This is a genomic window from Streptomyces sp. NPDC005303, from assembly GCF_040607335.1.
Lineage (GTDB): Bacteria > Actinomycetota > Actinomycetes > Streptomycetales > Streptomycetaceae > Streptomyces.
On the sequence record NZ_JBEXGM010000020.1, the window covers coordinates 112701 to 161284 of the forward strand.

Genomic DNA, 48584 nt, shown 5'->3' on the forward strand with positions numbered 1-48584 from the left:
GCGGCGGCCTGCTCCTTCTGCCGGTCGAGCAGTTCCTCCAGGCGCCCGATGAGCTGTGGGGACGCGGGTACGGCCTTGCGGGCGGCGTGCCCCTCGACGAGCTGACGGGTCTCGACGACGTCGGCGATCTCCTGTGCGGAGACGGGCAGGACCAGCGCTCCCTTTTTCGGGTAAAGCTTGATCAGCCCCTCGACCTCGAGACGCAGCAGCGCCTCTCGCACGGGCGTACGAGATACTCCGACGGCCTCCCCGAGCTCGCCCTCGGTGAGCAGCGTCCCGCCCTCGTAACGGCGGTCCAGGACACCCTGCTTGACGTGGGCGTAGACGCGATCGGCGGCGGGGGGCTGTTTCACGGTCAACGTCCCCTGATTGGTCATGCCGACAGCATAGATACAACACGTGCGCGTGGAGTATCTGTCCAGTATGCGGACCCTCATGTACCAACGAGGTCACAGAAGTCAACCCTGGCCGCTTCACCCCACAACCATTCGTGCTACATACGTGTCTCATGCGTGCGGCCCCCTTTCTTCCCCTCAACTCGGCCGCACCTCAGGGGCATTCAACGCAATCGGGGTATTTTCAGTTGATTACCGCCATCACAGGTACCAAGGGCAGCCGCTTCCGCAGAGCCACCGCGGTCACCGTCACCGCGGGCGCCATGCTCGCGACCGGCGCCCTGGCCGCCGCGCCGGCGCAGGCCGCCACGGCGCCCTCGATCGTGGCCAAGGGCGGCTACGTCATGAACAACTCGACCGCGAAGACGCTGTTCACCAAGGCGGCGGACACCAAGCGTTCGACGGGCTCCACCACCAAGATCATGACCGCGAAGGTCGTGCTCGCGCAGTCGAACCTGAATCTGGACAAGAAGGTCACGATCCAGAAGGCGTACAGCGACTATGTCGTCGCGAACAACGCCTCTCAGGCGCACCTCATCGTCGGCGACAAGGTCACCGTCCGTCAGCTGCTGTACGGCCTGATGCTGCCGTCGGGCTGCGACGCCGCGTACGCGCTCGCCGACACGTACGGCACCGGCTCGACGCGGGCCGCGCGCGTGAAGTCGTTCATCGGCAAGATGAACAGTGCCGCCACGGCACTTGGTCTGCGGAACACGCACTTCGACTCGTTCGACGGCATCGGCAACGGCAACAACTACTCGACGCCGCGCGACCTGACGAAGATCGCCAGCAGCGCGATGAAGAGCTCCACCTTCCGCGCGGTCGTGAAGACGAAGAAGTACACGGCGAAGACCATCACCAAGACGGGCTCCACCCGCACGATGGCGACCTGGACCAACACCAACGGTCTGCTCAGCAGCTACAGCGGCACCATCGGCGTGAAGACCGGCTCGGGGCCCGAGGCCAAGTACTGCCTCGTCTTCGCCGCCACCCGCAACGGCAAGACCATCATCGGCACGGTCCTCGCCTCCACCTCGATCGCCCAGCGCGAGACGGACGCGAAGAAGCTCCTCAACTACGGCTTCGCGACGGTCGGCTGACATCGACACTCCACAAGGGGCCTGCCGTTGCGTCAACGGCAGGCCCCTTCGCCATGCCGGAGTGCCAGGCGTCGGACGCAAGCGAAATCTGGGTTTTTACTTCGCATTGGTGAATATCGTTACGTCAGTTGGCATATCCGACCTCCTCAGCCCTAGGTTCCGCTGCGGAGGTGGTTCACATGAACGAACCCAGCAAGCGGCCCGAGGCGGGCAAGAGGCATGAGGCGATCGACGTCGGTGACTTCGTCTACGCGGCGACCGGACACCGGATTCGACGACTCACCATGCCGGACGGAAACCACTGGTTTCCGGCGGTGGACGTGTGCAAGCAGCTGGGGCACACCAATACGCAGAAGGCACTCTCCGACCACGTCCCGGAAGACCACCGAGACATTCTTGAGACCCTAACTGGAGGTTACGGTCTCAGCGTTCCCGCAGGTAGAGAGTGGCGACGAGACCTGAATGTCATCTCTCTCCAAGGTCTGATCCTGCTCGTCAACGCCTGTACCAAGCCCTCCTGTGCTCCTTTCAAGCAGTGGGCCGCCGAGGTGATCGAGACTGTCCAGCGAGAGGGTTCCTACACTCTCGAAGAGGCCGAGGTACAGCCCTCCGAACCGGGCGCACCCATCGCCTACGCCATGCCTGAGCAGGTCGCCGAGGCCATCGTCCGGCTTGAGGAACGCAACCTCCAGGCGGACGAACAGCTCGCGGTCTCCCAGCACAGGTTGATCGCGCTGCAGGAGGAGATCCTGGAAACGCAGCGTGCCGCCCTCACCGCCCAGCAGACCATGGCTCTGGCCATGGAACGCATCGCGGACCGGCTCGACTCCCTGGTCCTCGAACGCCCCGCGCCCAGCCCCGACTTGTCGACTCCACCGACGACGGAGTCCGTTCTGGCGGACTGGCGCCGTCGGTTGTCCGTGACGGAGGACGTCTGGACCGTGGCCGTGGTCATCGCGCCGGTTCTCGTCGAGGAGGGTGAGCTGCGGCGGCCGCTCGAATCGATCGCGGCCCGGACCGGACTGTCCGTGCACCGCGTCAACGAATGTCTGCGGCTGCTGCGCAAGCACGCCTGCATCCGGTCGCAGGGCGCCTCGGAGGACGGGGCTCCGGTGTACGTGCTCAACCGGTCCTGACCGACCCCGTGAATGACTGAAGGGGCGGCCGCAAACCAAACTTGCGGCCGTCCCTTCAGTGTTGGACAACTTACCCGCTGCGCGCAGGTCACGCCCAGGTGATGAGTTTCTTCGGCTGTTCCAGGATCGCGGCCACGTCGGCGAGGACCTTGGACCCCAACTCCCCGTCGATCAGGCGGTGGTCGAAGCTGAGGGCCAGGGTGGTGACCTGGCGGGGCTTGACCTTGCCCTTGTGGACCCACGGCTGGAGCTTGATCGCGCCGACGGCGAGGATCGCGGACTCGCCGGGCGGCAGGATGGGGGTGCCGGTGTCGACGCCGAAGACGCCGACGTTGGTGATGGTCACCGTGCCGCCCTGCATCGCGGCCGGCGAGGTGCGTCCGTCCTTGGCCGTGGCCACGAGCTCGCCCAGTGCCTCGGCCAGTTGCGGGAGCGTCTTCGCTTCGGCGTCCTTGATGTTCGGGACGATCAGGCCGCGCGGAGTGGCCGCCGCGATGCCCAGGTTGACGTAGTGCTTGAGGACGATCTCCTGGTTCGCCTCGTCCCAGGAGGCGTTGATGTCCGGGTTGCGCTTGATCGCGACCAGGAGGGCCTTGGCGATCAGCAGCAGGGGGTTGACCCGCAGCCCCGCGAAGTCCTTGTCCTGCTTGAGCTCCTCGACGAGCTTCAGGGTGCGGGTCACGTCGACCGTCACGAACTCGGTGACGTGCGGGGCGGTGAACGCCGAACCGACCATCGCCGCGGCGGTGGCCTTGCGGACGCCCTTGACCGGGACACGGGTCTCACGGGCCGTGTCGTAGGACGCGGCGGGTGCCGCCGGGACCGCCGGGGCCTGGGCCACCGGGGCCTGGGTGACCGGCACCGGCGCCTCGGCCGGGGTGGCCGCCGCGTGGACGTCCTCGCGGGTGATGATGCCGTCCGGGCCGGAGGGGATCACCGTGGTGAGGTCGACGCCCAGGTCCTTGGCCAGTTTGCGTACCGGGGGCTTGGCCAGCGGGCGGGACTGCGGGGCAGCGGTGGGCGCCGGGCTCGTGGAGGCCGGGCCGTGGCCGTTGAGCTCGGTCTGGATGGCCACCGAGGCCTGCTGGAGCGGCAGTTCGGGGCCCTTGCGAGGGCGGCGCTTGGTCGAGGAGGCGGCCACGCCGTAACCGACCAGGACCGGCTGGCGGGCCTGCGGCTTGTCCTCGGGAGCGGTGTCGGTCACGTCGGCCGCGGGGGCCTCCGGTGTCTCGGCCGGCGTCGGCGCAGCCTCGGGTGCCCCGCCCGCCACGTCGATCGCGATGATCGAGGTGCCGACGTCGACCGTGGTGCCCTCGGGGAAGTGCAGGTCGCGTACCACGCCGTCGTAGGGGATGGGCAGTTCGACGGCCGCCTTGGCCGTCTCCACCTCACACACCACCTGCCCGTCGGTGACCGTGTCGCCGGGCTGGACATACCACTTGAGGATCTCCGCCTCGGTCAGGCCCTCGCCCACGTCCGGCATCTTGAACTCGCGTACGGACGTATCCGTCATCGTCGTCACGGCCCTCTCCTCAGTACGCCAGAGCGCGGTCGACGGCATCAAGCACCCGGTCCAGGCTCGGCAGGTACTCCTCCTCCAGGCGGGCCGGCGGATAGGGGGCGTGGTAGCCGCCCACCCGCAGCACCGGCGCCTCCAGGTGGTAGAAACACCGCTCGGTGATCCGGGCGGCGATCTCCGCGCCGGAGCCGAAGAACACCGGCGCCTCGTGCACCACCACCAGGCGCCGTGTCTTCTCCACCGAGGCCTGGATCGCGTCGAAGTCCAGCGGCGAGACCGAGCGCAGGTCCAGCACCTCCAGCGACTTGCCCTCCTCGGCGGCCGCGTCGGCGACCTCCTTGCAGAGCTTGACCATCGGGCCGTAGGCGACGAGCGTCAGATCACTGCCCTCGCGGACCGTCTGCGCCTTGTGCAGGGGACCGGGGATGGCTTCGGTGTTGACCTCGCCCTTGTCCCAGTAGCGCCGCTTGGGCTCGAAGAAGATCACCGGGTCGTCGCTCTGGATGGCCTGCTGCATCATCCAGTACGCGTCCGAGGCGTTGGACGGGGAGACCACCTTCAGGCCCGCCACGTGCGCGAACAGCGCCTCGGGGGACTCGCTGTGGTGCTCGACCGCGCCGATGCCACCGCCGTAGGGGATGCGGACGACCACGGGCATCTTGACCTTGCCCAGCGACCGCGCGTGCATCTTCGCGAGCTGGGTGACGATCTGGTCGTAGGCCGGGAACACGAACCCGTCGAACTGGATCTCCACCACCGGCCGGTAGCCGCGCAGGGCCAGACCGATCGCGGTGCCGACGATGCCCGACTCGGCGAGGGGGGTGTCGATGACCCGGTCCTCGCCGAAGTCCTTCTGCAGGCCGTCGGTGACGCGGAAGACGCCGCCGAGCTTGCCGACGTCCTCGCCCATGACGAGGACCTTGGGGTCGGTGTCCAGGGCGCGCCGGAGCGATTCGTTGATCGCCTTGGCCAGTGCCATCGTTTCCGCTGCCATGATCAGGCCCCTTCCCCATCCGCGAACGACGCCTGGTAGGCGGCGAAACCGGCCCGCTCCTCGTCGACCAGCGCATGCCCGTCCGCATACGCGTGCTCGAACATCGCGAAACGGTCCGGGTCCGGCATCGCACGGACCGCCTCACGCACTCGCCTGCCCAACGCCTCGGACTCGGTCTCCAGTTCCGCGAAGAATCCCTCGTCCGCGTGGTTTGAGGCCTCCAGGTACCGGCGAAGGCGCAGGATCGGGTCCTTCGCCTCCCACGCCTCGCGCTCCTCGTCGGCCCGGTACTTGCTCGGGTCGTCGGAGGTGGTGTGGGCGCCCATCCGGTAGGTGTACGCCTCGACGAGCGTCGGCCCCTCACCCGCGCGGGCCCGCTCCAGCGCCCACTTGGTGACCGCCAGCGACGCGAGCACGTCGTTGCCGTCGACCCGTACGCCGGGGAAGCCGAAGCCCTGCGCGCGCTGGTAGAGCGGTACGCGGGTCTGCCTCTCGGTCGGCTCGGAGATGGCCCACTGGTTGTTCTGGCAGAAGAACACGACCGGGGCGTTGTAGACCGCGGAGAAGGTGAACGATTCGGCTACGTCGCCCTGACTGGAGGCACCGTCGCCGAAGTAGGCGATGACCGCGGAGTCGGCGCCGTCCTTGGCGATGCCCATCGCATAGCCCGTGGCGTGCAGCGTCTGGGAGCCGATGACGATCGTGTAGAGGTGGAAGTTGTTGCCGTTCGGGTCCCAGCCGCCGTTGTTCACACCGCGGAACATGCCGAGCAGGTTGGTCGGGTCGACCCCGCGGCACCAGGCCACGCCGTGTTCGCGGTAGGTCGGGAAGACGTAGTCGTCGTCGCGCAGCGCCCGCCCGGAACCGATCTGGGCGGCCTCCTGGCCGAGCAGCGAGGCCCACAGGCCCAGCTCGCCCTGGCGCTGGAGGGAGGTGGCCTCGGCGTCGAAGCGGCGGGTGAGCACCATGTCGCGGTAGAGGCCGCGGAGCTCTTCGGCGGTGATGTCTGCGACGTACTTGTCGTACTCGGCGTTCTTGACGCGCTTGCCCTCGGGCGTCAGCAGCTGAACCAGTTCGGGCTTGGTGCTCGGGGACTTCCTCGTCCCGGCGCTGCGTCGCGGCTTGCGCGCGGCAGTGCTCTCCACGGTCACGTGTGCTCCTCCGTCGGTCCGGCCCCCGGGGTTGCCGGGTGTACCAGTGCGGCTCACCTGTTTCCGACCCCCGTGCACGGGGTGGGTGCCACTCGGCCGGAACAGGCGTGACAGGTGCCCCGGCGAGCGCCCTGCAAGAATCACGTTACCCAGTGCTCCACATTTCTGTGAAACCCCATTTGACCTGCGATTTTGCTTGGATTTCCAAGTAAATCGGAAAAGGGCCGAAGGGATGCTGGTCACAGCCTTGCAGGAGGCCGGAGCAACGGCACGTTATCCCGTCCACCCAGGCCACCGGAAGACTTTCCGTGTTTGACTTTCCGACCGTACCCAGAAGGAGAAATCAGGGTATTTCTCCTCGACGTCCTCGAGATCGTCCGGCGTGGCGTCGAGGTGGCCGGCGAGGCGGGCCGGGGATCCGCTCGCGGGACGAGGTCCATGACCGAAGGAGACCGGGCGCGACCCACTGTGTCGATCTGTGACTGACTGTGACAATGCCCAGCTCACAGCCCTGGCCCGTGCCCTAGCATCTGGCGCGTGCCGCGCTCTCCCGTACCACCCCTCATGCCTCACGCGCCCCCGCTGGGCGCCCTCCTCCGCCAGTACTCAGCCGGATCCGCCCTCGCCTGCGATCCCGTCGACCAAGGCCTCCTCAACCGCGGCTACCGGCTCCGCACGACCCGCGGCCGCTACTTCCTCAAGCACCACTTCGACCCCGAGACGGCCGCCCCCGAGGCGATCGCCCGCCAGCACCGCGCCACCCAGCGCCTTGCCGCCCTCGGCGTCCCGGTCGCCCCGCCCCTGTCCGCCCACGACGGCCGCACGGTCGCTGTCGTCGGCGGCCACGCCTACGCCCTCCACCCCTGGATCGAAGGCCGCCACCGCCACGGCGCCCAGCTCACCGCCGAACAGTGCGGCCGACTCGGGGCGCTGCTTGGCGTGGTGCACGCGAGCCTGGAGCGGGTGATGCCGGTGCAGGGGTGCGAGCGGAGCGAAAAGGGTGCGCGGGCAGGCGGGGGCGCACGAGCCGACGGAGGCGCCCCGGACACCGAGCCGCACACACCGGACGGACGCACCGCATCCACGCACCAGGCCCTCGCGCGGGCCGGCGGCATCCGTACGGAAAGGCCGCACGCCGGTCACTCGACCGACCAGAACGCCGGGACCGCGGACCCCGTCGACGCCGGTGCCGACCCCGCCGGCACCTTCGCCCTCATCGACGACCTCCTCGCGCGCGTGCGCCGGCACCGGCCCGCCGACTCCTTCGACGAGCTGGCCCGGCACCGGCTTCTGGAGCGGCGCGCCCTGCTCGAACAGCACGCGGGACGGAAGCCTCCGCACGGCGGACCGGTGGGCTGGGTGCACGGGGACTTCCACCCCTTCAACCTGCTCTACCGGGGCGACGCCCCCGCCGCGATCGTCGACTGGGACCGACTCGGTGTGAAGCCCCGCGCCGAGGAGGCCGTACGCGCCGCCGCGATCTTCTTCGTACGGCCCGCGGGGACACTCGACCTGCCGAAGGTGCGGTCCTACGCGCGCGCGTACCGGCGTACGGCGGGAGCCACGCCCTCGGAACTCGCGGCGGCCGTGCACCGCGTGTGGTGGGAGCGTCTCAACGACTTCTGGATGCTGCGCTGGCACTACGAGCGCGGCGACACCCGCGCTGACCCGCAGTTCCCGGCGGCCTCGGCGCTGGTGGTGTGGTGGACGCGGGAGTACGACGCGGTGTGCGACGCGTTCGTGGGCTGACGCGGGGCCCGGAAACGCCACGCGCGCGTGGCGCCCGTTCTCGGGGCCACGCGCGCGTGAAGGTTTGCGGTCGCTTCAGGAGTCGCCTTCTCCGCCGCCGCTGTCCGAACCCGCGACCAGGCCCCCGGTCGGGTCCGCCGATTCCGTGGGCGCCGCCGAGTCCGTCGGCTCTGCCGTGTCGGACGGCTCCGTCGCCGTCTCGGACGGCTGCGTGGCCGAGGGCGAAGGCGTGTAGGAGGGCGTGTACGACGGTGTCCAGGACGGCGTGTAGCCGGAGCCGCCCGAGCTGCCGTTGTCGTCCGTGGACGTGTCGGTCTCCTCGCTCGTCGCCTCGTCGCTCGGCGTCTCGCTGGGCGTCTGGTCGTCGGTGGTCTGCGAGGTGGTCGGCGACACGGAACTGCCGGTGCCGCCACCGCCCCCGCCACCGCCGCCGCCGTTGAGCGCCAGGGCGACGCCCGCCGCGACGGCGATCACCGCGAGGACGGCGAGGATCCACAGCTTGCCGCGGCCGCTGCCCCGGTTGCCGTGCCCCTCGAAGCCGCCGTCGTCCCCGCCGCCGTATCCGGAGGGCAGGACCTGCTGCGGGATCTGGGTGGTGCCGGCGGCGGCGCCGGGGTGCGGGAGGACGCTGGTGCTCGCGAACCCCGCGGCGGCGGCGCCGCGGCCGTCGTGCGCGGTCACCGGGCCGGTGTTCCAGGTGCCGGTGTGGCCGCCCTGGTCGTACAGCATCTGCAGGCCGTACTGGACGAGCCCGCGCATCTCCTCGGCCGTCTGGAAGCGGTCGTCCGGCTCCTTGGCGAGCGAGCGCATGACCAGCCCGTCGAGCTCCGGCGGGACGGAGTCGGAGACCTGCGACGGGGGCGTCGGGATGTCCTGGACGTGCTGGTAGACGACGGACAGCGGGGTCTCGCCGGTGAACGGCGGCCGCAGCGCGAGAAGTTCGTAGAGGAGACAGCCCGTCGCGTACAGGTCGGAGCGGTGGTCGACCGCCTTGCCCAGGGCCTGCTCCGGGGAGAGGTACTGAGGGGTGCCCATGACCATGCCGGTCTGCGTCATCGTCGTGGACGCACCGTGCAGGGCGCGGGCGATGCCGAAGTCCATCACCTTGACCGCGCCGTTGTGCGTGATGATCACGTTGGCGGGCTTGATGTCGCGGTGCACGATCCCGTGCTGGTGCGAGTAGGCGAGCGCCTCCAGGACCCCGGAGACGATGATCAGGGCCTGCTCGGGCCCGGGTGCCTCGGCGTTGAGCAGCAGATCCCGGATCGTCCGCCCCTCGACGATCTCCATGACGATGTACGGCACCGACTGGCCGCCCACGAAGTCCTCGCCGGAGTCGTACACGGCGACGATCGCGTGGTGGTTGAGGCCGGCCACGGACTGGGCCTCGCGGGTGAAGCGGGCCTTGGAGGTCGGGTCCTCGGCGAGGTCGGCCCGGAGCAGCTTGACCGCCACGGTGCGGCCGAGCCGTACGTCCTCGGCCGCGAACACCTCGGCCATACCGCCCCGGCCGAGTCTGTGGGTCAGCCGATATCGGCCGTCCCCCACCAGTCCGCCGTTACCCCACAGCTCCGGCGCATCTGACATTCCGCCGCCAGTCGCCTCGGGGTCGGACGGGCCCTGAGCGCGCTGCTGCTGTGCCATCGGTCCTCGCCGTCGTTTCTGCCCGCGGTGCGCGCGGTGTTGTTACGGTCTCCGTCGGCCACGCTACAGCCTTCGCGCAAGCCGCCGGTGCGGGATGAGCCCGGGGACCGGTCCGAGACGGACCGGCCATCAAACCTGTACTACGTCTCGGCATGCAAATCCTGTGTACCGGCGGTGCGGCACCTGTAACGCCTGCGCGACCTTTCTTTCGCGTACGGTCACGGAACGGGCACCACTTCCGACGGGCCGACGCGGCAGGACTCCGTGGCCAAACTCACGAACAAGAACCCTAACGAGCGTTTCCCACAGGTGACATGGCCCAGGTGGCACGGCACGGGCGACATGAAGGGCCCGGCAGCGTCGGCTGCCGGGCCCTCTCGGTCGGGGGGCTACAGGTACGGTCCGCCCGTGCGGCCGCCCGCGCGCGGGTCACCGCCGTCCTCGTGACCGCCGACGCCCGGCGGGAGCGCGCGGCGCATCTGCTCCAGCTGGGCACGCGCGGCCATCTGCTGGGCGAACAGGGTGGTCTGGATCCCGTGGAACAGACCCTCCAGCCAGCCCACCAACTGGGCCTGCGCGATACGCAGTTCCGCGTCGCTCGGGGTCGCGTCCTCGTTGAAGGGCAGGGAGAGCCGCTCCAGCTCCTCCACGAGCTCGGGGGCGAGCCCGTCCTCCAGCTCCTTCACCGAGCTGTGGTGGATCTCCTTGAGCCTGGCACGGCTGGCGTCGTCGAGGGGAGCCGCGCGCACCTCTTCGAGCAGCTGCTTGATCATGCTGCCGATCCGCATGACCTTCGCGGGCTGCTCGACCATCTCCGTGACCGGGACCTCGCGGGAGTCGTCGTCACCCCCGCCGCCCAGTGCCATCCCGTCCTGGCCCACGACCAGGATCTGGGGGCTTTCCGGCGAACCTTCGTTCCTCGGCATCTCCATGCCGCCATTCTCTCGCACCCGACACCTCACCACCGAGGTGCCCCCACCGAGTGCTGATCCACCGTTCCCGGAGCAGATCGCCCCCATGGATCCACCCGGAATGCCGGTCTCATTCCGAAATGCCACTCTTGTCCCGTGACTCCCTGGCTACGCGCGACAGTACTGGCGATCCTGGTGGGCGCGAGCGCGGCGGTTCTGCCGCAGGCCGGCCGGGCGTACGGCGCCGAGCCGCCGCCACTGTCGGCCGGCGCGCCCGACCGACGGGCAGCGGACCCGGTTCCCCTTCACGGACCTCCGCGCGGGGCGGCGAGCACACCGGCATCCGCCACACGGTCGCCGGGCTCGGTACCGGCCCACGAGACGCCGCCGCAGGCCACCCGGCCGTACGCCACCGGCCTCCCACCGCACGCCGACCCGGGCAGGCCGGCCTCCCCCTCCACCCCCTCGAAGCCGGTGACGACACGCAGGCCGCGGCACCCCGTCTCCCCGTCCGCCGTCTCCCCGGGTCCCCCGCGCGGCCACGGCCCGGAGCGTGCCTCGCCCTCGGCCTCCCTCGCGCCCTCCCCCTCGGCCGCCACTCCCTCCCGTGCCGGAAGTCGCGCGGGTGAAGGGCGGGAGCGGCCGGGGCGGCGAGAGGACCCCGCGGCCGAGGACCAGGACGTCGACGGTACGGACTCCGGGGGGACCGGCTCCGGGGACGGTGACCTCACCGCCGTGTCGGAGCCGCCCCCGCAGAGTGCCGTCGCGCGACCGTCACGCGCCGCGGAGCGGCCCGTAGCCGGGTCCAAGGTGTTCATCCTGCCGCTCGGCACCGGGCTGGTGCTGGTCGGCCTGGGGCTCGGGCTCGGACTGTTCGCGCTGCGAGTGCGGCGCGGGTAGGGCCGTACCGGAACGCCTACGAGGTGACCAGCAGGACCTTGCCGACGTGGCCGCTCTCCTCGACGACCCGGTGCGCGGCCGCCGCGTCGCTCATCGGGAGCTCGCGGTCGACGACGGGACGGATGTGCCCGGCGTCCAGCAGGGGCCACACATGCTCGCGTACGGCCGCCACGATCGCCGTCTTCTCGGCCGGTGGCCGCGCTCGCAGCGAGGTCGCGCTGATCGCGGCGCGCTTGCCCAGCAGCGTGGCGATGTTCAGCTCGCCCTTGACGCCGCCCTGCATGCCGATGATCGCGAGACGTCCGTTGACGGCGAGGGCGTTGACGTTGCGGTCGAGGTACTTCGCGCCCATGTTGTCGAGGATGACGTCGGCGCCCGCCCCGTCGGTGGCCTTCCCGACCTCCTCGACGAAGTCCTGCTCCCGGTAGTTGATCAGGATGTCCGCGCCGAGTTCGGCGCAGCGGTCCAGCTTCTCCGGGGTGCCCGCGGTCACCGCGACCTTGGCGCCGACGGCCTTGGCGAGCTGGATCGCCATCGTGCCGATGCCGCTGGAGCCGCCGTGCACCAGCAGGGTCTCGCCGGGGCGCAAGTGGGCGACCATGAAGACGTTCGACCAGACCGTGCAGACCACCTCGGGCAGTGCGGCCGCCCGCTTGAGATCGACGCCCTTGGGGACGGGCAGCAGCTGGTCGGCCGGCACGGCGACCTTCTCGGCGTATCCGCCGCCCGAGAGCAGCGCGCAGACCTCGTCGCCGACGGCCCAGCCGGAGACACCGGGGCCGATCGCGGCGATCCGTCCGGAGCATTCCAGGCCGGGGTAGGGGGAGGCGCCGGGCGGGGGGTTGTAGAAGCCCTGCCGTTGCAGGATGTCGGCGCGGTTGACGGCGCCGGCCACCACCTCTACCAGCACCTCGCCCTCGCCGGCGACGGCATCCGGCACTTCGCTCCAGACCAACGCCTCGGGCCCACCGGGTTCGGGAATCGTGATCGCATGCATGAGGCCGACGCTACTCCTCGCGGCACCACTGCCCGTTCGGACCGCTGCCGTGGGCCGAGCACGCGGCTCCACGACCGCAAGTGATCACGTCGGAGGCATCGGGGGCAGCGGGCGGGCGTCGGGTGCGACCTGGCTGCCCGGTGTCACCCGCACGATCGTGATCAGCCGGTCCGTCAGCTCCAGTGTCCCGACGGCCGGATCGTCGTATCCGAGCACCCGGTGTCCGCGCAGGACGCTGACCACCAGGTCGTCCGTCTCCCGCGGCTTTCTGCCCACCTCGGCCTTTATGACGGGCCTCTCGATGATGTCGAGCCCGCTGCCCTGCTGGATGAGGTCCTCCATCACCATGCCGGCCGCGGGGCTCAGCACCGACAGACCGAGCAGCCGGCCGGCCGCGCTGGCGCTGGTGATGACGGCGTCCGCGCCGGACTGTTTGAGCAGCGGCGCGTTCTCCTCCTCGCGTACCGCCGCCACGATCTTCGCGGCCTTGTTGAGCTGCCGGGCCGTCAGCGTCACCAGGACGGCGGTGTCGTCACGCTGGGTGGCGATGATGATCTTCCGGGCCCTGTGCACCTCGGCCTGCTTGAGCACCTCGCTGCGCGTGGCGTCCCCTATGACCCCCGCATAGCCCTCGGCCGTGGCGGCGTCGATCACCTTGCTGCTGGGGTCGACCACGACGACCTGCTCCTTCTTCAGACCCGTCGCACACACGGTCTGGATCGCCGAACGGCCCTTGGTACCGAAGCCGACGACGACGGTGTGGTCGCGCAAGGTGGACCTCCAGCGGTTGAGTCGCCACTCCTCGCGGGTGCGCTCGGTGAGGACCTCCAGCGTGGTGCCGACCAGAATGATCAGAAACAGCACACGCAGGGGCGTGATGACGAAGATGTTGGTGAGCCGGGCGGCATCGCTGACCGGGGTGATGTCGCCGTACCCAGTGGTGGAGAGGGTGACGGTCGCGTAGTACCAGGCGTCGAGGAAGTCGACGGACCGGTCCGAGTTGTCGTTGTATCCCTCGCGGTCGACATAGACGATCAGCGCCGTCGCCGTGAGGACCAGCAGGGCCATCAGCACCCGCTTGGCGACCTGTCGGAAGGGGTGCTCCACGATCTTGCGCGGGAGCTTCACCTTGTGGGTCACGAGATGCTCGTCCGCCTGGCGGGCGATCGCGTCATGGCCCGGAAGTTTCACGTGAAACACACCCCGATTCCGGCGGACGCCCAGGGCAGATCGAGCAGTTCCGCCTCCTGCCCCGGCCGGGCACCCCCGGGCGGTACGACGGCGAGGGCGTCGGCGGCAGCGATCCCACGCAGCATGGCCGGGCCGTTGTAGTGCAGCGGGACCGCGCTGTCACCGCGCAGGACGACCGGGACGAGCCGGGTGTCGTACGGGTGGCCGTGCGCCTCGTTGCTCAGGGGCAGTGTGTACGGCTCCGGGGCGGGGCGGGCGGCCAGGGTGCGCAGCAGCGGTTCGGCGAGCGTGAGCAGGCCGGAGACGGCGGCCAAGGGGTTGCCCGGCAGGCCGACAAGGTGCTGGTTCTCCTTGGTGCGGGCCAGCAGCATGGGGTGGCCGGGGCGCACCTTGACCCCGTCGACCAGGAGCTCGGCGCCGATACGGTCCAGGACGGGGTGGACGTGGTCGACGGGTCCTGCCGCGGTGCCGCCCGTCGTGACGATCACGTCGGCGTCCGAGCCGGTGACCGCCTTGTGCAGGGCCTTGGCGGAGTCACGGACCCGGCGTACGGCGGTGACCTCGGCGCCGAGCGCGCGCAGCCAAGGCGGGAGCATCGGCCCGAGCGCGTCCCGGATCAGGCCGTCACGGGGAGTCCCCTCGGTGAGCAACTCGTCGCCGAGGACGAGGACCTCGACGCGGGGGCGGGGGACGGCGGTGAGGGTGTCGTACCCGGCGGCCGCGGCGAGGCCGAGGACGGCCGGGGTGACGAGGGTGCCGGGCGGCAGGAGCTGATCGCCGGTGCGGCACTCCTGTCCGCGCGGGCGGATGTCCTGGCCGTGCACGACTTCCCGGCCGGCGTGCAGCCGGCCCTTCTCGTCGGTCTGCCCGTGCTCGCTGCGCAGGACGGCGGTGGTGTCCGGGGGAACGCGTGCGCCGGTGGCGATCCGGACCGCCTCGCCGTCGGTGAGAGGCGCGGGCTCGGCGTGTCCGGCCAGCACGCCCTCGTCTCGCACGGTCCAGGGGCCGGGTCCCGCGACCGCCCAGCCGTCCATGGCCGAGGTGTCGAAGGAGGGCAGGTCGGTGAGGGCGTCGAGCGGGGCGGCCAGGGTGAGGCCGAGGGCGTCGCCGAGCCGCACGGAGACGGGGGCGCGGCGGGCGCTGCGGGTGACCGCGCGGGCGGCCCGGGCGGCGGTGGCGCGGGCCTCGGGCCAGGGGGTCGCCCTGTGGTGGGCGTGCTGCTCGGCTGCCGGGCCGGAGCCCTGGGACGGGGGCGCGGGAGTGCGACGGCCCCCGGGGGGTGTGGTGCCGTTGTCTTCTCTCACCAGGGCCAGCGCCTCCTCGACGTCGAGATCGTCGGCGTCTTCGGCGGGGCCGGCGGGGCCGTCGGTGCGCACGGACCGGGCGGTCATCCGGCGTCCGGGCGGGTGTCGGGAGTCCCGTCGGGCGGGTCGGCCGGGTGCCCGTCGGCCTTCTCGGCCTCGTCCGCCCAGCGCACGGCCAGGGCCGCGGCCTTGCGGGAGGCCTCGGCTACCGCCTCGGGACCGCCGCCCGCCTGTGCGGCGGCATAGCCGACGAGGAAGGTGGTCAGCGGTGCCGCGGGCCTGGCCACGCCGTGCGCGGCGTCACGGGCGAGGTCGAGCAGCACGCCGGTGTCGACGTCGAGGTCGATGCCCAGCTCGTCCTTGACTGCGGAAATCCATTCATCCAACACGTGCCCATGCTCCCTGATGCGTGCCCTGGCGGAGGCGATGTCGTCCCAGGTGTCGCAGTCGAAGGACGCGACGGGGTCGGGGACGCGGGTGAGGTCGAGCGTGGCGGTCAGCCGGCGCAGCGGCAGACCGGTGAGAGCGCCGTGCTCCTTCGTGAGTGCGGCGAGTTCGTGGCGCAGCGAGGGGGTGCGGTACGCGGCCACCAGCGGCTGGTCGCGGCCGTCGGCGTCGGTGAGCAGCACACCGTCGGCGCCGCCCGTGCGCAGGAGGGTCAGCAGCAGTCGTGCGGTGCCTTCCTGGAGGAACGGCAGATCGGCGGAGAGCACCAGGACGTACCGCGCCGTGGTGTGCCGCAGACCGGCGTCCAGGGCGGCCAGCGGGCCACCGCCGGGCGGGTCCTCACGGGCCCAGGTCACCGGCCGGGTGGTGGGGCGGGGGTCGGCGACGACGACGGTGGTGCCCGCGTCGGCGCAGGCGGCGAGGACACGGTCGAGCAGGGCGCGTCCGCCCACCCGCACACCGGGCTTGTCCGCGCCGCCGAGCCGCCGGGCAGCGCCCCCGGCGAGCACGACCACGTCGTACAGGGGGTCGGCGCCCGGGGCACGCGAGGACTCGTACGAGGTCACCCCCTGAGTATGCGTGCCCTCACGATCACAGGGAACGTGCGGCGGCGCCGGGATCGCGGCGGGCGCCCGGTGGGTGATCTCGGTGTGCGGGGGCGGCGCCGGGATCGCCGGGTGCGGGCGCGGCGCCGTGATCGCCGGGTGGGCGTGGTGCGGGTGGTGCGGGTGGGTGGTGCGGGTGGTGCGGGTGGTGCGGGTGGTGCGGGTGGTGCGGTCACAGGGTGCGCAGGAGGACCGCCGGCTGTTCCACGCAGTCCGCCACGTACCGCAGGAAGCCTCCCGCGGTGCCGCCGTCGCACACCCGGTGGTCGAAGGTGAGCGAGAGCTGGACGACCTGGCGCACCGCCAGCTCACCCTCGTGCACCCATGGCTTGGGGACGATGCGGCCGACGCCGAGCATGGCCGCCTCGGGGTGGTTGATGATCGGCGTGGAGCCGTCGACCCCGAACACGCCGTAGTTGTTCAACGTGAAGGTGCCACCCGTGAGTTCGGCGGGGGTGAGGGTGCCGGTGCGGGCCGCCTCGGTCAGCCGGGCGAACTCCGCGGACAGCGACTCGGCGTCCCGCGCGTGGGCGCCCTTCACCACCGGCACGACCAGTCCGCGTTCGGTCTGCGCTGCGAACCCCAGGTGCACGGCGTCCAGTCGCACGATCTCCCTGGCCGCCATGTCCACGGTGGAGTTGAGCTCGGGGAACCGGGCGAGGGCGGCGGTGCAGATGCGGGCGAGCAGCGCGAGCAGGGAGATCTTCGGGCCGCCGGCCGTGTTCATCGCGGCACGCGCGCGCATGAGTTCCGTCGCGTCCGCGTCCACCCAACAGGTGGCGTCGGGGATCTCGCTCCGGCTGCGGGACAGTTTGTCGGCTACCGCGCCCCGCACGCCCTTGAGGGGAATACGGGTCCCTGCCGGGGGCGTCGCCGGGGTTGCCGGGGCCGCCCCCGGGGTTGCCGGGGCGAGGGTCGGTGCCGGTGCCGGTGCGGGGGCCGGTGCCGTCGCCTGGCGCCCGGGTGAGGCGGCGGCACGCAGGGCGTACTCGACGTCGGCCCGCAGAATCAGTCCGTCGGGTCCGGAGCCGGTGAGCTCCCTGAGGTCGAGGCCGTTCTCGCGGGCGAGGCGGCGGACCAGCGGGGAGATCACGGGGACGGGCCCCTCGACCACCTCGACGGATGCCGACCGGCCGTTGACCGGCACGGGAACCTGCTGCTCCCGCCGCACCCTGCGCCTGCGCGCCGGTGCCTCCGAGGTGCCGTACCCGACAAGGACGTTCCCCGAGCCCTCGGTCCCCGCGTCGGGGTCGGACGCCGGCGCCCCCACCGCGACCGTGATCAGCGGTGAGCCCACCGGGAGTTCACTGCCCTCCTCGCCGAAGCGGGCCGTGACGACACCGGCGTAGGGGCAGGGGACGTCGACCATCGCCTTGGCCGTCTCGACCTCGACGACCGGCTGGTCGACCTCGACGACGTCGCCGACCTCCACCAGCCAGCGGACGATCTCCGCCTCGGTCAGGCCCTCGCCGAGATCCGGCAGCCTGAACTCCAGGACCTGCGCCATCAGTTCTCCGCCTCCCACTGAAGACGCCCGACGGCGTCCAGGATCCGGTCCACGCCGGGCAGGTGATGACGCTCCAGCATCGGCGGCGGATACGGGATGTCGAACCCGGCCACGCGCAGCACCGGCGCCTCCAGATGGTGGAAGCAGCGCTCCGTGATCCGGGCCGCGATCTCCCCACCCGGTCCGCCGAACCCGCCCGACTCGTGCACGACGACCGCCCGTCCGGTCCGCCGTACGGAGGCCGAGACCGTGTCGTCGTCGAACGGCACCAGTGAGCGCAGGTCGACGACTTCGAGGTCCCACCCCTCCTCCCGCGCGGCCTCGGCGGCTTCGAGGCACACGGGTACGGACGGCCCGTACGTGATGAGTGTGGCGCTCCGGCCGGGGCGCCGCACCACCGCGCGGCCTATCGGTTCAACGGTCCGCGGGTCGTCCGGGTTCCAGGAGTCCTTCGACCAGTACAGCCGCTTCGGCTCCAGGACGACCACGGGGTCGTCGGAGGCGATGGCGGCACGCAGCAGTCCGTAGGCATCGGCGACGGTCGCGGGCGTGACGACATGGAGCCCCGGCGTCGCCATGTAGTAGGCCTCGGAGGCGTCGCTGTGGTGCTCGACCCCGCCGATGCCACCGCCGTAGGGCACCCGGATGGTGATCGGGAGCGGCATCGCCCCGCGCGTGCGGTTGCGCATCTTCGCCACATGGCTGATCAGCTGCTCGAACGCCGGATAGGCGAAGGCGTCGAACTGCATCTCCACCACCGGCCGCAGCCCGTACATCGCCATGCCGACGGCCGTGCCGAGGATGCCCGCCTCGGCGAGCGGGGTGTCGGTGCAGCGGTCCTCGCCGAACTCCTTGGCCAGTCCGTCGGTGACCCGGAAGACACCGCCGAGGGTGCCGACGTCCTCGCCCATGACGTGCACGGTGGGGTCGGCCGCCATCGCGTCGCGCAGCGCGCGCGTGAGGGCCTGTGCCATGGTGGCCGGCTTGAGGGCGACGGTGGTCATCGGTGCGTACCCCCGTGGGAGTCGTGCTCGGCTTCGAGTTCGGCGCGCAACTGGGCCTGCTGCTCGCGCAGTTGCGGGGTGGGCTCGGCGTAGACATGCGCGAACAGGTCCATGGGGTCGAGGACCGGGTCCTGGTTCATGCGCTCGCGCAGCCCGGCCGCGAACTCCTCGGCGTCCTGGCGCACGGCCTCGATACCGGCCTCGTCGATCAGTCCGCGCTCGGTCAGTTCGTGCTCAAGGAGGGCGATCGGGTCGTGTCCGCGCCAGGTCTCGACCTCGGCGTCGCCGCGGTAGCGGGTCGCGTCGTCGGCGTTGGTGTGGGCGTCCATCCGGTAGGTGATCGCCTCCACCAGGGTGGGGCCGCCGCCCGCACGCGCGTGCCGTACGGCGGTGCTGAGGACCTCGTGCACGGCGGCCGCGTCGTTGCCGTCGACCAGACGCCCGGGCATGCCGTAGCCGACGGCCTTGTGGGCCAGCGAGGGGGCAGCGGTCTGCTTGGCGAGCGGGACGGAGATCGCGAAGCCGTTGTTCTGGACCAGGAACACGACCGGAGCCTGCCAGACGGCGGCGAAGTTCAGCGCCTCGTGGAAGTCGCCCTCGCTGGTGCCGCCGTCGCCGACCATGGCGAGCGCGACCACGTCGTCGCCCTTGAGACGGGCGGCGTGCGCGAGGCCGACGGCGTGCGGGAGTTGGGTGGCGAGGGGGGTGCACAGGGGGGCCACGCGGTGCTCGCGCGGGTCGTAGCCGGTGTGCCAGTCGCCGCGCAGGAGGGTCAGCGCCTGGACGGGGTCGAGGCCCCGGGCGACGGCGGCGAGGGTGTCGCGGTAGCTCGGGAAGAGCCAGTCGCGGTCCTGGAGGGCCAGCGCGGCGGCGACCTCGCAGGCCTCCTGGCCGGTGCTGGAGGGGTAGACGGCGAGGCGGCCCTGCTTGGTGAGGGCGGTGGCCTGGGTGTTGTAGCGGCGGCCGCGCACCAGCTCGGCGTACAGCCGGCGCAGCAGGGCCGGGTCGGCCTGAGCGGCGGCGTCGGTGCCGAGGACGCGATGGGGTTGCGCGTCCGGCAGCAGGGGCGCGGGGTCCGTGCGGGGCTGCCAGGCGGGCGGCGGCGACGGCCGATACGCGCCACGCTGCTCCATGACCGTCATGACGGCACCTCCTCGTGGGAGCGGCTGGTGGCGCACCACGGATGTGAGGCGCCTCACCTACCGATTGTTCGGTCGTCGGCACATTTTGGCTACCGGCCCCCTCAGGCTGTGGACAAACGGTTCTCCACAGCCTCCAATGAACGCACTACGTCCATGACAGGGAGGCGGGGGGACATGGCACCTGAACAAATGGCCGAAGGCGCGGAGGGCGGCCTCCCGCTTTCGCCCCCGCGTCCGCTCGACGCCATCGATCAGGACATCCTCCAGATGCTCCAGGTGGACGGACGCGCATCGATAAGGTCGGTCGCCGAACGGGTGCATGTCTCGCGCGCCAACGCCTACGCACGCATCAACCGTCTCGTCGAGGACGGCGTCATCCGCGGCTTCGGCGCCCGCGTCAACCACGAGCGCGCCGGCCAGGGCACCTCGGCGTACATCACGCTGAAGATCGTCCAGAACTCCTGGCGCACCGTCCGCGAACAGCTCAGACAGCTGCCCGGGGCTTCGCACATCGCGCTGGTCGGCGGGGATTTCGACGTACTGCTGCTCGTCCACACCCCGGACAACAGATCCCTGCGCGAACTGGTCCTCACCCGCCTCCAGGCCATCCCGGAGGTGCTCAGCACGCGCACCCTCCTGGTCTTCGAGGAGGAGGACCTGGAGCCGCAGGGCTGAGTTCAGGACGCCTTGCGCAGTCCCCCGAAGATCAACTGCGCCACCGCGTCCGCCACTTCGCGTTCGTTCATGCCCCGGCCGTCCGGGCGGTACCACTCCACGATGGAGTTGATCATTCCGAAGACCAGGCGGGTCGCGAGGCGCACCTCCACGTCCCCGCGTACGTCACCGTCCGCGGCCGCCGCTTTCAGGAGTTCGGCGACCCGGTGGTCGAAGTCGCGGCGGCGCTCCAGGGCCCACCGCTCGGTGTCCGTGTTGCCGCGCACCCGCAGCAGCAGGGTCACGTACGGCAGCTCGGCGATCAGCACCTCCACCATGCGCCGCACGACGTACTCCAGGCGGCCGGAGGCACGGCCCACGCGCGCGTGCTCCTCGCCGAGGATCCCGAAGAGACCGTCCAGGGCCCGGCTGACGGCCCGGCGCAGGAGCTCCTCCTTGCCGGACACGTGGTGGTAGATCGACGACTTGGAGATGCCGGCGGCCTTCGAGAGGTGCTCCATGGAGGTGCCGTCGTAGCCGCGCTCGTTGAAGATCTGGACGGCGACGGACAGCAGCGTCTCCGGGGTGTACGTGTCGCGCTTGGCGGTCGTCATGAGGTGCTGCCCTCCCGCTTGTCGGAGGCGTATGCGTGCCGGTACAGCGCGAGCGAGGGCGCGTACCGTCCGGACGGGTCGCGCAGGTGCAGGTCGTCGAGGAGGGCGTAGGCCCAGTTGCGGCCGAGCCTGCGGCTCCACTCGAAGGGGCCCAGCGGGTAGTTCACACCGAGCCGCATGGCGGTGTCGATGTCCTCCTTGGTGGCCACGCCCTTGGCGACGGCGTCGTGCGCCAGGTCGACGATCCGGGCGACCGTACGGGCGACGATCATGCCGGGCACGTCCCCGATGACGCTGACGTCCTTGCCGAGCGCCTGGAAGAGCCCGGTGGCCTCGGCGAGTGTCTGCTGCGAGGTGTCCTGGGAGGCGGACAGCGCGATGCGCGTGGCCTTGCGGTAGTCGAGGGCGAGGTCGAAGTAGACGACGTCGCGGAACTCCACCGAGGTCTGCCCGTCGGCGAGCGCGAGCTGCCCGCCGCTCGGCAGGACGAGACGGGTGCCGTGGTCCTCCTCGTCCTCGCGGACCTGGATGCCCGCCTCGCGGATCAGCGCGAGCAGCTCGGACGCGGGGCCCAGATCGCCCTCGACGACGACGTACGCGGGTGCCTGGGCCCGCTCCGCGGTGTGTGGCTCGTCGCGCTCGGCGCCGTCCGTGTAGTCGTACCAGCCCCGCCCGCTCTTGCGGCCGAGCCGACCCGACTCCACCAGGCGCTGCTGGGCCAGCGAGGGTGTGAAGCGCACGTCCTGGAAGAAGGCCTGCCATACGGAGTGCGTCACGGACTCGTTGACGTCCTGGCCGATCAGGTCGGTCAGCTCGAACGCGCCCATCTTGAAGCCGCCGCACTCGCGCAGGACCGCGTCGATGGTGGCGGGCTCGGCGCCCTGGGCCTCGTGGACCGCGAACGCCTCGGCGTAGAAGGGCCGCGCGATGCGGTTGACGATGAAGCCCGGAGTGTCGGCGCAGGCCACCGGCGTCTTGCCCCACGCGCGGGCCGTCTCGTACGCGCGTGTGGCCGACGAGACGTCCGTGGCGAACCCGGAGACGACCTCGACCAGCGGCAGCAGCGGCGCGGGGTTGAAGAAGTGCAGGCCCACGAAGCGGCCCGGGTGGCGCAGGGCGCCGGCGATGGCGGTCACCGACAGGGAGGAGGTGTTGGTGGCGAGCAGAGAGTCCTCGCCCACGATGTCCTCCAGCTCCCTGAAGAGCTGTTGCTTGACGTCCAGCCGCTCCAGAACGGCCTCGACGACCAGCGTGCAGTCCGCGAGGTCGGTGAGCTGCTCGGCAGCCACGAGACGGGAGCGCGCGGCGTCCCGGTCGGCGGCGGTGAGCCGGTCCTTCTCGACGAGCCGGTCGAGGCGGGCCCCGATCGCGTCGGCCGCCTCCCGGGCACGGCCGGGGGCGGCGTCGTACAGCAGCACGGCGTGCCCGGCGACCAGCGCGACCTGGGCGATGCCCTGGCCCATGGTGCCGGTGCCGACGACGGCCACGGGGCTGCTGAGGTCGAGTCCTGTCATGTGCGCGATCCTCCCGCACGGGGTTTTCCACAGATGCGGCGGACCCCCTTGTCCCGACCGATCGTTCGGTTACTCTAACTCTGACTGGCTGTTCCTGCCCATGTTTCTGCCCAGGTCATGAGCTCGACGAAGAGTTCGAAAGACGAGGAGTTGGTCCCGCATGGCCGCCGAACTGACCGCACACCAGCTGATCGCCGAGCACCGGCCCACCCTCGACCAGGCGCTGGAGGCGATCCGCACCCGCGCGTACTGGTCCCCGCACCCCGAGCACCCCAAGGCCTACGGGGAGCACGGCAGCCTGGACATGGCGGCGGGCAAGGCCGCCTTCGACGCGCTGTTGGGCACCCGCCTCGACCTCGGCCAGCCCGGCACCGACGACTGGGTGGGCGGCGAGGTCTCGCCGTACGGCATCGAGCTGGGCGTCGAGTACCCGCACGCGGACGTGGATGTGCTGCTGCCCGCGATGAGGGCGGGCCAGAAGGCGTGGCGGGACGCGGGCGCGGAGATCCGCGCGGTGGTCTGTCTGGAGATCCTCAAGCGGATCAGCGACCGGACCCACGAGTTCGCGCACGCCGTCATGCACACCAGCGGCCAGGCGTTCATGATGGCGTTCCAGGCGGGCGGCCCGCACGCGCAGGACCGCGGCCTGGAGGCGGTGGCGTACGCCTACGTGGAGCAGGTCCGCACCCCGGACACCGCGGAGTGGACGAAGCCGCAGGGCAAGCGCGACCCGCTCGCGCTCACCAAGCAGTTCACGCCCGTCCCGCGCGGGATCGGCCTGGTCATCGGCTGCAACACCTTCCCTACGTGGAACGGCTATCCGGGCCTGTTCGCCTCCCTGGCCACCGGCAACGCGGTCCTGGTGAAGCCGCACCCGCGCGCGGTGCTGCCGCTCGCGCTCACGGTCCAGGTGGCGCGGGACGTCCTGGGCGAGGCCGGCTTCGACCCGAACCTGGTGGCTCTCGCCGCCGAGCGCCCCGGCGAGGGCATCGCGAAGACACTGGCCACGCGCCCCGAGATCCGGATCATCGACTACACCGGCTCGACGGCGTTCGGCGACTGGCTGGAGGCCAACGCCCGCCAGGCGCAGGTCTACACGGAGAAGGCCGGCGTCAACACGGTGCTCGTGGAGTCGGCCGGCGACTACAAGGGGATGCTCTCCAACCTGGCCTTCTCCCTGTCCCTGTACAGCGGCCAGATGTGCACGACCCCGCAGAACCTGCTGATCCCGCGGGACGGCATCCGCACCGACGAGGGTCCCAAGACCTTCGACGAGGTGGTCTCCGACCTCGCCCGCGCGGTCGACGGCCTCCTCGGCGACGACGCGCGCGCCAACGCGCTGCTGGGCGCGATCGTCAACCCGGACGTGAAGGAGCGCCTGGAGGCCGCGGCGGGCCTTGGCGAGGTCGCCCTGGCCTCGCGGGAGATCGCCAACCCGGAGTTCCCGGGCGCGGTCGTGCGCACGCCGGTCGTGGTCAAGCTGGACGGCGCCAAGCCGGACGACGAGGCCGCCTACATGAGCGAGTGCTTCGGACCCGTCTCCTTCGCCGTCGCGGTCGACTCGGCGGCCGACGCGGTGGAGCTGCTGCGCCGGACGATCCGCGAGAAGGGCGCGATGACGGTGGGCGCGTACACCTCCGACGAGGAGGTCGAGCAGGCCGTCCGGGAGGTCTGCCTGGAGGAGGCGGCGCAGTTGTCGCTGAACCTCGTCGGCGGGGTGTACGTCAACCAGACGGCCGCGTTCTCCGACTTCCACGGATCGGGCGGCAACCCCGCGGCCAACTCCGCGCTGTGCGACGGCGCGTTCGTCGCCAACAGGTTCCGGGTGGTCGAGGTGCGCCGGGAGGCCTAGGAGCCGCCGAGACTCCAGTGGTAGAGGGTCATCGCCACACTGGTCGCCAGGTTGTAGCTGGATACCTGGGGGCGCATCGGCAGGGCGACCAGGTGGTCGGCACGCGCGCGTAGTTCGGGCGACAGTCCGCTGCGCTCCGAGCCGAAGGCGAGGACGGCGTCGTCCGGGAGCTTCACGCCCCGGATGTCGTCGCCCTCCGGGTCCAGGGCGAACACCGGGCCCGGTGGCAGCTCGGTGACCGTCAGGCGCTCCACCGCGGTCGCGAAGTGCAGGCCCGCCCCACCGCGTACGACGGTCGGGTGCCAGGGGTCGAGTGTGCCCGTGGTGACCACGCCGGTGGCCCCGAAGCCCGCGGCCAGCCGGATCACGGCGCCGGCGTTGCCGAGGTTGCGCGGATTGTCGAGGACCACCACGGGGGCGGTACGCGGTGTGTGCGCCAGCTTCTCCAGGTGAGCGTCCCGGGACGGTCGTACGGCCAGGGCCGCGACCGCCGTGGGATGCGGGCGCGGCACGAGGGACGCGTACGCCGACTCCGGGATCTGTGTCAGCAGCTCGTCCAGGGTGTCCCGTACGTCCGGCGCCAACTCCTCCGCCAGGGCGAGCGCGGCGCCCCGGTCGACGGCGACCGCCACCGGGACCTCGGCCCCGAAGCGCACGGCGTGCTTGAGGGCGTGGAAACCGTCGAGCAGCACGGAGGTGTCGGCGAGCCGACGCCACAGGCTCACGGGATCGGGACCGGTCATGCGGGGAAGCCTACGTGCCGGGGATCGGGGTTCTCGGGGTCGCCGGGGTTGGCGTCGGCGTTCTCGCCGGGGTTGGCGTCGGTGTTTTCGCCGGGGCCGTCGGCAGGTCGCGGGGTCTTAGCGGACGCCGGCTCCTTCGGTGCACCCGGCCGCCTGGGAGCGCGCTGTCCGTCGGGCTCTGGTTGTCTCTCTGGACCCCGTTGTCCCTCTGGACCCTGCTGCCCCTCAGGGCCTCCTGGGTCCTCAGGGCCTCCTGGTCCCTTCGGATCGCGTTGTCGCTTCGGACCGCGTTGTCCCTTCGGATCGCGCCGACCGAGCGGGCCAGGGCCCGATGCGCCCACGCCCGCGAAGCGCGCCCACAGTCGGGCACGCGCGCGTGCGGCCCCGTCGCCTAGCCGGCGAAGGAATGTCGTCGGCAGGAAGACCGAGTCGGCAGCGATCATCGCCAGCGAGAAGAACGGCAGTCCGAGGACGACCGCGATCACCGCGTGCTCGGTGATCATCGCGGCCAGCAGGACGTTCTTGACCCGCCGGTTGAACAGCGTGAACGGGAAGGCGACCTGTACGGCGACCGTGCCGTACGTCACCAGCATCACCATGACGCCGTTCGCCGACAGCAGGTCGGCCAGGGCGGGCCACGGCGAGAAGGACTCCAGGTGGAGGGGGTAGTAGACGGCGGTGCCGTCCTGCCAGCGGGAGCCCTGGATCTTGTACCAGCCCGCCGTCGCGTAGATGAGACAGGCCTCGGTCATGATCACGAGCAGGGCGCCGTTGTGGACGATGTCGGCGACGACGTCCAGCATGATCCGCGACTGCCCGGACCGGGTGAACCGTCCGACCACCCACCACAGGGCCTGCGCCAGCCACAGAGCCCACAGGAGCACCGGGACGAACGGGTCGCCGTTCAGCCTGTCCAGGAAGGCCGTCGCCACCAGCACGAGCCCGAGGACACCCCACAGGGCCGGGCCGACACGGTCCACGACGCGCTCTCCACGCGCGCGTGCCTCCCGAGTGCGCCGAGCCCGCCTCTCGTCCAGCGACCAAACCTGGCCGCAGCGCGTGAAGACGAGGTAGATGCACATCAGATGCAGGACGTTGTCGCCGCCGTCGCCCATGAAGATGCTCCGGTTCTGGAGCGAGAGCACGCCGACCATGAAGACCACGGACATCGTGCGCGTGCGCCAGCCGAGCAGCAGCAGGACGCTCGACACGACGGCGAGGAGATAGACCGTCTCGAACCAGAACTGGCCGTCCGACCACATCAGGGCCGTGAACGCGCCGTTGATCGAGATCAGCTGCTCGGCGAGGTTCCAGCTCCACGGACCCTCCGGACCGTACAGCTCCTGGCGGTGCGGGAACTCGCGCAGCAGGAACAGCAGCCAGGTCGCGCTGAAACCGATACGGATCATCGCGGTCTGGTAGGCACCGAGGCCGGCCCCGGTGATGCGGGCGATGCCGGTGGACACCGCCAGGGCGAACCGGTTCACCGGGCGCTCCCCTCGGTGTCGTCCGCCGTCACGGCCCACCAGGGCAGCTCACGGTAGGACGGCTGCACCGACACCTTCTCCTCGCTCCACTTCGGTGGAGGGACGTTGGAGGTCCTGGAGCGCACCTGGACGCTCACAAGGACGTCGCCCCGCGCGGTCGCGTGGTCGCGCTCCAGACGCAGCACCACGATGCGGCGGAGATAGGTCTCGGACAGGGTGCCGCGCAGACCGACCGGGCGGTTGTCGGCGTCGTGCGTGGCGACGAAGAAATCCCAGGACCGGCGCAGCTCGTTCTGCTGCGTGTGGCTGGGCAGCGGATTGCCGTCGATGGCCCGGCCGTCCTGGGCGGACAGGTCGTACCAGCCGGACGTACGGCTGCTGCCGTCGACTGTCCGTATCCGGGCCCGGACCTGCACCGCGATGTTCTGCTGGAGGGGGTTCGGCGCGAAGAGCTTCCAGTTCTGCTCGAACTCCGGGTAGACCCAGTCGTCCACCGCCCCGCCGTGCTGCTTGGTCATCGTGTTCGGCGGCGCGACGTGCAGGAACACCATCCCGATGTGCACACAGACGGCGACGGCCACGACGGCGAGGGCCAGGGCGACCCCGATCTGATAGCGGAGGGAGAGGGCGGCCACGCCGGTACGGGCGGCGGGGCCGGGGTCGAGGCCAGGATCGTAGTAGGGGGCGGGCCATGGGGCCGGGGCGGGGCGTATCGCGGCGTGGTCGGAGGCGCGGGTGTGCGGGGCCGACCTCAGATCGGCGGGCTCGCGATCCGGCGCGGGGTAGGCCACGTCTCGCGCCTCGGAAGACGCATCCGGCTCACCTGACGCATCAGAACCGTCAGCAACTTCCGTCCCTTCTGCCCCCTCCGGATCGTAGGGTCCCTCCGCCGCCTCCGAACCGTAGGGCCGCTCCGCCCCCTCTGCTCCCTCCGGACCGTAAGACCCCTCAGGACCCTCAGACCCCTCAGGACCCTCAGGACCTCCTGGCTCCTTCGACTCAGGGGCATCGCCCGGCTCGCTCGCGGCGCCCGGTCCTCGCCGGGCGTTCGAGCCTCCGTCGTACGCGTCCATTCCGCCCCGTTCCCGATTCCGGTCCGTCCACCGCCGCCCGGCCGCAGGGGGCGTCCGCGCCCGGTTGTCGGCGCCCGCACCCGCCTCACCGCGGTGGCTCGCACGGCACGGTACTCAGGCCGGACCGCCCCGCACAGCCCTTGCCGACCGACTCCGCCGTGGCCGTTCTCACTCCGCCCCCGGTTTTCCACAGGCTGCCCCGTGGGTTTTCCACAGCGGTTGACACCTTACGGCGCCCGGCACACCATGGAATCGCACGAACCGAACGATCGGTCGGGAGCAGGTTCCGGCGGAGCCCAGGTCGAGGGGGCCTCATGGCGACAGCAGCCGCGCAGCAGACGGCGAGCACACGGATGTACGGCGCTCAGGACGCCGTCGGCGACACCACGGCGTACCAGAGCGTCTTCGACGCCGCCGTGGCCGCCGACGAGCGGATCGAGCCGCGCGACTGGATGCCCGACGCCTATCGCGCGACCCTGGTCCGCCAGATCGCGCAGCACGCCCACTCCGAGATCATCGGCATGCAGCCGGAGGCGAACTGGATCACGCGTGCACCCTCCCTGCGCCGCAAGGCCATCCTGATGGCCAAGGTCCAGGACGAGGCGGGTCACGGCCTCTACCTCTACAGCGCGGCGGAAACCCTCGGCACCGGCCGTGACGAGCTCCTCGACAAGCTCCACTCCGGCCGCCAGAAGTACTCCTCGATCTTCAACTACCCGACCCTGACCTGGGCGGACGTCGGCGCGATCGGCTGGCTGGTGGATGGCGCCGCGATCACCAACCAGGTCCCCCTGTGCCGCTGCTCCTACGGCCCGTACGCCCGCGCGATGGTCCGTATCTGCAAGGAGGAGTCCTTTCACCAGCGCCAGGGGTACGAACTGCTGCTGGCGTTGAGCAACGGCACACCCGAGCAGCACGCGATGGCCCAGGACGCGGTGGACCGCTGGTGGTGGCCCTCCCTGATGATGTTCGGTCCGCCCGACGACGAGTCCGCGCACTCCGCGCAGTCGATGGCCTGGAAGATCAAGCGGCATTCCAACGACGAGCTGCGCCAGCGCTTCGTCGACATCTGCGTCCCCCAGGCCGAGTCCCTGGGCCTCACGCTCCCCGACCCGGACCTGCGGTGGAACGAGGAGCGGGGGCACCACGACTTCGGCCCGATCGACTGGACGGAGTTCCGGGAGGTCCTCAAGGGCAACGGGCCGTGCAACGAAGAGCGGATCACCCAGCGCCGGCGGGCGCACGACGAAGGCGCCTGGGTGCGGGAGGCGGCCGCGGCCTACGCGGCGAAGCACACCGGCGAGACAGGAGCGACGCGCGCATGACGAACACCGACTGGCCCCTGTGGGAGGTCTTCGTGCGCTCGCGCCGCGGACTCTCCCACACCCACGCCGGCAGCCTGCACGCCCCGGACGCGGAGCTCGCCCTGCGCAACGCCCGCGACCTGTACACCCGGCGCGGCGAGGGCGTCTCGATCTGGGTCGTGCCCTCGTCCACGATCACGGCCTCCTCGCCCGACGAGAAGGACCCGTTCTTCGAACCGGCCGCCGACAAGCCGTACCGGCACCCGACCTTCTACGAGATCCCGGAGGGGGTGAAGCACCTGTGACCACACCCGAGACGACGGCTGCTCCCGCGCCCGCCCCGATCCCCACGGCGGCCGCCCTGGCCCTCGGCGACGACGCGCTGGTGCTCTCGCACCGCCTCGGCGAGTGGGCGGGCCACGCCCCCGTCCTGGAGGAGGAGGTCGCCCTCGCCAACATCGCCCTCGACCTGCTCGGCCAGGCCCGGTTGCTGCTGTCCATGGCCGGCGACGAGGACGAACTGGCGTACCTGCGCGAGGAGCGCTCCTTCCGCAACCTCCAGTTGGTGGAGCAGCCGAACGGCGACTTCGCCCACACCATCGTCCGCCAGCTCTACTTCTCCACCTACCAGCACCTGCTCTACGCCGAACTGGCCGCGGGCGACGGCCCCTTCGCCCCGCTGGCCGCGAAGGCCGTCAAGGAGGTCGCCTACCACCGCGACCACGCCGAGCAGTGGGCCCTGCGGCTCGGCGACGGCACCGAGGAGAGCCGCGCGCGGATGCTGCGCGCGTGCGAGGCGCTGTGGCGGTTCACCGGCGAGATGTTCCAGCCGGTGGAGGCAGTGGATGTCGACCGGGAGCACATGGAGGCCGCCTGGCTCGCTTCCGTCGGTGACACCTTGCGCCGGGCCGGCCTGAGCGTCCCCGAAGGGCCGCGCACCGGCGCGTGGGCCGCCGGGGCGGGACGACAGGGCCTGCACACCGAGTCCTTCGGGCGGATGCTCGCCGAGATGCAACACCTGCACCGCAGTCACCCGGGGGCGTCATGGTGACGCTCACTTCGCTGGAGACCGAGCTGTTCGCGCTCGCCGGTTCGGTGCCCGACCCCGAACTGCCGGTGCTGACCCTGCGCGAGCTGGGTGTACTGCGTGCGGTGCATGTCCGGGACGCGGACTCGGTCGAGGTCGAACTGACGCCTACGTACACCGGCTGCCCGGCGATCGAGGCGATGTCCCTGGACATAGAGCGGGTGCTGCGCGAACACGGCGTGCGGGAGGTCACCGTCCGCACCGTGCTCGCGCCCGCCTGGTCGACCGACGACATCACGGCCGAAGGGCGCCGCAAGCTGCTGGAGTTCGGCATAGCGCCACCCCGCGCCGTGGCGGCATCCGGGCCGGTCGCGGTGGTTCTCGGGCCGACACGGACACTGGACGCCGCGACCGAAGCCGTCCTCTGCCCGCACTGTGGTTCCGCCGACACCGAACTGCTCAGCCGGTTCTCCTCCACGGCGTGCAAGGCGCTGCGCCGGTGCCTGGACTGCCGTGAACCGTTCGACCACTTCAAGGAGTTGTGATGGCCCGCTTCCACCCGCTCCCGGTGGCCGCGGTCGACCGGATCACCGACGACTCCGTGGCCCTGACCCTCACGGTGCCGCCGGAGCTGCGCGAGGAGTTCCGGCATTCCGCGGGCCAGCATCTCGCCCTGCGCCGCACGGCCGACGGCGAGGAGATACGCCGGACCTACTCGATCTGCTCCCCGGCGCCCGACAGAGAGGGACCACGCGAACTGCGGGTCGGTGTGCGGCTGGTGGAGGGCGGCGCCTTCTCTGCATACGCCCTCAAGGAGATCAACGTCGGCGACGAGCTGGAGGTGATGACACCGGCGGGCCGGTTCACCCTCGACCCGGCGCCCGGTCTGTACGCGGCGATCGTCGGCGGCAGTGGCATCACCCCGGTGCTGTCGATCGTGGCGACGCTGCTGGCGCGCGAGCCCGCGGCCCGGTTCTGTCTGATCCGCAGCGACCGTACTTCCGCGTCCACGATGTTCCTGGAGGAGGTCGCCGACCTGAAGGACCGCCACCCCGAGCGGTTCCAGCTGGTCACGGTTCTCTCCCGGGAGGAGCAGCAGGCGGGGCTGCCGTCCGGGCGGCTCGACCGGGAGCGGCTGACCGGGCTGCTGCCGGCGCTGCTGCCGGTGGAGCGGGTGGCGGGGTGGTTCCTGTGCGGGCCGTTCGGGCTGGTGCAGGGTGCGGAGAAGGCGTTGCGGGAGCTGGGGGTCGCCCGTACCCGGATCCACGAGGAGATCTTCCACGTGGACGCGGGTACCGCCCCGGCACAGACGGTCCCCGCGCCCGCGCACAGCACGGTGACCGCCCGGCTCGACGGACGCGGCGGCAGCTGGCCCGTCCAGCAGGGTGAGTCGCTGCTGGAGACGGTGCTGCGCAACCGGTCCGACGCGCCCTACGCCTGCAAGGGCGGGGTGTGCGGGACCTGCCGGGCCTTCCTGGTCTCGGGCGAGGTGCGCATGGACCGCAACTTCGCGCTGGAGCCGGAGGAGACACAGGCGGGCTATGTGCTGGCATGCCAGTCGCATCCGGTGACGGAGAAGGTGGAGCTGGACTTCGACAGGTAGCCCTGGGGGAGCCCGTTCCCTTCTCCTAGAACCTGTTCTATCTTGACGGACCGTCAGATCAGCTGACCCGATCTGCCGACCCGTCGGAAGGACAGGGACCGTGGACTTCACCTTCAGCGAGGAGCAGCAGGCGGCGGCCGAAGCGGCGCGGGGGGTGTTCGCCGACGTCGCGCCGGACGCCGTGCCGTCTCCGGCGCTGACCCCGGGAGCCGTGGCCGACGAGTTCGACCGCGTGCTGTGGGCCAGGCTCGCGGACGCTGACCTGCTGAGCCTGCTGCTGGCGCAGGAGTACGACGGGGCGGGCCTGGACACCGTCGCCCTGTGCCTGGTGCTGCGTGAGTCGGCGAAGGTGCTGGCGCGGGTGCCCCTGCTGGAGAGCAGCGCGGCCATGGCGGCCGTACAGGCTTACGGAGGGCCGGAGTTGAAGGGGGAGCTGCTGGAGCGGGCCGGGCGCGGGGAGGTCGTGCTGACCGTCGCAGCGAGCGGCCGCACCGGGCACGACCCGGCCGAACTCGCCGTCAGCGCGCGGCAGGAGGAGGGGGAGGGCGCCGACTGGATCCTGGACGGGTTGCAGACGGCGGTGCCGTGGGCGTACGACGCGGACTTCGTCGTCGTACCGGCGCACACGGCCGCGGGCCGGACCGTTTGCGCGCTGGTGCCCCGGGTCCATGACGGGGTGGCGCTCGGCGAGCAGTTCTCCACCAGCGGGGAGCGGCTGGGCGAGCTGCGCCTTGAGTCGGTGAGGATCGCCGCGCGGAACGTGATCGACGGCGAGGGCGCGTGGGAGTGGCTGCGGGATCTGCTGACCACGGGAACCTGTGCGCTGGCGCTCGGGCTGGGCGAGCGAGTACTGCGGATGAGCAGTGAATACACCAGCGAGCGGGAGCAGTTCGGGTTCCCGGTCGCCACGTTCCAGGCCGTGGCCGTGCAGGCCGCCGATCGTTACATCGACCTGCGCGCGATGGAGGTCACGCTGTGGCAGGCGGCGTGGCGGATCGCCTCGGGAGCGCAGGGAGCGCTGCCGGTCACGGGGGATGTCGCCGTGGCGAAGATCTGGGCGTCGGAGGGGGTCCGGAGGGTGGTGCAGACGGCACAGCATCTGCACGGCGGGTTCGGCGCAGACGTCGACTATCCCCTGCACCGGTACCACGCCTGGGCCAAGCATCTGGAGCTTGCGCTCGGCCCGGCGGCGGCGCACGAGGAGGCGCTGGGGGATCTGCTGGCGGCGCATCCCCTGGGGTGAGGCGAAACCGCGGGGATGTGTCCGCGGTTTGCGGCCCGGGCTGGACGCGCGTGGTGTCCGCCGCGACCCTCGCGCCGTGCGAGCCGGCCCGCCACGCGAGCCGCCACGACCTCAACCCGGGCGGAGGAGACCACTGAGCACCCTCCGCCCGGGCCTGGTCCGGCCCAGGCCGGGGACTGCCGGCGGCTGCCGGGGGTCCGCCGAAGCTAGAGGACGAAGCCCGGGCGGCCGTCGTCGGTCACCATGGGGCGGCCCACCTCGGCCCACAGCTGCATGCCGCCGTCGACGTTCGCGGCGTCGATGCCCTGCTGGGCCAGGTACATCGTGACCTGGGCGGAGCGGCCGCCGGACCGGCAGATCACATTGACGCGGCCGTCCTGCGGGGCGGCCTCGGTCAGTTCGCCGTAGCGGGCCACGAACTCACTGATGGGGATGTGCAGCGCCCCTTCGGCGTGACCCGCCTGCCACTCGTCGTCCTCGCGGACGTCCAGCAGGAAATCGCCGTCCTTGAGGTCCGTGACCTGGACCGTGGGCACACCAGCACCGAAATTCATGGGGTCGACGCTACCTGACGCTCTCGGGACGCGGCCGGTCACTCCTGCGCGAGCAGCTCCGTGAGTTCCGCCTCGCGCGTGGAGACGTCGGCCAGGAGCTTCTCGGCGATCTCCTCCAGGAGGCGGTCCGGGTCGTCCGGCGCCATCCGGAGCATGGAGCCGATCGCGCTCTCCTCCAGATCCCGTGCGACCACCGAGAGGAGTTCCTTGCGCCGGGCGAGCCATTCGAGGCGGGCGTACAGCTCCTCGCTGGGAGTGGGGCCCTGCTCCGGCGGCTTGGGACCGGCGGCCCACTCCTCGGCCAGTTCCCGCAGGAGAGGCTCGTCGCCTCGGGAGTAGGCCCCGTTGACCCGGGTGATGAACTCCTCGCGCCGCGCCCGCTCGGTGTCGTCCTGGGCGAGGTCCGGGTGGGCCTTGCGGGCGAGCTCGCGGTAGAGCTTGCGGGCCTCGTCGCTCGGACGCACCCGCGGCGGGGGCTGCACCGGCTGCTCGGTCAGCATCGCGGCGGCTTCCGGGAACAGACCCTCGCCGTCCATCCAGCCGTGGAACAGCTCCTCGACGCCGGGCATCGGCATCACGCGGGCGCGGGCCTCCTGCGCCTTGCGCAGATCCTCCGGGTCGCCGCTGCGGGCGGCCCGGATCTCCGCGATCTGCGCGTCCAGCTCGTCGAGGCGGGTGTACATGGGGCCGAGCTTCTGGTGGTGCAGGCGGGAGAAGTTCTCCACCTCGATGCGGAAGGTCTCCACCGCGATCTCGTACTCGATGAGCGCCTGCTCGGCGGCCCGCACGGCCTGCGCCAGCCGGGCGGTGCCTGCGCCTTCGGCGGCAGCGCCGTGGGGGTCGGTTTCCGGGGACGTCATCCGGACAGCGTAACCGCGTCGGCCCGAGGCGGGCGCCATCCGAAATGCCGGGCCGGGTTGTCGGGCGGGCGCGGGTTCATCATGGCTGGTCGCGCCCGCGCGGCGGCAGCAGCACATCGACTCGGTCTCGCGCCCCCTGGTAGGTGTGCGCTCCCTCAGTCGGACACCTACCGTCACCGCCCGTTCCTCACACTCCCGGCTCCGCAGCCACTCTCCCCGAGCGGATCCCCGCCACCAGTTCCGCGTGGTCCGCCTCCGTGCGGTCGGCGTAGGTGACGGCGAAGGTGGCGATGGCCTCGTCGAGCTCGTCGTTCTTGCCGCAGTAACCGGAGACGAGGCGGGGGTCGGCGCTGTGCGAGTGGGCGCGGGCCAGGAGGGCGCCCGTCATACGGCCGTAGTCGTCAATCTGGTCGGCGGAGAGGGCGGCCGGGTCGACGCTGCCCTTGCGGTTGCGGAACTGGCGGACCTGGAAGGGACGGCCCTCCACGGTCGTCCAGCCCAGCAGGATGTCGCTGACTACCTGCATGCGCTTCTGGCCGAGGACCACCCGGCGGCCCTCGTGGTCGACCGCCGGGGCGTCGAAGCCCGCGGCGACCAGGTGCGGCAGGAGGGCCGAGGGCCGGGCCTCCTTGACCTGGAGGACCAGCGGTTCGCCTCGGTGGTCGAGCAGCAGGACGACGTAGGAGCGGGTGCCCACGCTGCCCGTGCCGACGACGCGGAACGCCACGTCGTGCACCGCGTGGCGGGCCAGCAGCGGGAGACGGTCCTCGGAGAGCGTGGTCAGGTAGTGCTCCAGGGACGCGGCCACCGCCGCCGCCTCCTCGTCGGGGACCCGGCGCAGCACCGGCGCGGCGTCCACGAAGCGCCGCCCGCCGTCCTCGGTGAGCTCCGTCGACCGCGCCGCGAAACGCCCGCTGGTGTTGGCCCGCGCCTTCTCCGAGACCCGCTCCAGCGTGCCGACCAGGTCATGGGCGTCGGTGTGGGAGACGAGTTCCTCGTCCGCGATCGCGTTCCAAGCGTCCAGCACCGGGAGCTTGGCGAGCAGCCGCATGGTGCGCCGGTACGCGCCGACCGCTCCGTGCGCCGCCGCGCGGCAGATGTCCTCGTCGGCGCCGATCTCCCGGCCCGCGAGGACCAGGGAGGCGGCGAGCCGCTTGAGGTCCCACTCCCAGGGGCCGTGCACCGTCTCGTCGAAGTCGTTCAGGTCGATGACCAGGTCGCCGCGGGCGTCGCCGTACAGGCCGAAGTTCGCCGCGTGCGCGTCACCGCAGATCTGGGCGCGGATCCTGGTCATCGGGGTGCGGGCCAGGTCGTAGGCCATGAGGCCGGCCGAGCCGCGCAGGAAGGCGAACGGCGTGGCCGCCATCCGGCCCACCCGGATCGGCGTGAGCTCGGGGATACGGCCCTGGCTCGACTCCTCGACCGCCTCGACCGCGCCGGGGCGGGAGATGTCGAGGTCGAGCGCCGCATGGGCACTGCGCGGGACGCTCTCCCGCAGGGCCTTGCCCTCCTTCTTGGGCGAGCCCTCGACGGGCCACTGGGCGAAGCCGCGCACCCGGGGGCGCCGGGCCCCGGCCGCCGCGCCGGCCACCTCACCAGCCGGCCCCCCGGCCGTCGTCTCCACACCGGCCTCGGTCACCGCGACCGCCTCCCCCGTGACTCGCAAGAACATCAACTCGTGCAGACCGTACAACCACCAGCCGAAACGCGTCAGACCCTGTGGACAACCTCGCGGTTGTCCACACCGGTTGCACGGCGCTCAGCCCAGCTTGTCCACCGTCTGGTAGTACGTCCACGCCGTCGCGTCGCACGACGTCTTCGCCCTCGCGTGGCACGACGTCTTCGCCCTCGCGTGGCACGACGTCTTCGCCCTCGCGTGGCACGACGTCTTCCTGACGCCGGAGTACGCGGCGCAGACCTGCTTGAGGTCGGCGTAGAACGCGTTGTCCAGGCCGGCGACGAAAGGCGACGTCACGCACGCAGATACGCGAGCACCGCGAGCACCCGTCGGTGTGTCTCGTCCGCCGGCGGCAGATCGAGCTTCGTCAGAATGCCGCCGATGTGCTTGCCCACCGCCGCCTCGGAGACGACGAGTTCACGAGCGATGGCACCGTTGGACCTGCCCTCCGCCATCAACGCCAGGACCTCCCGCTCGCGTGGGGTGAGCCGCTCCAGCGGGTCCCGGCGCCGGCGCAGCAACTGCCGTACGACCTCGGGGTCCACGACCGTGCCGCCGTCCGCGACCTCGGACAGTGCGTCGACGAACTCCTCGACCTGGCCGACGCGGTCCTTCAGGAGATAGCCGACACCCGTGCCGTCACCGGAGTCGAGGAGTTCGGAGGCGTAGGTCCGCTGCACGTACTGGCTGAGCACCAGCACCGGCAGCGCGGGGCGGTTCTCCCTCAGGCGGACCGCCGCGTGCAGGCCCTCGTCCTGGAAGCCGGGTGGCATACGGACGTCCGTGACCACGATGTCCGGGCCGTGCTCCTCGACGGCCTCGATCAGCGCCTGTGCGTCGCCGACCGCTGCGACGACCTCGTGCCCGCAGCGGCCGAGCAGGCCTATGAGTCCCTCCCGCAGCAGCACGCTGTCCTCGGCCAGGACTACGCGAAGCGATCGGCCGTCTCGCTCGACTCGGTCACCTCGCAAGGGAACTCCACACAGAGCAGGGTCGGTCCGCCCGGCGGGCTGGACAGGGAGAGTGTGCCATCCAGGACCGACACCCGGTCCGCGAGTCCGGTCAGTCCGCTGCCCGCCGAGGCGTCGGCGCCGCCGCGGCCGTCGTCGCGCACCTCGAGGACCAGCCGCCCGCCCGTGTGGCCTCCGCGCACCTGGGCGCGGTCCGCCCCGCTGTGCTTGGCGATGTTGGCGAGGGCCTCGCAGACCACGAAGTACGCGGCCGCCTCCACCGCCTGCTCGAACCGTCCCGGCAGCGGCAGGTCCACGTCGACAGGGACCACGGAGCGGTCGGCCGCGTCGGCCACGGCGGCCCCGAGGCCGTAGTCCGCCAGGACCTTCGGGTGGATGCCGTGGATGAGCTCACGCAGCTCCACGAGGGCCTTGCCCGCCTCGTCGTGGGCCTTGGCGAGCTGGTCGGCGAGGGGTCCGGGCGGGGCGTCGAGGCGGGCCAGGCCCAGGGTCATGGTCAGGGCGACCAGGCGCTGTTGGGCACCGTCGTGCAGATCGCGTTCGATGCGCCGGCGCTCCGCCTCGAAGGCGTCCACCAGCCGCACCCGCGACCGGCTGAGTTCCACCACTCTGGCGCCCAGGTCACCGTCCCGGTCGGCGATCAGCAGCCGGGTCAGCTCGGCGCGGGCGCCGGCCGCGACGCCCAGGACGTAGGCGCCGAGAGCCAGCAGCAGCACACCGAGCACAGCGACCCCGAACGCCGTCGGCCAGGTGGTGACCGTCCACTGCTTGAGTACTTTCGTCTCACGGCCCTCGCCGACGGTGGCCATGAGCAGCGGGGTGGCGGCCATGGAGAGGGGGAAGATCAGCGCGACCGTGACCACCAGCGCGTCCAGCGGCCACAGCAGGCACGCGAACAGCACGGTGTACGCGAGTTCGCGCCAGGTGGCCTGTTCCTTCAGCCGGTTCGTCAGCCAGGACCTCAGTCCCTCGGTGGCCGGTGCCTGGTGCGGGTCCGGTGCCGGGCCCAGGTCGACCAGGCCGAGCCTGCGCCGCTCCACCCAGGCCACCGGCAGGCCGGCAAGGGCCAGCACGATCAGCAGCGGCAGCCCGACGAGCACTATGGCGAGCGCCCCGCCGACGGCCGCCAGCGTCACCAGCGCGACCAGGGTGAGAACCCCCATGATCACGCCGGTCAGCAGATAGCCGACCGCGCGCCAGGGCCACGCCGACAGCAGAAAGCCCGGCCGGGACATGGCCTGCCACACATTCCGAGGGTGCATGGAAATCACCGTAGAAGGACGGCCCTGCGCCCGGCCATGGGTCCAGGGTGCGGGCCGGGGGTAGGGCCGGCCATACCCCCGGCCCGGAAGCGACGGGATCCGGCCAGGTCAGCGCCGGGGCGCGGGTCCGCCGTACGGGCGTCCGGGCAGCTGTAGTGCGGTACGGCCTTCCTACGACGGGTCATGGCCGTCCGAGCGGCCGCCCCCAAGCACCAGGGCACGCTGAGCGAGTTGGCCCGCTCCCCCGCGATGGACCCCACGGCGCCCCCTCGCGGGAGCAAGGTGAGCCGGCCCGAGCCCCGTGGGTATGCCCAGCCCTACCCCCAAGTCTCGTCCCTGCCGCACTGCGCCCGAGTGTCCTCACGCGGTTTCGTGGAGTCACCGCAAGGACGAGAGAGGCGGCACCCGGATGACGGCTTGGCCGGTGAAGCAGATGGCGGTGTACGGCGGCGTCGGCATCCTCGCCCGCCGGACCTGGGTGACACCGCCCCGGCTGCGGCTCACGCACCCTCTCGCCACGGCAGCCACCCGCTACCCGCTACCCGCCACCTGCCACCCGCCACCGCCACCCGCTACCCGCCACCTGCCCAGCGCAACACCGGACCCGGCGCCCGGCCGAGCCCACATAGGCCGTGCCGGCGCCGGCGCACCGGACCCGAACCTCCGTCCCGCCCGGGTGTGCGGGAGGAGCGACACCGAACGAGTGGGGACAGATGAACAACGACGCCATCCGGTTGCGTTCCGTCAGCAGGAGCTACGGGTCGGGCGACAGCGCCGTGACCGCCCTCGACCAGGTCTCCCTCTCCTTCCCGCATGGCACCTTCACCGCCGTCATGGGCCCCTCCGGCTCCGGCAAGTCGACCCTTCTGCAGTGCGCCGCGGGCCTGGACCGCCCCACCTCGGGCTCGGTCTCGGTGGGCGGCACCGAGCTGACCACGCTCAGTGAGACCAGGCTGACGCTGCTGCGCCGCGAACGCATCGGGTTCGTGTTCCAGGCCTTCAACCTGCTGCCCGCGCTGACCGCCGAGCAGAACGTCGCCCTGCCGCTGCGGCTGGCCGGCCGACGGGTGCCGAAGTCCCAAGTCCGCGAGGTGCTCCAGCAGGTCGGTCTCGGCGACCGTGCCCGGCACCGGCCGACCGAGATGTCCGGCGGCCAGCAGCAGCGTGTCGCCCTGGCCCGCGCCCTGATCACCCGCCCCGAGGTCCTCTTCGGCGACGAGCCGACCGGCGCCCTGGACTCGCAGACCAGCCGTGAGGTGCTGGCACTGCTGCGCTCCATGGTCGACCGCGGGGGACAGACGATCATCATGGTCACCCACGACCCGGTGGCCGCCGCCTACGCCGACCGTGTGGCCTTCCTCGTCGACGGCCGGGTCAACGGCGAGCTGATCGGGGCGAGCGCGGACGACATCGCGGCACGTATGACCAAGCTGGAGGGCGTGCCGTGCTGAGCGTCGCCCTGTGCACCCTGCGCACCCGCTGGGTCACCTACGTCGGCAGTTTCGTCGCGCTCTCGCTGGGCGTGGCGCTGCTCGCCGTGATGGGTCTGGCCCTCGCCTCCTCCCTGGACGCGCCCGAACGGCAGCCGGAGCGGTTCGCCGCGGCGCCGGTCGTCGTCCAGGGACAGGACACCCTGTCGGTGCCGACCCCGATCGGTGACCGCACCCAGAAACTCGCCCACCCGCGCGCGGTGCCCGAGGAGACCGTGGCGAAGCTACGGCGGCTCGGCACGGTCGTCGCGGACCGCTCCTTCCCGGTGCGGTCCGCGAAGGCCCCCGGCGACCTGGTCGGCCACCCCTGGTCCACGGCCGCCTTCGCGCCGTACGAGATCGACGGGGGCCGCGCTCCCCGCGGCGCCGACGAGGTCGTCGTCACCGGCGACTGGGCGCGGCCCGGTGAGCGCGTCACGACCGACCGCGGCACCGCGACGGTCGTCGGAACCCTCGCCTCACGCGGCTTCGAGGACGCCGTCTTCTACACCGACGCCCGGGCCGCCGTGCTGTCGCCGAAGAGCACACAGGTGGTGGTGAAGGCAGACGCTGCGGAGGTGCGCGAGGTCGTCGGGGGCCAGGATCTCCAGGTCCTGACCGGCACCGACCGCCGTCTCGCCGACGCCGATCCGGACCGCGACAGCGAGGCGCTCACCGCGATGAACGCCATGTTCGGCACCGCCGGCGGGGTCACCGCGTTCGTGTCGGTGTTCGTGGTGGCGTCCACGTTCGCCTTCGCGGTAGCCCAGCGGCGCCGGGAGTTCGGACTGCTGCGCACCGCGGGGGCCACACCCGGCCAGATCCGCCGGACGGTGTTCGCGGAGGCCCTGGTGGTCGGCGTGCCGGCCTCGGCGGCGGGCTGTGTGCTGGGCGCGTACGGCGCCCTCGCGCTAGCCGCGTGGGTGGTCGACGGTGGTCTCGCACCCAGCTGGTTCACCATCGGTGACTTCACCTGGCCGTACCACATGGCCTTCTGGACCGGTCTGCTCGTCGCGCTGCTCGGGGTGATCGCCGCGTCCTGGCGGGCCGGTCGCACCGGGCCCGCCCAGGCGCTGCGCGAGGCGTCCGTGGACACCAAGGCGATGACCTGGGGCCGCTGGCTGTTCGGGGCAGGTCTGCTGCTGACCGCGGCGGTGACGCTGGGGCTCGCCCTGGTCTCCGACCCCGGCGAGCTGCTGCACCGCAAGACCTATGTGAGCCGTCCGATGCTGTTGATCACCGCGGTCGCGCTGCTCGCGCCGATCCTGGTGCGTCCCCTCACCCGGCTGATCGCCTGGCTGCCGGCCCAACTGCCCGGCGCGGGCGGGATGCTGGTGCGGGAGAACGCGGCCGCGGGCATCCGTCGTACGGCTGCCATCGCGGCGCCCGTCCTGGTCACCGTCGCTCTCGCGGGCTCGTTGCTGGGCGCCACGGCCACCCTGAACGAGGCGAAGGCAACCGAGACGCGTGAACAGACGGCAGCCTCGTTCGTCGTCACTCCGGCCGGGGACGCCGGGTTCGACGCGGCGACACTCGCCCGGCTGCGTGCGACGAAGGGTGCCGTGGTCTCGGCCACCTCGTCGAGTGCCGTGTACGTCCTGGAGGACGGTGTCGCCCTCGTCAAGTCCGAGGCCCGCGCGGCCCAGGCGGCCCCGCTCGCCAAAACCGTGCACCTGCCACTGGCCGCCGGGAAGGTGAGCGATCTCGACGACGACTCGATCATCGTCAACGAGGAGTGGGAGAAGCACACCGTCGGACAGAACGTGGACGTCTGGCTCGGCGACGGCACGAAGAAGTCGCTGCGGATCGCCGCGGTGATGACGACCGGCACCGGCGACAACGGCGCCTACGTCACCCCCGCCAACGCCCCCGGCGCGAGCGTCGACCGGGTGGACGCGGCCCTCGCCGACGGCGCCGACCCGGCCGCCGTGGCCGCCGCGCTCACCAAGGCCGGCGGACATGTCTTCACCAAGGACCAGTGGGTGCGGGCGAGCCGTCCCGAGACCGACCGGACCACGCGGTACGGCTTCATGCTGGTTCTCGGCATCGCCCTCCTCTACACCGGGATCTCCCTGGCCAACACGATGGTCATGGCGACCTCCGACCGGGTGCGCGACCTGGCCGTCCTGCGGCTGGCCGGGGCCACCCAGTGGCAGGTGCTGCGGCTGGTCGCCGGCGAGGCACTGATGGTCGTCGCGGTCGGCGGAGTGCTCGGACTGCTGGTCGCCGGGCTCAACCTGGCGGGCATGTGGAGCGCGCTCGGCCTGCTGTCGGTGTGGAGCCCGGTGATGATGCCGTGGTCGGAGCTCGGGGCGACCGTGGGCGCGTGTGCCGTGCTCGCGGTGGTGTTCTCCGTCGTCCCGGCCGGGCTGGCCATGCGCCGCCGGGCGGTGGAACTGGCCGGCATTCGGGAGTGACCTCCAGACCGGCGCCGATCGGTACCTCCCCCCGTCCCGGTCGGCGCCACCCGCTCGCGAGCCCATCCCGGGACTCACGGGCGGAACGGTGGCCGGGCCGCCTCTCGCAGGGCGACCCGATCGTCGTACAGCCGCACCTCACGCTTCCGCCACGGCGGTACAGCGCATGTTTCACGTGAAACAACGGTCGGCTGCCCTCGACTTGAGGGCGGGCGCCGTCGCCGTAGTGGTTGGTGGGCAGGTCCTCGTCGTCGAAGATCCCCCGCAGGCCCTCCTGGACCTCCGGGGTCAGTGAGGTGACACGCGAAAAGGGGCGTGAAGCAGGCGTGCAGCACGGACCCGGGGCCGACGAAAGAGGCCCCCACCCGTGAGATAGCTCCTGAGCGTCCCGTACATGCCCCGGTCCGCCCAGGCAGCGACCGCATAAGCCTCCCCGCCCCGCGAGGGGCACAGCACTGCTGCAGGGGGTGGTCTCCAAAGGCAAAGTACGACCGTGCGCCGCCGGCACCGAAAGCCCGTCCGTCTCTGCCAGTTCGAGGGCATCCGCAACGCCGCCCCCGTCTGCCGGACCATGGCCGGTGACCAGATCGACGCGGCTGTCGGCGAACTGCTGCCGGCCCCCTGACCCCACTCACCCTTGAGGTCGAACTGCGGGTCAGCGAAGAGCCGGCCGCCCGCACCGAGGAAGCCGGCCGGCTCCCCGCCGTCGGCGTCGAACGCGCACGTCACGAGCCGACCTCGCCAGGCGCCGCTGTCTGGTCGTCGACCCCGCCAACCGGCTGGTCGCCGACACCCTGGAGGCCGACTGGAACGAGGCCCTGCGTGAACTCGCCGAGGCCACCGAGGAGTACGAGCGCGCGAAGAACACCGCGATCGCCCGCTCTCGCCCGAGACCCGGGCCAGGATCACCGCGCCGGCCGCCGACTTCCCCCGGCTCTGGAGCGACCCGGCCACCCCGAAGCGGGAACGCAAACGCATGAATCGGGTCCTGGTCACCGACGTCACCCTCACACGGACCGACCACGTCACCATCGGTGAAGAGCACGGCCGTCCGCACGACCGCCGAAAAGGTTTCCGGCTCGAGGCAACCCTTTGCGGAGCCTGTGACCACAAGAGATCAGATCCAGCCAGTTCCGGTGTCTGGATCCGCTACCTCTGGTGAACGGCACACAAGGAGAACACCTCCCCATGAACAACCCCACGCACGGCGGGCGCCGCGGGCGTCATCGCCGTCGCTGGACCGTCACCGCTGTGCTGCTTGGCGCGCCCCTCGCCGTCGTGCCGTATCTCCTGTTCGTGCAGGAGGACTCGCAGGCCGCGACGGTCGACGGCAATGCCTACTACGAGCTGGTTTCCGTGCGCAGCGGCAAGGTGCTGGACGTCAACGGCTTCTCCACCGCCGACGGCACCCGGATCCAGCAGTGGACCGACCAACGCACCGCCAACCAGCAGTGGAAGCTGAAGCCCATGGGGGACGGCCATTACGAGCTGGTGAACCGCAACAGCGGCAAGGTCCTGGGCATAGCGGGCAATTCAACCGCCCGGTCGGCCGCCGCTGAGCAGCAGACCGAAAGCTCCTCCCCTTCCCAGCAATGGCGGATCGACGATGTGAGCGGTTCCGACGCCGTCACCCTCACCTCCCGCAGGAGCGGACAGGTCCTGGACGTCTCCGGAGGCTCCTCGGCCAACGGGGCGGCAGTCATCCAGTTTCCCGGCCGGGGCAGCACCAACCAGCAGTGGAAGCTGGTGAAGATGGCCGCCCCCTTGGCGGGTGGAGCCGGCAGCGCGGACGCCAAGCCTGCGTCCGGACCCTATGCGTGGAAGAACGCCCAGGTGGTGGGCGGCGGTTACGTCACCGGCCTGGTGTTCAACCCGCGTGAGAAGGGTCTGCTGTACGCGCGTACCGACATGGGCGGCGCCTACCGCTGGGACACCGGGGCCGAGCAGTGGATCCCGCTGACCGACTGGATCGGCGAGAAGGACTGGAACCTGCTGGGCATCGATTCGCTGGCCACCGACCCCGTCGACCCGGGCCGGCTCTACCTCTCGACGGGCACCTACACCAACGAGTGGGCGGGCAACGGCGCGATCCTGCGCTCCACCGACCGTGGCCGCACCTTCCAGCGCACCGATCTGCCCTTCAAGCTGGGCGGCAACGAGGACGGCCGCGGAGCGGGCGAACGGCTGGTGATCGACCCCGCGGACCACGGCACCCTGCTGCTGGGCACGCGCAAGAACGGTCTGTGGCGCAGCACCGACTACGGCGCGACCTGGAGCCAGGTCTCCTCGTTCCCCGTCAAGGGCGGGGCGGGCAGCGGCGGGGGCATCTCCTTCGTGACCTACGGCCCGGCCGGCAGCAAGACGGTCTACGTCGGCGTCGGCGACAAGTCCACCTCCCTGTACCGCTCCACCGACGGCGGCAGCACCTGGCAGGCCGTCCCCGGGCAGCCCACCGGGCAGATGCCGCAGCACGGCGTGGTCTCCGGCGACGGCTCTTTGTACCTGACGTACACCGACGCCCTCGGACCCAACGGTGTGACCGCGGGTTCGGTGTGGAAGTACACCCCGGCCGGCGGGGCGTGGAAGAACGTCTCCCCGTCCAACGGCGGCTACGGGTTCTCCGGTCTGGCCGTCGACCCGCAGAAGCCGTCCACGGTGATGGTCACCACCCTTGACCGCTGGTGGCCCCAGGACGAGCTCTACCGCACCACCGACGGCGGTGCGACCTGGAAGGCATTGGCCGACAAGTCGGTGCGGGACGCCTCCGCCGCTCCTTACGTCGGTACCGGCATCGGGCACTGGATGACCGCCCTGGCCATCGATCCCTTCGACTCCGGGCACGTGCTGTACGGCACCGGCAACGGCATCTGGCGCAGCAAGGACGCGGGCGCCTCCGACAGCGGCGGCACCAGCCACTGGACACCGGGGGCCGAAGGGCTGGAGGAGACCTCGCTGGCGGACGCGATCGCCCCGCCCGGCGGCGCCACCCTCATCACCTCCATGGGCGACCAAGGCGGTTTCCGGTACGGCGGCTCCCTGACCGAGGAGCCCGCCGGGAGGCTGAAGAACCCGCTGATGAGCAGCAGCACCGACATCGATTTCGCCCAGTCCAACCCCTCGATGATGGTCCGCGTCGGCCGTGGCGGCGAGCAGGACGGCGCCTACTCCACCGACGGCGGCAGCAGCTGGAACGGCTTCAAGGCGGAGCCGGTCGGCAGCTCCCAAATGGGCCATGTCGCGCTTGCGGCGGACGGCTCCACCATCGTCTGGACCGAGGACGGTCAGGTCCCGTACCGCTCGACCGACAAGGGCTCGAGCTGGTCGAGGGTCAGCGGCCTGGGCACCGGCGCCGAGGTCGTCGCCGACCGCTCCTCGGGCAGCACCTTCTACTCCGTGTCCGGCGGCACCCTCTACGCCAGCACCGACGGCGGCGCGAGCTTCACCGCCCGGGCCGGCAACCTGCCCTCCGGCCGGCTCACGGCCGTCCCCGGCATCGCCGGGGACCTGTGGATCGCCGGCGGTGACAGGGGGCTGCTGCACTCCACCGACGGCGGCCGCACCTTCACGGCACTGACCACGGTGAAGTCCGCCTCCGCCCTCGGCTTCGGCAAGGCCGCACCGGGCGCCGATTACCAGGCTCTGTACCTGATCGGCACGGTCAAGGACGTCACCGGAGTCTTCCGCTCCACCGACAAGGGCGCCACCTGGCTCCGCATCAACGACGACGCCCACCAGTGGGGCGCCATCGGAAGCCTCGGCGTCATCACCGGCGACCCCGACACCTTCGGGCGCGTCTACATCGGCACCAACGGACGCGGTCTGCAGTACGGCGACCCGTCCTGACCCCAACATGCGAGCGGGGCCGCAGGCACAACAGCCCGCGGCCCCGAGTATCCGCAGGGGCGTCGTAGTGCGTCGCGCCGGACCCACAGTGAAAGTCCACGAAAGAAGAAATCCGCCGTGCGGCTGGGATTTCTTCGAGGCGGTGAGTGTCGGTCCGCAGGTGGAACTGCCCATGCCGTGAACCGCTCGTCTCCGCGCCGGCAGAACGCACCCGATCACGAGGACAATCGCCGGGGGCCGGGTAGGTCAGTGCTTCAGGGTGAGGACGCCCGGTCGGTACGGCACTCGGTCGTAGGGAGTGTTCGCCGGCGCGGTGGGGGATTTGCCCTGGTAGAGGAGTTGCCGGGCCGCCGGCCCATCGCGCCGGGAGTGCGGGGCCGGGCGGCACCGGTCGGCGGTCAGGCTCCGGGGTGCAGGCCGAGCCAGCCCGGTGAGGGGTCGCCCTTCACCTCACCGAAGTACAGGGCGAAGGTCTGCTTCCAGCGCTCGATCGCCGCGCGGTCGGCCATGAAGCGAGGGAAGCCGTCGAGGTTGCCGTTGGGGTACTCCCAGACGGGCTTCAGCCCGGTCGGCGGGGTGACATCGGTGCGGACCGACCAGCCGTTGGTGGCGGCCTTCTGCTGCTCGACGGAGAGCCGCCAGTTCAGGTACAGCTTGGCGGCGGTGGGGTTCTTGGCCTGCTTGAGGATCGCGGCCCGCTGTCCCCAGGACATGAACGGCGCTTCCTCGGGCAGCACCCACTTGACCGGCCCGGTGGACAGCGGCGCGCCGGAGCCGCCGATGCCGATGGCCTTCTGGCCGCTGGTGACGGCCGCGCTCGGGGTGTAGCTGCCGCGGGCGAACTGAAGGTCCTGGGTGGCCAGTCGAGCCAGCCAGTCCCAACCGTACTTCTGCACGTAGAGGGTGTAGAGGTAGAGGACCGCGTCGTCGTCATGCGGGTAGGAGGAGGCGATCTTCCCCTTCCAGCGGGGGTCGGCCAGGTCGAGCGGACCGCTGGGGATGTCGGAGCCGACCGCGGCGGGACCGTACATGTAGCTGAAGGCGCTGACCTGGACGGCGACCCATGCGCCGTGCGGGTCCTTGAAGGGAGCGTAGAGCTTGGAGAAACCGGCCGGCTTGTAGGCGAGCAGGCGGCCCTGCTCCTTCCAGCGCACGAAGTCCTGCACGGTCTGGAGCTGTACGACGTCGGGTATCAGGGTGTCGGTCGCGAACTGGTTGTCGACGCGGACGTCGTGGTACTTGCTGTAGTCGACGACCACTGTCAGGTCGATGTCCGGGAACCGGCTCTTGAAGCCGTTGCGGATTCCGTCCGCCTGGCTGGAGATGTCACCACCGGCGTAGAGCACGAGCTTGCCGCCCTCCGCGAGGGCCGCCTGGTAGAGCTCGTCAAGAGTCCGCTTCTCCTCGGCGCCGCCTGTCGCCACGCGCCCCGCAGAGGCTTGGCCGGTGGCGGCCTGAGCGGGGGTGACGGAGGCAGCGGCGACACCGAGACCGAGAGCGGCGCCCGCTCCGGTGGCAAGCAGGCGGCGTCGGCTGGGAAGGCTGGTCATGGTGGGGGGAGCCTCTCTGTCTGTTCTGTTCGGTTGTCTGTGTGGGGCGGCTGGACCACGACAGCGGAGCAGCACGGCGCCCGGGTACGGCACGGGTGCCGTGCTGCTGCTGTGGGGTCAGAACATGGTGTTGTCGTTGGAGCTCTTCTCGGGCACCTCCTGGATCACGTCCCAGTGCTCGACGATCTTTCCGTCGGCGACGCGCCAGAAGTCCGCGACGGCCATGCCCCGGTCGCCGGGCTTGAGGTGCAGGTTGCTGTGGGTGACCACCAAGTCCCCTTCGGCGATCACGCGCTTGATGTCCAGGCGCAGGTCGGGGAACTGCCCGCGCAGCCAGTGCACATAGCCGACGAAGGCACCCGGGCCGTCCTGCGCCTCGGGGTTGTGCTGGGTGTAGCTCTCGCCGAGGTGTGCGGTGGCGGCCGCCTCGGGCTGGTAGTCGTTGAATGCCTGCTCGTAGAAGGCGGTCACGAGCGCCTTGTTGTCCGCAGCGGACATGTCTGTCTCCTGCCTCGCGGTGGTGCGGTACGACTCAGTCGTTCATGGCCTCGCGGACGAGCGCCGTGTCGACGAACTGTTCGAAGCGGACGATGAGTCCGCCGCGGACGATGAAGTGGTGGGCGACGCGGACGTCGATCGGCTTGCCCGTGGCCTTGTTGGTCGCGGTGTAGCGGGCGAGGACGACGACGTTCTCGCCGTCGACGACGTAGGTGTCGTCGTGGGCGGCCCAGCCGTCCCACTCCTTGCCGAGCTGTTCCATGACGTTCGAGGTGACGCCCTCGGGCGTGCGATAGGTCCCGGCCAGGGGGAAGCCGGCCATCTCGGTCCACTCCACGTCGGGGGCCAGGGTGGCGCGCAGGGCGTCCAGGTCGCCGGCGGCCGAGGCCAGGTACTGGCGGCGTACGACGTCGGCGGGCGCGGTGGAGGTGGCGAACTCACTCATGGTCAGCCCCACTTCATCTCGCCCTTGGCGACCTTCGAGCCGATCTGGGCGGCGATCAGCATGCCGTTGTCCGGGAAGCGCTTGACGAGGGCGTCGTTCAGCGCGGCACCGTCGGCGGCCTTGCCGAGTTCCTCCTCGAAGGCGAGGAGGTAGGCGCGGGTGGCGGTGATGGCGGAGCCGTCGGCCGCGGTGCCGGGGAGGCGGTGGCCGGGCACGACCAGTTCCGG

Annotated in this window: 42 protein-coding genes and 2 pseudogenes (1 of these 44 only partly in view); 16 read left to right on the forward strand and 28 right to left on the reverse strand. The window is 71.3% G+C overall.

What is annotated here, in order from left to right; genetic code table 11:
• Window positions 1-377: the 5' portion of a GntR family transcriptional regulator gene (locus tag ABZT93_RS25920; protein WP_356108762.1), read on the reverse strand. 286 nt of this gene lie to the left of the window's left edge; 377 of the gene's 663 nt are visible here — the first part of the coding sequence; its start codon is at window positions 375-377; its stop codon lies off the left edge, out of view.
• Between the two features lie 281 nt (window positions 378-658).
• On the opposite strand from ABZT93_RS25920, the gene ABZT93_RS25925 reads away from it, so the two are divergent.
• Together ABZT93_RS25925 and ABZT93_RS25930 are read left to right on the forward strand one after the other, a co-directional pair.
• A complete protein-coding gene (locus tag ABZT93_RS25925) occupies window positions 659-1495 on the forward strand; it encodes a D-alanyl-D-alanine carboxypeptidase (protein WP_356108889.1) in 837 nt (278 codons plus the stop codon).
• 179 nt (window positions 1496-1674) lie between these two features.
• Window positions 1675-2631 (forward strand): Bro-N domain-containing protein, encoded by a 957-nt coding sequence (locus ABZT93_RS25930; protein ID WP_356108765.1) that lies wholly within the window; start codon window positions 1675-1677, stop codon window positions 2629-2631.
• A gap of 88 nt (window positions 2632-2719) precedes the next feature.
• On the opposite strand, the gene ABZT93_RS25935 is transcribed toward ABZT93_RS25930, so the two are convergent.
• Genes ABZT93_RS25935 through pdhA (ABZT93_RS25945) form a run of 3 tightly spaced genes read right to left on the reverse strand, consistent with a single transcriptional unit; the run spans window position 2720 to window position 6295 of the window.
• Window positions 2720-4153 (reverse strand): dihydrolipoamide acetyltransferase family protein, encoded by a 1434-nt coding sequence (locus tag ABZT93_RS25935; protein WP_356108768.1) that lies wholly within the window; start codon window positions 4151-4153, stop codon window positions 2720-2722.
• Between the two features lie 10 nt (window positions 4154-4163).
• Entirely contained in the window at window positions 4164-5144 is a 981-nt protein-coding gene (locus tag ABZT93_RS25940) for an alpha-ketoacid dehydrogenase subunit beta (protein WP_356108771.1), read from the reverse strand.
• 2 nt (window positions 5145-5146) lie between these two features.
• Complete coding sequence (gene pdhA, locus ABZT93_RS25945) at window positions 5147-6295, reverse strand: pyruvate dehydrogenase (acetyl-transferring) E1 component subunit alpha (RefSeq protein ID WP_356108774.1); 1149 nt, start codon at window positions 6293-6295, stop codon at window positions 5147-5149.
• 564 nt (window positions 6296-6859) lie between these two features.
• On the opposite strand from pdhA (ABZT93_RS25945), the gene ABZT93_RS25950 reads away from it, so the two are divergent.
• A complete protein-coding gene (locus ABZT93_RS25950) occupies window positions 6860-8044 on the forward strand; it encodes a phosphotransferase (RefSeq protein WP_356108777.1) in 1185 nt (394 codons plus the stop codon).
• Between the two features lie 75 nt (window positions 8045-8119).
• Here the strand turns inward: ABZT93_RS25950 and ABZT93_RS25955 are convergent, their stop codons facing one another.
• A complete protein-coding gene (locus ABZT93_RS25955) occupies window positions 8120-9688 on the reverse strand; it encodes a protein kinase (RefSeq protein WP_356108780.1) in 1569 nt (522 codons plus the stop codon).
• 389 nt (window positions 9689-10077) lie between these two features.
• Window positions 10078-10620: a bacterial proteasome activator family protein gene (locus ABZT93_RS25960; RefSeq protein WP_356108783.1), complete on the reverse strand. Its 543-nt coding sequence runs from the start codon at window positions 10618-10620 to the stop codon at window positions 10078-10080.
• Between the two features lie 135 nt (window positions 10621-10755).
• On the opposite strand from ABZT93_RS25960, the gene ABZT93_RS25965 reads away from it, so the two are divergent.
• Window positions 10756-11499 carry a hypothetical protein gene (locus tag ABZT93_RS25965; RefSeq protein ID WP_356108786.1) on the forward strand — a complete coding sequence of 248 codons (744 nt, stop codon included), beginning with the start codon at window positions 10756-10758 and terminating at the stop codon, window positions 11497-11499.
• Window positions 11500-11515: 16 nt separating this feature from the next.
• Here ABZT93_RS25965 and ABZT93_RS25970 read toward each other — a convergent pair whose 3' ends face one another.
• The 7 genes from ABZT93_RS25970 to pdhA (ABZT93_RS26000) form a co-directional block, all read right to left on the reverse strand.
• The gene (locus ABZT93_RS25970; protein ID WP_356108788.1) at window positions 11516-12496 is read right to left on the reverse strand and encodes an NAD(P)H-quinone oxidoreductase; all 981 of its coding nucleotides are present in this window, start codon (window positions 12494-12496) and stop codon (window positions 11516-11518) included.
• 84 nt (window positions 12497-12580) lie between these two features.
• Window positions 12581-13696, reverse strand: coding sequence for a potassium channel family protein (locus ABZT93_RS25975; RefSeq protein ID WP_356108791.1), 1116 nt, complete (start codon window positions 13694-13696; stop codon window positions 12581-12583).
• On the reverse strand, window positions 13684-15078 hold the full coding sequence (locus ABZT93_RS25980) for a molybdopterin molybdotransferase MoeA (protein WP_356108795.1): 1395 nt from the start codon (window positions 15076-15078) through the stop codon (window positions 13684-13686). The genes ABZT93_RS25975 and ABZT93_RS25980 overlap by 13 nt, the downstream gene beginning before the upstream one ends.
• A complete protein-coding gene (locus tag ABZT93_RS25985; protein ID WP_356108798.1) occupies window positions 15075-16004 on the reverse strand; it encodes an NTP transferase domain-containing protein in 930 nt (309 codons plus the stop codon). The genes ABZT93_RS25980 and ABZT93_RS25985 overlap by 4 nt, the downstream gene beginning before the upstream one ends.
• Window positions 16005-16215: 211 nt before the next feature.
• Entirely contained in the window at window positions 16216-17550 is a 1335-nt protein-coding gene (locus ABZT93_RS25990; protein WP_356108800.1) for a dihydrolipoamide acetyltransferase family protein, read from the reverse strand.
• On the reverse strand, window positions 17550-18554 hold the full coding sequence (locus ABZT93_RS25995; RefSeq protein ID WP_356108803.1) for an alpha-ketoacid dehydrogenase subunit beta: 1005 nt from the start codon (window positions 18552-18554) through the stop codon (window positions 17550-17552). The genes ABZT93_RS25990 and ABZT93_RS25995 overlap by 1 nt, the downstream gene beginning before the upstream one ends.
• On the reverse strand, window positions 18551-19696 hold the full coding sequence (gene pdhA / locus ABZT93_RS26000; protein ID WP_356108806.1) for a pyruvate dehydrogenase (acetyl-transferring) E1 component subunit alpha: 1146 nt from the start codon (window positions 19694-19696) through the stop codon (window positions 18551-18553). The genes ABZT93_RS25995 and pdhA (ABZT93_RS26000) overlap by 4 nt, the downstream gene beginning before the upstream one ends.
• Window positions 19697-19885: 189 nt before the next feature.
• On the opposite strand from pdhA (ABZT93_RS26000), the gene ABZT93_RS26005 reads away from it, so the two are divergent.
• Window positions 19886-20371 (forward strand): Lrp/AsnC family transcriptional regulator, encoded by a 486-nt coding sequence (locus ABZT93_RS26005; RefSeq protein ID WP_356108891.1) that lies wholly within the window; start codon window positions 19886-19888, stop codon window positions 20369-20371.
• Between the two features lie 2 nt (window positions 20372-20373).
• Here the strand turns inward: ABZT93_RS26005 and ABZT93_RS26010 are convergent, their stop codons facing one another.
• Window positions 20374-20964 (reverse strand): TetR/AcrR family transcriptional regulator, encoded by a 591-nt coding sequence (locus ABZT93_RS26010; RefSeq protein ID WP_356108808.1) that lies wholly within the window; start codon window positions 20962-20964, stop codon window positions 20374-20376.
• Entirely contained in the window at window positions 20961-22478 is a 1518-nt protein-coding gene (locus ABZT93_RS26015; RefSeq protein WP_356108811.1) for a 3-hydroxyacyl-CoA dehydrogenase, read from the reverse strand. The genes ABZT93_RS26010 and ABZT93_RS26015 overlap by 4 nt, the downstream gene beginning before the upstream one ends.
• 160 nt (window positions 22479-22638) lie before the next feature.
• Between ABZT93_RS26015 and paaN the strand changes: the two genes are divergently transcribed.
• Window positions 22639-24330 (forward strand): phenylacetic acid degradation protein PaaN, encoded by a 1692-nt coding sequence (gene paaN / locus ABZT93_RS26020; protein ID WP_356108814.1) that lies wholly within the window; start codon window positions 22639-22641, stop codon window positions 24328-24330.
• Here the strand turns inward: paaN and ABZT93_RS26025 are convergent.
• Genes ABZT93_RS26025 through ABZT93_RS26035 form a run of 3 tightly spaced genes read right to left on the reverse strand, consistent with a single transcriptional unit; the run spans window position 24327 to window position 27633 of the window.
• The gene (locus ABZT93_RS26025) at window positions 24327-25073 is read right to left on the reverse strand and encodes a TrmH family RNA methyltransferase (protein ID WP_356108817.1); all 747 of its coding nucleotides are present in this window, start codon (window positions 25071-25073) and stop codon (window positions 24327-24329) included. The genes paaN and ABZT93_RS26025 overlap by 4 nt on opposite strands.
• Entirely contained in the window at window positions 25070-26560 is a 1491-nt protein-coding gene (locus tag ABZT93_RS26030; RefSeq protein WP_356108819.1) for an HTTM domain-containing protein, read from the reverse strand. Before ABZT93_RS26030 ends, ABZT93_RS26025 begins: the two co-directional genes overlap by 4 nt.
• The gene (locus ABZT93_RS26035) at window positions 26557-27633 is read right to left on the reverse strand and encodes a DUF5819 family protein (protein WP_356108822.1); all 1077 of its coding nucleotides are present in this window, start codon (window positions 27631-27633) and stop codon (window positions 26557-26559) included. The genes ABZT93_RS26030 and ABZT93_RS26035 overlap by 4 nt, the downstream gene beginning before the upstream one ends.
• A 314-nt stretch (window positions 27634-27947) precedes the next feature.
• Here ABZT93_RS26035 and paaA point away from each other — a divergent pair, with 314 nt between their 5' ends.
• The 6 genes from paaA (at window position 27948) to ABZT93_RS26065 (ending at window position 32810) form a co-directional block, all read left to right on the forward strand.
• Entirely contained in the window at window positions 27948-28958 is a 1011-nt protein-coding gene (paaA, locus tag ABZT93_RS26040) for a 1,2-phenylacetyl-CoA epoxidase subunit PaaA (protein ID WP_356108825.1), read from the forward strand.
• Window positions 28955-29242: a 1,2-phenylacetyl-CoA epoxidase subunit PaaB gene (gene paaB, locus ABZT93_RS26045; RefSeq protein WP_356108831.1), complete on the forward strand. Its 288-nt coding sequence runs from the start codon at window positions 28955-28957 to the stop codon at window positions 29240-29242. The genes paaA and paaB overlap by 4 nt, the downstream gene beginning before the upstream one ends.
• Window positions 29239-29988, forward strand: coding sequence for a 1,2-phenylacetyl-CoA epoxidase subunit PaaC (gene paaC, locus ABZT93_RS26050; protein WP_356108834.1), 750 nt, complete (start codon window positions 29239-29241; stop codon window positions 29986-29988). Before paaB ends, paaC begins: the two co-directional genes overlap by 4 nt.
• The gene (gene paaD, locus ABZT93_RS26055; RefSeq protein WP_356108837.1) at window positions 29982-30509 is read left to right on the forward strand and encodes a 1,2-phenylacetyl-CoA epoxidase subunit PaaD; all 528 of its coding nucleotides are present in this window, start codon (window positions 29982-29984) and stop codon (window positions 30507-30509) included. The genes paaC and paaD overlap by 7 nt, the downstream gene beginning before the upstream one ends.
• Window positions 30509-31567, forward strand: a complete 1059-nt coding sequence (locus ABZT93_RS26060; protein WP_356108840.1) for a 2Fe-2S iron-sulfur cluster-binding protein — start codon at window positions 30509-30511, stop codon at window positions 31565-31567. Before paaD ends, ABZT93_RS26060 begins: the two co-directional genes overlap by 1 nt.
• A gap of 100 nt (window positions 31568-31667) precedes the next feature.
• The gene (locus ABZT93_RS26065; protein WP_356108843.1) at window positions 31668-32810 is read left to right on the forward strand and encodes an acyl-CoA dehydrogenase family protein; all 1143 of its coding nucleotides are present in this window, start codon (window positions 31668-31670) and stop codon (window positions 32808-32810) included.
• Window positions 32811-33016: 206 nt separating this feature from the next.
• On the opposite strand, the gene ABZT93_RS26070 is transcribed toward ABZT93_RS26065, so the two are convergent.
• The 6 genes and pseudogenes from ABZT93_RS26070 to ABZT93_RS26095 form a co-directional block, all read right to left on the reverse strand.
• The gene (locus ABZT93_RS26070; RefSeq protein ID WP_356108894.1) at window positions 33017-33346 is read right to left on the reverse strand and encodes a rhodanese-like domain-containing protein; all 330 of its coding nucleotides are present in this window, start codon (window positions 33344-33346) and stop codon (window positions 33017-33019) included.
• A 56-nt stretch (window positions 33347-33402) separates the two neighbouring features.
• Window positions 33403-34224 carry a J domain-containing protein gene (locus ABZT93_RS26075; protein WP_356108845.1) on the reverse strand — a complete coding sequence of 274 codons (822 nt, stop codon included), beginning with the start codon at window positions 34222-34224 and terminating at the stop codon, window positions 33403-33405.
• Window positions 34225-34411: 187 nt separating this feature from the next.
• Window positions 34412-35896, reverse strand: coding sequence for a DUF2252 domain-containing protein (locus tag ABZT93_RS26080; RefSeq protein WP_356108848.1), 1485 nt, complete (start codon window positions 35894-35896; stop codon window positions 34412-34414).
• A gap of 87 nt (window positions 35897-35983) precedes the next feature.
• Window positions 35984-36175, reverse strand: a pseudogene (locus ABZT93_RS26085) (hypothetical protein); the annotation flags it as partial.
• Window positions 36176-36195: 20 nt separating this feature from the next.
• Window positions 36196-36810, reverse strand: coding sequence for a response regulator transcription factor (locus ABZT93_RS26090; protein ID WP_356108851.1), 615 nt, complete (start codon window positions 36808-36810; stop codon window positions 36196-36198).
• Between the two features lie 17 nt (window positions 36811-36827).
• The gene (locus tag ABZT93_RS26095; protein WP_356108896.1) at window positions 36828-38108 is read right to left on the reverse strand and encodes a sensor domain-containing protein; all 1281 of its coding nucleotides are present in this window, start codon (window positions 38106-38108) and stop codon (window positions 36828-36830) included.
• A gap of 740 nt (window positions 38109-38848) precedes the next feature.
• On the opposite strand from ABZT93_RS26095, the gene ABZT93_RS26100 reads away from it, so the two are divergent.
• From ABZT93_RS26100 to ABZT93_RS26115, 4 genes are all read left to right on the forward strand, one after another.
• On the forward strand, window positions 38849-39586 hold the full coding sequence (locus ABZT93_RS26100; RefSeq protein ID WP_356108855.1) for an ABC transporter ATP-binding protein: 738 nt from the start codon (window positions 38849-38851) through the stop codon (window positions 39584-39586).
• A complete protein-coding gene (locus ABZT93_RS26105; protein WP_356108858.1) occupies window positions 39580-42021 on the forward strand; it encodes an ABC transporter permease in 2442 nt (813 codons plus the stop codon). Before ABZT93_RS26100 ends, ABZT93_RS26105 begins: the two co-directional genes overlap by 7 nt.
• A gap of 493 nt (window positions 42022-42514) precedes the next feature.
• A complete protein-coding gene (locus tag ABZT93_RS26110) occupies window positions 42515-42646 on the forward strand; it encodes a hypothetical protein (protein WP_356108859.1) in 132 nt (43 codons plus the stop codon).
• 563 nt (window positions 42647-43209) lie between these two features.
• The gene (locus ABZT93_RS26115) at window positions 43210-45864 is read left to right on the forward strand and encodes an RICIN domain-containing protein (RefSeq protein WP_356108862.1); all 2655 of its coding nucleotides are present in this window, start codon (window positions 43210-43212) and stop codon (window positions 45862-45864) included.
• Window positions 45865-46262: 398 nt separating this feature from the next.
• Here ABZT93_RS26115 and ABZT93_RS26120 read toward each other — a convergent pair whose 3' ends face one another.
• The 4 genes and pseudogenes from ABZT93_RS26120 to ABZT93_RS26135 form a co-directional block, all read right to left on the reverse strand.
• The gene (locus ABZT93_RS26120) at window positions 46263-47414 is read right to left on the reverse strand and encodes an ABC transporter substrate-binding protein (RefSeq protein WP_356108864.1); all 1152 of its coding nucleotides are present in this window, start codon (window positions 47412-47414) and stop codon (window positions 46263-46265) included.
• Window positions 47415-47531: 117 nt separating this feature from the next.
• On the reverse strand, window positions 47532-47912 hold the full coding sequence (locus ABZT93_RS26125) for a nuclear transport factor 2 family protein (RefSeq protein WP_356108866.1): 381 nt from the start codon (window positions 47910-47912) through the stop codon (window positions 47532-47534).
• Window positions 47913-47946: 34 nt separating this feature from the next.
• Entirely contained in the window at window positions 47947-48357 is a 411-nt protein-coding gene (locus ABZT93_RS26130) for a nuclear transport factor 2 family protein (protein ID WP_356108869.1), read from the reverse strand.
• 2 nt (window positions 48358-48359) lie between these two features.
• Window positions 48360-48584: pseudogene (locus tag ABZT93_RS26135) on the reverse strand (MBL fold metallo-hydrolase); the annotation flags it as partial.

Coding starts and splice junctions, on each gene's coding strand:
- ABZT93_RS26120 (WP_356108864.1), bottom strand. CDS start 47,414: ATGACCAGCCTTCCCAGCCGACGCCGCCTGCTTGCCACCGGAGCGGGC.
- paaN (WP_356108814.1), top strand. CDS start 22,639: ATGGCCGCCGAACTGACCGCACACCAGCTGATCGCCGAGCACCGGCCC.
- ABZT93_RS26095 (WP_356108896.1), bottom strand. CDS start 38,108: ATGTCCCGGCCGGGCTTTCTGCTGTCGGCGTGGCCCTGGCGCGCGGTC.
- ABZT93_RS26115 (WP_356108862.1), top strand. CDS start 43,210: ATGAACAACCCCACGCACGGCGGGCGCCGCGGGCGTCATCGCCGTCGC.
- ABZT93_RS26100 (WP_356108855.1), top strand. CDS start 38,849: ATGAACAACGACGCCATCCGGTTGCGTTCCGTCAGCAGGAGCTACGGG.
- ABZT93_RS25995 (WP_356108803.1), bottom strand. CDS start 18,554: ATGACCACCGTCGCCCTCAAGCCGGCCACCATGGCACAGGCCCTCACG.
- ABZT93_RS26035 (WP_356108822.1), bottom strand. CDS start 27,633: ATGGACGCGTACGACGGAGGCTCGAACGCCCGGCGAGGACCGGGCGCC.
- ABZT93_RS26080 (WP_356108848.1), bottom strand. CDS start 35,896: ATGTTCTTGCGAGTCACGGGGGAGGCGGTCGCGGTGACCGAGGCCGGT.
- ABZT93_RS26130 (WP_356108869.1), bottom strand. CDS start 48,357: ATGAGTGAGTTCGCCACCTCCACCGCGCCCGCCGACGTCGTACGCCGC.
- paaB (WP_356108831.1), top strand. CDS start 28,955: ATGACGAACACCGACTGGCCCCTGTGGGAGGTCTTCGTGCGCTCGCGC.
- ABZT93_RS25950 (WP_356108777.1), top strand. CDS start 6,860: ATGCCTCACGCGCCCCCGCTGGGCGCCCTCCTCCGCCAGTACTCAGCC.
- paaA (WP_356108825.1), top strand. CDS start 27,948: ATGGCGACAGCAGCCGCGCAGCAGACGGCGAGCACACGGATGTACGGC.
- ABZT93_RS25940 (WP_356108771.1), bottom strand. CDS start 5,144: ATGGCAGCGGAAACGATGGCACTGGCCAAGGCGATCAACGAATCGCTC.
- ABZT93_RS26060 (WP_356108840.1), top strand. CDS start 30,509: ATGGCCCGCTTCCACCCGCTCCCGGTGGCCGCGGTCGACCGGATCACC.
- ABZT93_RS26025 (WP_356108817.1), bottom strand. CDS start 25,073: ATGACCGGTCCCGATCCCGTGAGCCTGTGGCGTCGGCTCGCCGACACC.
- ABZT93_RS25970 (WP_356108788.1), bottom strand. CDS start 12,496: ATGCATGCGATCACGATTCCCGAACCCGGTGGGCCCGAGGCGTTGGTC.
- ABZT93_RS25980 (WP_356108795.1), bottom strand. CDS start 15,078: ATGACCGCCCGGTCCGTGCGCACCGACGGCCCCGCCGGCCCCGCCGAA.
- ABZT93_RS25955 (WP_356108780.1), bottom strand. CDS start 9,688: ATGGCACAGCAGCAGCGCGCTCAGGGCCCGTCCGACCCCGAGGCGACT.
- ABZT93_RS26125 (WP_356108866.1), bottom strand. CDS start 47,912: ATGTCCGCTGCGGACAACAAGGCGCTCGTGACCGCCTTCTACGAGCAG.
- ABZT93_RS25930 (WP_356108765.1), top strand. CDS start 1,675: ATGAACGAACCCAGCAAGCGGCCCGAGGCGGGCAAGAGGCATGAGGCG.
- ABZT93_RS25990 (WP_356108800.1), bottom strand. CDS start 17,550: ATGGCGCAGGTCCTGGAGTTCAGGCTGCCGGATCTCGGCGAGGGCCTG.
- paaD (WP_356108837.1), top strand. CDS start 29,982: ATGGTGACGCTCACTTCGCTGGAGACCGAGCTGTTCGCGCTCGCCGGT.
- ABZT93_RS26015 (WP_356108811.1), bottom strand. CDS start 22,478: ATGACAGGACTCGACCTCAGCAGCCCCGTGGCCGTCGTCGGCACCGGC.
- pdhA (WP_356108806.1), bottom strand. CDS start 19,696: ATGACGGTCATGGAGCAGCGTGGCGCGTATCGGCCGTCGCCGCCGCCC.
- ABZT93_RS25925 (WP_356108889.1), top strand. CDS start 659: ATGCTCGCGACCGGCGCCCTGGCCGCCGCGCCGGCGCAGGCCGCCACG.
- ABZT93_RS26075 (WP_356108845.1), bottom strand. CDS start 34,224: ATGACGTCCCCGGAAACCGACCCCCACGGCGCTGCCGCCGAAGGCGCA.
- ABZT93_RS25960 (WP_356108783.1), bottom strand. CDS start 10,620: ATGGAGATGCCGAGGAACGAAGGTTCGCCGGAAAGCCCCCAGATCCTG.
- ABZT93_RS26010 (WP_356108808.1), bottom strand. CDS start 20,964: ATGACGACCGCCAAGCGCGACACGTACACCCCGGAGACGCTGCTGTCC.
- ABZT93_RS26005 (WP_356108891.1), top strand. CDS start 19,886: ATGGCCGAAGGCGCGGAGGGCGGCCTCCCGCTTTCGCCCCCGCGTCCG.